This is a genomic window from Synechococcus sp. BSA11S (genome assembly GCF_014224355.1).
Lineage (GTDB): Bacteria > Cyanobacteriota > Cyanobacteriia > PCC-6307 > Cyanobiaceae > Regnicoccus_A.
Map to the genome: position 1 here is coordinate 1 of NZ_VNWP01000018.1, position 43,913 is coordinate 43,913.

Consider the following 43,913-nt stretch of genomic DNA (forward strand, 5'->3'; position numbering starts at 1 on the left):
CTGAGGACCCCGAATTCGAGACCTTCTACACGAAGAACATTCTTCTGAACGAAGGTCTGCGTGCCTGGATGGCACCGGCCGACCAGCCGCATGAAAACTTCGTCTTCCCTGAAGAGGTTCTGCCCCGGGGCAACGCTCTCTGATCCCTGGATGGGCCCACTGGCCCGTTGTGGCCTCTGGATCCCCTTGGCAGTCCTCAGATTGCTCAGCAAGGTGCCCTTCGGGGCGCCTTTTTTGTGGCCGGCCCACGTCCTTCAGCCGCCGCCTCCACAGCCAGAGGCGATCGCTGTGCTTTCGAGCTGACAGGCTCTCACTGCCCTCTGCAATTCCCCTAGATTCGTCCTGTTCCGTCAGCAGTGCCGTGGAGCAGCCCGGAAGGACTTGTGCCGGAAGAGCTCGCTCCGAAGACGACACCGGCTGGCCTTATCCCCCCAAGGAGGAGGTGCCCGTGAGCCACAGTTCCATGACCCAGGGTCTGCTGATCGCGGAGAACGCCGGCTGATTTCGGCGCCAGTTTCCTGATCAATCGGTTCCGCGCCAGAGCGGACCCGGCGAACGCCCCCGTGGCCGCGCTCTCCAGAGCCGGCGACGGGGGCATCGTTCTTTCAACCGGCTCAGCGCTCGAGCTGGCGCCGGATCGAGTTGATCAGCTCCTGCAGCTGCCGCCGTGCCGGCTCCACATCGGGCTGGTTCCGTTGCAGGAGCACCACTCCATCGTCGAAGGCCTGCACGCCATAGTCCTCAGGCAAGGAGGCCAGTGCCTCGAGGCTGCTCTCCAGAGCTCTGCGATCGCTGAAAAAAGCCACTCCGTAGCGACGCAGCCAATCAAGATCCACGGCGATCCAGTCGACGACTCTGTTGCCGCCCTGGCGATCCCTGTAGATCACACCGTTCGGAAAGCGGATCAGCACCGGTCGCTGGGCCAGATGGGGAATCAGGGGGGTGTTGGCGGCCACACTGGCACCCTCGGGAATCAGGCTCACAAGCTCTCGGGCACTGACCCCGTGGCTCCACTGGCGCGCTGGGGAGCTGTAAACCCAGGGCTCGACGCTGTCGGGAATCAGAAATGAGAGGCTGCGGTTGGGGTTGGCCAGCAGGGTGAACAGCAGGGAGAGTCCGATGCAACCGATCCAGAGCCGCCGCAGCCGCCGCCTCGCGAAGGCCTGGGGGTGGCGTCGCCACCATTCGATGGCCCCTGCGAACAGTCCGGGCACCACAAGCAGCGCGTAGCGGAGGTTGATCGAGAGGGGGTTGTTCGACCCCTGCGCCAGCAACAGGCCCAGAAGGGGCACGCCCATCAGCAGCCAACTGTCGAGGCTGATCAGCGGCACCAGCATCAGGGGCAGTCCCTGGGCCAGCAGGTAGCGCAAGGTCTCTGAAGGGGGCCAGATCAGTTCGCGCAGAACCACCAGGGGCTGGCGCAGGGCCTTGAGCAGCACCTCAAGGCTGCTGGCCTGCTCGGCGTCACCGATGTACTGGCCGAAGTTCTCCACCATGAAACGGCGGGAGTTGTCGTCGCTGAACAGCGGCATCAACACGTTGGTCACCAGCAGCACCCAGCCCAGGCCGAGCGTGGCCAGTCCCAGGGCCAGGGCCCACTGCCGGCGCTGGCGCACCAGGATCCAGAGGCTGACCCCCAGCAGCAGCACACCGGTGTCCTCCCGGATCATCGGCACCGCCAGGGCAGCCACGGCCACCAGCCACCAGCGGCGCCGCTGCAGCCCGAACCAGAGCGCCAGGAAGGCCAGCGGCAGCTGGCAGAGGTCGGTGAAGTTCCCCCAGGTGGGGCCAATCACCGCATTGGCGCCGTAGAAGCTGCAGGCCAGGAAGGCGGCCAGCCAGGGATCCTCCAGCCGTTCCCGGGCGATCCGGTGCAGCACCAGCCCCGCGGCCGTCATCAGACCCACCTGCACCAGCGGCAGCGCCCAGATCCCCAGCAGCCCCACCAGGGGCACCCACAGCAGCAGGGCCGGCGTGAAGTGTTGCCCCAGACGGTGATATCCCAGGGAGGGAGGTTCCCCGGCGTGGATCACGTTGGTGGAGAGCTGGGAGGAGAGGGTGCTCTCGAAGGGATGGCCGTGCAGTCCGCTCCAGATCGTCTGCAGGAAAATTCCCTGGTCGTAGGAAGCGGTGAGCACCTGCAGCCGCCACCACTGCAGCAGCAGCCCCACCAGCGCGAACAGGGCAGCCGCCAACAGCACGGCCCGCTCGGCCTGCTTCTGCTCAGCGGGCCGGGTTGGCAGGGTCCTTGGCTGGTCCTTCGCAGAGCCAGCGTTGCCAGTTGTCGTCACCGAGAGCCTCCAGGTCACAGGTGGAATCCTGAAGCCGCAGGCGTCCGGGGTTGCCAGGTTCCACTGTCCCGTGGCCGTCGCCACGGCGCAGCAGCACCCTGAAGCGGCTGGGCCAGTGGTCCCCAGGGCTGTCGGGAAGATTGAAGATCTCCTGCTCGGCGTACCAGCGAAGGCTGGGCCGCTGACCCTGGCGCTCAGGCATGTGGATCGGCAGGTCGCCGGCGGCGCCGGGCTTTCCGGCCTGTCGGGCCAGCTCCGCCGGCGGCAGCACCGATGACGTTTCATTCAATTCCCAGTTCCAGAACGGGCTCAGGAAGAACAGCAGCAACGAGGTGCACCACCCGAGCAGCAGCAGCCCCAGCCCCAGCCGACGCCGTGCCGGGGACTGCCGCACCAGGTTGATCCCCCCCAGCAGCAACCCAAGCCCTGCGGGCAGGGGCAACCAGCGGGCGCTGCTGAGCCAAGGGTCCTGCCCGACGAGCCAGGGGATCGGCAGCGAGGCCAGCAGGAAGGCCAGCAGCAACACTCCCCCCAGCAGAGCCCAGAACCAGGGCAGCCGCCCCAGCAACCCCCTTGGCCTTGGGCCGCTGTCCACCAGCCGTGCCAGCACCGGCCCGCAGATCAGACAGAAGGGCGGCCAGAGCAGGAGGCTGTACCAGGGCAGCTGGGTCTTCATCGGCAGCACCGTGAGGCTGGCGGCCAGGGTGAGGCCCAGGCTCCAGCGCCCGGCCTGATGGCGCCTCTCACCCCAGGCCAGGCCCAGGCCGATGGGCCAGAGGGGGAGCCAGGGCCAACCGCCTTCCAGCACCTCCAGCAGGGGCTCAAGCGGACTGCCATGGTGCTCCTCCACCGTGGAGGTGAAGCGCAGCAGCCCCTGGCCGCCCCACATCAGCAGGGCCTCCTCTCCCCGCTGCAGGCCATGCCAGCCGTGCCAGGCCAGACCCACCGAGAGCCCAAGGGCCAGCCCCAGCGCCAACCGCATCCAGGCCTGCCGATCCAGATCGCGATCGAGCCAACGCAGCACCAGACCCGTGGCCAGCACCGGAAGCACCACAGGTGCCTTGAGCAGCAACAGTGCGCTGCCCGCGGCTCCCGCGATCAGACCGCCAGCCAGGGCTCTGCGAGGCCTGGGCGTGGCCAGCAGCAGACCCAGCCAGAGCAGGGCCATGGCACTCAGCTGGGCTCCATCGAGCATGGCCAACCGGCCGTGGCGAGCCAGGGGCATCAGGGTCAGGGCGATCGCCGCCGCACCAACGGCCGCCAGGGGTTGCCTGGGCCGCAGCCGCAGCTGAATCGCCCCGATCAACGGCACCAGCAGACTGGAGACCAGCGCCGGCGCGAGCCGGATCACCCAGTCGGGAGGGCGTGCGCTGGCCCCGCCCCCGAGGCCCTGCCAGAGCTGGATCACGCCGGCGATCAGCCAGTGCAGTCCCGGAGGCTTGTTGAGATAGGTGGATCCCCAAAACGTCGGCAGAAGAGTGTCTGGCCACGACGCCTGGCTGATCTCGAAGGCCACCCGGGCCACGATCCCTTCATCCCAGTCGCGCAGGGGCAGATTGCCCAGCCCGGCCAGGGCCAGCAGCAGGGCCACGGCCCAGAGCCCGAGCAGGGCGCGGCTGACTCTCATCAGCGCTCCTTCTTCAGCAGACTGGTCACGCGGCGGGTGGCATCGGGAACCGAACCGATGGCCCGCTGCAGGCTGAAGGGATTGGCCATCAGGGCGCCGCTCACGTCGGAGAGGGCGTCCAGCACCGGCTCACGATGGCGCGGGGCCGCAGCGCTGGCCACGGCGTGGGCTCCCCAGGGGTTCCAGCCGGCCAGCAGCACCACGCTGCGGTAGGCCACCGGCCAGGGGTTCGCCGGCTCCAGGGTCTGGAGGCGGGCGAACCAACGCTCCGCCTGGTGTGGTCGGTTGCGGAGCACCGCCAGCAGTGCAAGGGTCCAGAGTGACTCACGATCGTCTGGATCCGCGCGCAGGCGCTGCTCGGCCCAGCTTTTCACCCGTTGCTGGTACTGCCAGTGACCGTCGAGCTGGTGCTGGGGCCCGATGGCCTCGAACACCGGAGCGAGACCTGCCGGACCTCGCCTCAGGCCCGAGGCCAGCGCGATGAACCGGCGATCGAAGCGGGCCGAGTCCGCCACGGGCTGGCGGCGGGTCCAGAGCTCCACCGGCTCTCCGTCGCTCCAGGGCCAGCGGCCCACCAGCCGGAAGCGGGGGTCCTGGCGGATCGCGCCGGCCAACTCCCGGGAGGCCTCCCGCCGCATGCCGGCCTCACCGGTGGTGAGCAGAACCCACTCCGCCTGATCCAGCACCAGCTGACGCTCCCTGGACTTCCGCCCGAGCTGCCGCGCCACGATCTGACCTCCACGGGCCCGTCCAAGCACCGTAGCGGTGTGCTCATTGAGCTCCGCGGCATTGGGGAGCATCACCAGGGTGTGGGCCTGATCCCCCACCTGCTGGCGCATGGCATCCACCGCCTCAGGCAGGGGGGACCGGGGCTGCCAGCGGATTTCCCTGGCCTGGGCCGCCATCGCGCCGCCGGCGCTGGCCACCAGGGCCAGGCCCAGAGCGCCGCCACAGGCGTGCCCCCAGCCACGCCTTTGCAGGGCCAGCCCCAGTTGCCACCAGCCCCGGCTCAGGATCAGCACCAGCAGGGGCAGCACCGGCGTGATGTAGCGGGGGTCCTTGTTGGGGCTGAGGGTCGTGAGCAGCCAGCCACTGAGGCTGCAACCGATCAACCAGCCCCAGCCCCGGCCGCCCGAGCCCTTGTCCCAGCGGGATTCCCAGGCGTTGATGATCGCCAACAGCCCGCCCACCAGGGCCGGCAGGCCATTGACCAGCCCCAGCTGCTGGGGCAAGAGCCTCGGATACCAGAGCAGGCCGGCCAGGCTGAACGGCGGCGGGTCACCCTCCTGGGCCGCTGATTCCACCACCGCTCGATTGGTGCCTCCGATCGTGGTGATCCAGTTGTGCTGCAGCCAGGGGAGTACCAGGCTCAGCACCACCACCAGGGCGGAGAGGGCCTGCCAGCGCCGTTGCCGCCGCCCCATCGCCCGGGCTGCCACCCAGAGGGCCGGCAGCAGCACGACAAGCAGGGCGCTCTGCTTCACGAGAACGGCCGCCGCCAACGCCAGCGCGGCGGCGGTGGCCTGACTCCAGCGTCCGCCCCTGGGGTCTGGTGCAGCCCAGCGCCCCAGCAGCCAGAGGGCCAGCACACTGGTGGAGGCCAGGGGCAGATCCAGGGTGAAATCGGTCCGCAGGCTCAGCAAGGCCGGAGTGGTGCTGGTGAGAGCTGCCGCCAGCAGGCCGAACCCCGGTGACACCAGCTGGCGACCCCAGCAGGCGACGCTGACCAGAAGCAACCCCTGCCAGAGCGCCAGGGCGGCACTCGCCTGATCGGGGCTGTCGCCTGCCAGGGCGATCACCGTGCCATTCACCAGGCTCGCCAGTGGCGGCACCTTGGGGGAGAGGTCGAGCAGGGCCTGCCAGCCCCGCCAGCCCCCGCCGGGAATCAGTCCCAGGGCACGGCCGTGGTCCACGGCACTGTTGAGGTAGTCGGCTTGATCCCAGGCCGGCAGCCGCTGGTCGAGATGAAGCCAGAGCCTGTCGGCCAGTGTGCCCGCCAGCCAAAGGGCCGCCAGGGCCAGCCACCACAGCCAGGGGCGTTGGGACCGGATGTTCAGGGCCTTGGCGGCGGTTCAGGCCAGTGTGGACCAGCTGCCCTCCCCGTAGCCGTTGTGCGTTCTGTCACACCTGCACGGGCTGCCCGCAGGGCTGGGGGTGATTCTTCATGCAGGCGCATCGCGCCAACTTGTGTGAGGACCCAATGAAATTCTTCCGGCAACTCCTGCTGGCACCTGTCGCCCTCGGACTGATGGCCCCCGTGGCCGCCACCGCAGGCGAAATGAACCTCGACGGCATCAACCAGTACGCCGCCTCCGAGGACCAGGTCACCAGCATCACCCAGTTCTCCGACGTGCAGCCCACCGAGTGGGCCTACCAGGCGCTCTCGAACCTGATCGAGCGCTATGGCTGCGTCGCTGGCTACCCCGATGGCACCTTCCGCGGCAAGAAGCCGCTGAGCCGCTGGGAAGCCGCTGCTCTGCTCAACGCCTGTCTCGATCGGATCACCGAGGTGACCGACGAACTGCGCCGGCTGATGAAGGAGTTCGAGAAGGAACTCGCCATCCTGCGCGGCCGGGTCGACAACCTCGAGGCCAAGGTCGGTGAGCTGGAGGCCAACCAGTTCTCCACCACCACCAAGCTGCGTGGTGTGGCCACCTTCACCATCGGCGCCAACAGCTACAACGGTGACGCTCGCGCCAGCATCGCCGAGTCCCTCGCTCTTGGAAGCACAGACCGTGGAGAGCGTGGCAGCTTCCTGGATCGCAAAGTGTTCCCTGGTGAGAAGTTCGCTGATGCCGCTGCGTTTCAGCAGGGTGCCACTGCCTTCAACTACAACCTCGACCTCTACCTCGACACCAGCTTCACCGGCAAGGACCTGCTGCGCACCCGTCTGCGTGCCGGCAACTACGGGGGTAGCCCCTGGGGTGCCGCCAATCCCGACAACCTGGTGGGCCTGAACGCCTTCGAGGTGGCCTTCGAGGGTGGCAGCGGTGCTGATTCCGTCGAAGTCAACCGTCTCTTCTACCAGTTCCCCCTGGGCAAGAGCTTCACCGCCACCATCGGCGGCAAGGTCCGTCAGGACGACATGCTGGCCTTCTGGCCCAGCGTGTACCCCTCTGACACCGTCCTCGACATCTTCACCTACGGCGGTGCTCCCGGCACCTATCCCCTGACCCTTGGCTCAGGTGGTGGTATCTGGTGGAAGAGCGGCGGCTTCAGCGTCAGCGCCAACTACGTGGCCGCCAACGGCAACCTGGGTAACCCCAATGACGGTGGCATCGGCACCGATGGATCCGCCCAGAGCGGCACCGCTCAGATCGCCTGGAACAACGACAACTTCGGCATCGCCGCCGCCTACACCTACCTCACTCCCGAGGGCGGTCAGGCCGGTCTCTATGGCGGTAACGGCACCCCCCTGGCCAACCTCGGGTATGCCCTCTCCGATAGCGTGAATTCCGTTGGCATCAGCGGCTACTGGCAGCCCTCCAACTCCGGCTGGCTCCCCTCGATCAGCACCGGCTGGGGCCTCAACGCCCACAGCTCCGACAATTTCGATGAGATTGACGGTGCACAGACCCAGTCCTGGTACGTGGGTCTCCAGTGGTCTGATGTCTTCATCAAGGGCAACGACTTCGGCATGGCCGTGGGTCAGCCCACCTTCTTCACCAAGTCGGGTGACGACGACATCCTCGAGGCCAACGACGGCAACTATGCCTGGGAGTGGTGGTACAAGTTCCAGGTGACCGATAACATTTCCGTCACCCCGGCTCTCTTCTACCTGAGCGTCCCCCTGGGTCAGCTCCAGAAAAACGACAGCGACTCCTTCGACAACTTCGGTGGCCTGGTCAAGACCACCTTCAAGTTCTGACCGAGGCTGATCACTTGATCAGCCTCGGCTGATCTCTCCAACCAGATCAACTCCTCACACACCTTGATCTGGCTGGACTAGCTCAAAAGCCGTGGCGCCAGCCACGGCTTTTTTGTTTTGAGCTGGTCGTTCTGAAGAGCCATTGGGATGTGATCGTCGACACCCAGCCATGTGCTCTTGGCTGGAGGGCTTGATCCTCAACGTCGATAAAATCTTTAGGCGTCCTTCGGGGCCATCCCTCAATCGGTGTGAGGATCGAATGAAAGTGTTTCAGCGTCTGCTGCTGGCGCCAGCCGTCCTAGGGCTGGTAGCCCCCATGGCCGCTTCGGCCGGGGATCTCAACCTTGACGACATCAAGAAGTATTCGGGCAACACGAAGAACCAGGTGACAAGCATCACCCAGTTCTCCGATGTGCAGCCCACCGAGTGGGCCTATCAGGCGCTCTCGAACCTGATCGAGCGCTATGGCTGCGTCGCCGGCTACCCCGATGGCACCTTCCGCGGCAAGAAGCCGCTGAGCCGCTGGGAAGCCGCTGCTCTGCTCAACGCCTGTCTCGATCGGATCACCGAGGTGACCGACGAACTGCGCCGTCTGCTCAAGGAGTTCGAGAAGGAACTCGCCATCCTGCGCGGCCGGGTCGACAACCTCGAGGCCAAGGTGGGTGAACTGGAGGCGACCCAGTTCTCCACCACCACCAAACTCAAGGGTAAGGCCACCTTTGTGGTGGGAGCTGTCAATGCCAGTGGTGATCGTCCCGGTGCCGGCGTCTTCGGTTCGTCGCCCACCTTTGGCAGCCGTGATGCTGCTGAAAAGTACAATGCTCAGTACGGTGCCACCACATTCAACTACGATTTAAGGCTGGAGCTTCTAACCAGCTTCACCGGCAAGGACCTCCTCTTCACCCGTCTGCGTTCCGGCAACTTCGATAATGCCTTCAGTGGTGATGGAGTCAATCTCACCGCCCTTGATGTCGCGAGTGGCGGCATTGGTGGAACCGATTCCATCGGTGTCGACCGTCTCTACTACCGCTTCCCTGTAGGCCGCGATTTCACGTTCATCCTTGGCCCCAAGGCCCGTAATACGGAGTCCGTGGCCGTTACCCCTTCCTTGTACGGCACCGGGGGAGGCGACAAGATTCTGGATGTCTTCCAGCTCTGGGGTGCTCCGGGCGTCTACAACAAGGCCACCGGGGCACTGGGGGCTGTGATCTGGAAGCAGAATGTTGAGAAAGGCCGTGGTCGGTTCAGCGCCTCCGCCAGCTACGTCGCTCAGCAGGGAAGCTCCGGTCAGGCCTTCGATGGCAACGAGAACGTCTGCTCCAGCAGCGAAGGCGGCATCGGCACCGACTGTGCCCGTGGCAACTTCCTGGCCCAGCTGAACTACACAGCCCCCCAGTGGAACGTGTCGCTGGCCTACCGCTATGGCCAGAAGGCCACCAACTTCCGCCGGGGCACGAATTTCGTGGCCAGCAACAGCTGGTTCCTGGTGGATGGTGAGTCGAACAACTTCGCCGCCAACGCCTACTGGCAGCCCAAGGAAAGTGGTTGGATCCCCTCGATCAGCCTCGGCTGGGGGATCAACAGTCTCTCCGGGAACAGCAACAATGCCCTGGGGGTGGAGTTCGTTGAGCCCTATGTGACCACGAGCCAGAGCTGGTTCGTGGGCCTGCAGTGGAGTGATCTGTTCGCCAAGGGCAATGCCGCCGGCATGGCGGTCGGTCAGCCTGTCTTCGCCACGGCCCTCTCCCGCGGCAGCAGTGACTCCGGCAGCACCACCCCCGCCGATGGCAACTACGTCTGGGAGTGGTGGTACAAGTTCCAGGTCACCGACAACATCGCCGTCACCCCCGCGATCTTCTACCTGAGCCGTCCGCTGGGACAGCTCACCGGCGACGACAACAGCTTCAGCAACTTCGGTGGTCTCGTGCAGACCAGCTTCAAGTTCTGATTCTCTGCTTCACTGCAAGCACCCCTCACACCCCTCCTTGCCCCCGTCAGGGGGCTTTTTCATGGCTGCTCTCCTTGCCATGATGGCGTCAGCCACCACTTCCGGCCTTGAAGGCAGCCCTGGCCAGCAGCGATTTCTATGCCGTGCTGGGGGTGGCCTCCACGGCCGGAGCCGAGGAGATCAAGGCGGCTTATCGCGCCCTGGTCAAGCGTCACCATCCCGATGCCGGCGGTGACGACGCGGCGATTCTGGCCATCAATGCCGCCTGGGCGGTGCTGGGCGACGGCGACAGTCGCCGCCGCTATGACCTCAGCAGACGTCCCAGGGCCCACCGCCAGTCACCCAGCGCCAGCCCGGTGCCGGTCAGGCGAGGCCAGGAGCTTGATGGGGTCCTGCTGGGCTGGCTGCAGCGGGTCTATGCCCCGATCGATCGCCAGCTGGCTCAGGTGATCAACCCGTTCCCCGGTCAGTGGCGGGCCCTTGCCGCCGACCCCTACGACGACACCCTGATGGAGGAATTCTGTTCCTATCTGGAGCAGAGCAAGAGCCGGATGGACAAGGCGGAGACCCTGTATCGCTCGATCCCCTGCCCAAGTGAGGCGGGTGGATTCAGCCTCAGCCTCTACCACTGCCTCAGCCAGGTGCAGGACGCCCTGCAGGAGCTGGAGCGCTACACCATGGGCTATGTGGACAGCTATCTCCACGATGGCCGCGAAATGCTCAGGGAAGCCAAACAACGGCGCAGCCGCCTCAAGGAGGAGCGCCGCCGGCTCGACCTCTGACCGAAGACGAGCAGAATTCAGCAGGCTTCGAGCTGATCGAGCCGCAGCCACACATCGGGCACCGGCCGGCGCCAGCGCAACTGGGCGAAGTCGCCGTTGAGGGCCAGCACTTCACCGGGCCCCTCGAACAGGTAGTCGGGGGGGGTGGGATCGCTGGCGGTCGCTTCGAGACTGCCCACGTAGGCAGCTCTGCTGACCTTCACCAAGGTGCCTTTCTTGATCGGAGTCGTCCTGGGAGGGGCGGCTTCCGCGCTGGTCTCGGCCATGACAGTCAGCACTGCGCTGGAGCAAGGCTAAGCCCTGCCGGCTGGGGTGGGGGGCCCCTTAGCCTCGGCCTGAATTCAGTGCTGGGTGGGCCCGTGAGACTGCTGCTGCTGGGATGTACGGGGTTCGTGGGGCGCGAGCTGGTGCCCCAGCTCCTGGCGCGCGGTCACCAGCTGGTGGTGGTGAGCCGCCAGAGTCACTCCCTGGCGGGGCTGGAGCACCCGGCCCTGCGCCGCCACCAGGCCGATCCGGCCCTCGCGGCCACCTGGCAGGATCCTGATCTTCTTGCGGTCCTGGCCGAGGCGGAGGGGGTGGTGAATCTGGCCGGGGAGCCGATAGCGGAGAAGCGCTGGAGTGAGGAGCAGCGCCGCCGGCTGTTCGACAGCCGCCTCGGCACCACCAGGCATCTGGTGGAGGCACTGCAGGCCCATCCGAGGCCGGGCCGGGTGCTGGTGAGTGGCTCGGCCGTGGGTTACTACGGCAGCAGCGAAGAGACCTGCTTCAGCGAATCCAGCCCCTCAGCTGCCGATCTGCTCGCCCGGCTCTGCCGCGACTGGGAGGCCGCAGCCGATCGCACCCCAGCCGACTGCCGGGTGGTGAAGCTGCGGATCGGGATCGTGCTCGGTCCTGATGGGGGCGCCCTCGGCAAAATGCTGCCGGTCTTCCGCTCAGGACTGGGTGGTCCGATCGGCTCCGGCCGCCAGTGGATGAGCTGGATTCACCGCAGCGACCTCTGTGCGCTGATCGTCACCGCCCTCGAGACCCCAGCCTATGAGGGGGTTTACAACGCCGTGGCCCCCCATCCCGTTCGCATGCGGACGTTCTCGGCAGCCCTTGGCCGGGTGTTGCAACGTCCCAGCCTGCTGCCTGTGCCGGCGCCGGTGCTGCAGTTGATGCTCGGGGACGGAGCCGCGGTGGTGCTCGAAGGCCAGCAGGTGATCTCCCAGCGCCTGGCGGCCCAGGGGTTCAGTTTTCGCTACCCCGATCTCGATGCAGCCCTTGCCGCTGCCACCAACCCAGCAGCCCACTGACCAGGGCTGCCGCCATCAGCAGGCCGATCGCCGGGGTGAACAGGGGATCCCAGAGCCGCTGCAGCAACTGCAGTGGTGCCTCCACGTGCTGGCTGTGCAGGGCCACCGCCAGGCCGAACCACACCGCCCCAGCGATCACCAGGAACACATCCATCACCAGCACGGTGTCGATCCAGCGCTTCAGCCGCGGCGCCAGGGCTTCAGCGCTGCCGGAATCACTGGAGCGGGTCTGAGGGTTCATCAAGGGCCTGCAGGATCTGCCCGGCCATCCTGGCGGCACCGCCGGGACCACCGATGCGCTCCATGCCATTGCGACGGCAGCGCTCCCCCAGGTCGGTGTGCCGGAGCTGGCGCAGCACGTCATCCACCAGCTCGGCGCTGCCGCTAAGGCTTCGCTCCGAGCCTGGCTCCCCCTCGGCACTGAACAGGGAGGGCCCCAGCAGGCGCCGTTGGGCCTCGGCGAAATTGGGGCTGAACTGGGGGCCACCCCCCGCCAGCTGAACCACGGGTTTGCCCAGGCCCACGGCCTGTTCGGTGGCGGTGCCGGTCATCGCCAGCAGCAGGTCGGCCTGCTGGACGACCGCCGGGAACTGCCCCCAGTGCAGGTTCAGCTCCAGCCCTTCGCGGCGCAGCCGCCCCCCAGGCTCAGGCCGCCAGCCCAGGGGCCGGCTGATCCTGGCCACCGTCTCGGCGTCGATCGCGCCAACCAGGGCGGCGTGAAGCTGGAGGCCGCCTCTGGCTTGCAGGGCGTCCGGGAGGCGAGCGAGCACCTGCAGCATCAGCTCGAAGTTGCGCAGGGCCTCCGGCAGCCGGCTGCCCGGCAGCAGCCCGAGTCGGGGGCAGGCTGTGCCGTCAGCGGAGTCGTCGAGGGGGCGCGCGTTCTCCAGGACTCGATCCAGGAAGGGGTTGCCAAGGAAATCCACCGGCCGCCCCAGCTGGTGGCTCAGGTCGATGGCGGTGAAGGCGTCGCGGCTGAACACCCGCCGGAAGCGGCGGCTGCGCAGGCAGCTTCCACAGGGCCAGGGCAGGCGGAGGCGGCCTTCGTAGTGGCTGGAGTAGGCCACCAGATAGGTGACCACCGGCCGGCGGCTGCACCAGGCCGCCAGCACGGGGATCACATCGCCGACCACCACCACCGCCGCGCAGCGCCGGGCCTCCCTCAGGAACAGCACCAGCTGGCTGAGCAGGTAGGTGGCCTGGCCCTGCATCAGTTCGGTCAGGCGCCCGCCGAGGCTGGTGTAGCCCAGGCCACCGGTGCTGAATTCCCGGGTGCGTCCGAGCACGGGCAGTCCGGCCTGGTGGTAAGCGTCGCCATGGCCCACCAGGGGCAGGGCCACCACCTCCTGCCCTCGCTGCCGTAATTCCTGCCCGATCAGGCTGCCGCTGAGGTCTTCCCCGTGGCCGTTGCTGAGCAGCAGCAGGCGCCGCGGGCGATCCGACCGCGTGGGAGCACCAGGGGTCAACCCTGCAGCCAGGCCTTGACCTTCTCCAGGGCCTGCCAGCCCGGACGACGCCTGAGCCCATCGGCCATGGCGTCGTTCAGTTCGCTGGCCAGCTCAGGCGAGACGGCCGTGATGCGCAGCACCAGATCGATGTGCTCACGCACCCCTTTGGCGCCCGATTCGAGCATGGCCAGGCAGAGGTTGACCCTCGCCTGGGGGTCCTGGGGGTTGAGCTTGACGGCCATCCGGGCCGAGCGGAGCGCCGCTTCGGGTTGCTGCTCCAGCAGTTGCAGCCAGGCCAGGCAGGTCCAGGCGGCCGAGAGGCGGGGGGCCTGGGCCGTGATCGTCAGGAAGTCGTCGAGCACGTCGGCGGCCGCTGCGCCCTCCTGGTAGCGGCCAATGGCCTGATCGAAGAGGGCTTCAGCGGACTTGGTGGTGGCCGTCATCGGCTGCGGCTGCACAAGGGACACTCAGATTCCCACGCTGGAGGTCCGCCTGAGAGGGCCTCAGACGGCGAAGGAGCTGCCGCAGCCGCAGGTCTGGCTGGCATTCGGGTTGGTGAAGTTGAAGCCACCGCCGATCAGAGCCGAACTGAAATCCAGCTGCATGCCGTAGATGTAGATCAGGCTCTTGGGATCGCTCACCACCCGGAAGCTGCAGGTGCCATCGGGCTCATAGACGTAGAGCTCGTCGTCGTCGCGGATCCCGGAGCTGTCGATGAAATCCATCGTGTAACTCATGCCGCTGCAGCCGCCGGAGCGCACGCCCACCCGCAGCAGCTTGTCGTTGCCCTGCTGCTGCATCAGGGCGGCCAGCTGCTTCATGGCCGGCTCGGTGATCCGGATGCCTTTGCCGTCCTTGCCGGTGTGTGTGGCCACCGGGGAAGTGGCGATCTCCTGGACGGGGGCTGGGGCATCGGTGGTGGGGCTGCTCATGGGCGATGCCTGGCTGAGGTGGGACGGAATGTGGGGCCACTCTATGGAGGAGTTCGAATCTCCGGCGCATCGCCGCCGCAGGAGATGGATCCATAGAGTCGACGGATCTTCAGGAGTCAAGGGTGCGCATCGCGATTGTGGGAGCCGGTCTGGCCGGTCTGGCCGCCGCGGTCGATCTCTGTGAAGCCGGCCACCGGGTCGACCTCTACGAATCCCGCCCGTTCGTGGGCGGCAAGGTGGGCAGCTGGGTCGACGACGGCGGCAACCACATCGAGATGGGACTGCACGTCTTCTTCTTCAATTACGCCAACCTCTTCGCGCTGATGCGCAAGGTGGGGGCCTTCGGCAACCTGCTCCCCAAACAGCACACCCATCTGTTCGTGAACAAGGGTGGGGATCTGCGCGAGCTGGATTTCCGCTTCCCGATCGGTGCCCCCTTCAATGGCCTCAAGGCCTTCTTCACCACGCCCCAGCTCCACTGGATCGACAAGCTGCGCAATGCCCTGGCCCTGGGCACCAGTCCGATCGTGCGTGGGCTGGTGGACTACGAGGGGGCGATGCGGGTGATCCGAGCCCTCGACCGGATCAGCTTCCGCGACTGGTTTCTCAGTCATGGCGGCAGCGCCCGCAGTGTGGAGCGGATGTGGGATCCGATCGCCTATGCCCTGGGTTTCATCGATTGCGAGGCCATTTCGGCACGCTGCATGCTCACCATCTTCATGATGTTCGCCTCCAAGACGGAGGCATCCAAGCTCAACCTGCTCAAGGGCTCACCGCACCGCTGGTTGCATCAGCCCATCCTTGACTACATCGAAGCCCGCGGCGCCAGGATCCACCTGCGCCACCGGGTCAGTGAGGTCTGCTTTGACGAGGGGGAGGGGCCGGAGAGTGCTCCCCAGGTCACGGGTCTGCGCCTGGGCACCCCCGATGGCGAGATCAGCGTGGAGGCCGATGCCTACCTTGCGGCCTGCGACGTGCCCGGCATTCAGCGTCTGTTGCCCCCCTCCTGGCGCCGCTATGCCCAGTTCGAGAACATCTACCGGCTTGAGGCGGTTCCCGTGGCCACAGTGCAGCTCCGCTACGACGGCTGGGTGACCGAGCTGGGGGAGGGCGAGGCTCAGGCTGCCTCGCGCCGTGATCTCAGCCGGGCGAGGGGGCTTGACAACCTGCTTTACACCGCTGACGCCGATTTCAGCTGCTTCGCCGACCTGGCCCTGGCCAGCCCTGCCGATTACCGCCGCGAGGGTCAGGGCTCCCTGCTGCAGTGCGTGCTCACGCCGGGCGATCCCTGGATCACGCGCAAGACCGACGAGATCGCCGCCCTGGTGGACGCCCAGGTGCGTGAGCTGTTTCCCTCGTCCCGCGACCTCCGACTGATCTGGAGCAACGTGGTCAAACTGGCCCAGTCGCTTTACCGCGAAGCGCCGGGCATGGAGCCCTTCCGCCCTGAGCAGCGCACGCCGGTGGCTAACTTCTTCCTGGCGGGCAGCTACACCCGGCAGGATTACATCGATTCAATGGAGGGAGCCACCATGAGCGGACGTCTGGCGGCCGCCGCCATTCTGGATCAACCGGTGCGGCTCGCCACTGTTGCCGCCGTGGCCTGATCAGCATGGGACGTTGGCTTGAGCACAGTGTGACCACGGAGATCCATGCTCCGGTGGACCGTGTCTGGGAGGTCTGGAGCGACCTCGAGGCCATGCCGCGCTGGATGCGCTGGATCGAGTCGGTGGTCACCCTCGATGACCCGGATCTCACCGACTGGACCCTGGCCGCCCAGGGGTTTCGCTTCCACTGGAAGGCCCGCATCTCCCATCGCGTCGAAGCCCAGCAGTTGCACTGGGAATCGGTGGGAGGGCTGCCCACCAAGGGAGCCGTTCGCTTTTACCCGCAGTCCGAGCGCCTCACCGTGGTCAGGCTGACCGTGAGCTACGAGCTGCCCGGTGCCCTTGCACCCCTGATGGAACCGAGCATCCTTGGAGGTATCGTCACTCGCGAACTCCAGGCCAACCTGGATCGCTTCCGGGACCTCGTGGAGCAGGAGCATGGCCAGTCCTGAGCGGCACCTCACCGTCAAGGCTCTGGTGCAAAGCAGCACCCAACTCGCGCTGATTCCCCTTCTCCTCGCCGGCCTGGCGGGCTGTGGAGGAACTCCCACTACCGACACCGGGGCGGTTCCAGCCCCGCCTGTCCCCGGGGCCGCCCCCAGTCCCGAGAGCGAACCTGCCCAGGCGGCAGCAGCCGTTGAGAAGGCGGGATTCACCCCCTTGCCCAGCCCCGAGCAGGTGGAGGCAGCGATGCCCCCTGGCCGGCTCGACCCGTTTGCGCCCCTGGCGGTCACCCGTGTGACCACTCCAGTCTCCCGGAAGCCGGTGCTGGTTCAGCCTCCCCTCAACCTGCCCGATGGCTTTCGCTTCCAGGGGGTGATCAGCAGCAGTGGACGCCCCATGGCCCTGGTGCAGTTCGGCGAGCAGAGCGGCTCGCTGGCGGTCGGTGATGCCGGTGGCCGCACCACCGATCTCCTGCCCGAGGCCTGGCGGGTGGTGGCGATCGATGTGCTGCGGGGCCGCCTGACCCTGGCCAGCCGCCAGGGTCAGGCCAGGGGCCAGGTGGTGATCGCCGAGCTCTAGAAGCGCTGACGCCCAGGTGCTCAGGCTGCTCCCAGGGCACGGGCGCAGGCCTCAATCAATCCCTCCAGGTCATGGGGGTCGGCTTCGGCATCCACCCGACCCAGCAGCTCCCGGCAGGTGGCGCTGGTCTGGGGGCCGATCGACACCCGGGCCACGGGCTCCAACCGGTCCCGCCAGTCCTCCCCCAGGTCCTGCTGCAGCAGGTGCACGGTGTGGCGCACGGTCTTGCCGCTGGTGAAGGTGATGGCCTCCACCTGACCCTGACGCAGGGCAGCGGCGGTGGCCAGGGGCAAGTGGGGAGGACAGCGGGACTCATAGGCGGCCGCTTCCACCACCCTGGTGCCGGCTTCCGCGAAGGCTTCCGCCAGCAGAGTGCGCCCCCCGCTCTGGACCCTTGGCAGCAGCAGGCGCTGGCCCCAGCCCGAGACAGGGAAATGCTCGATCAGGCTGTCGGCCACGAAACTGGGGGGCACGAAATCGGCCGGGGCTCCCAGCTGCTCCAGCCTGGTGGCAGTCTTGCGGCCGACCGCTGCGATCTTGAGGCCCCGGGGGCGATCACCGAGGTTGCGTCCGATCCGCTGCAGCCGCTGCTCCACCGCCTCCACCCCGTTGACGCTGGAGAACACCAGCCAGTGGAAGGACTCCAGGTCTTCGAGGGCGTCATCGAGGGGGCCCCATTCATCGGGGGGGCCGATCACCAGGGCCGGGAGGTCGAGCACACGGGCACCGGCGCGCTCGAGCAGCCCCCGGGCCTCGCCCAGCTGCTGCTCGGCCCGGGTCACCGCCACCACACGACCTGAGAGCACGGCTTTCTCCATCAGTCGTCCAGTCTCACCATGGCCCCCGCCTGCTGCTGCAGTCGCTCCGCTGCCAACGGCTGGCCCTGTTGCCGCAGCAGGGCGATGGCCAGCCGAAAACTGGCCCGGGCGGCGGCGATGTCGCCCGACAGCAGCTGGGCCACCGCTCGGTTCTGGTGGGTTTCGGCGTGATCGGGGGCCAGGCTCACGGCGGTGTCATAGGCCTGGAGGGAGCCGCGGATGTCGCCGAGCCGGCGGCGGATCAGGCCGAGGTTGTACCAGCCCAGGGCCAGCTCGGGAGCGTCGCGGGTCACGGCATTCGCCAGCAGGTCGGCGTCTGTCGTGGCGCCCTCCTGCAGCAGCAGGGCCGCCAGGTTCAGCCGTGCCGCCGCCTGCAGGCGTGGATCGAGCGGCAGGTCCAGGGCCTCCCGGTACAGGGCAGAGGCCCGGGCTGGATGGCGGCTGGCCTCGGCCATCGCCAGATGCAGCAGTAACTCATAGCGCTCGGGGTGGGCCTCGGGCGGGCATGTTCTCAGCCCTGCCCTGAGCAGGCTGATCCCGCGCTTCACGTTCCCCTCGCTGATCTCCAGGCCCCCCAGCTTGGCGCTGGCGTAGGCATTGCCGGGATGGTCCCGCAGCTCCTGCTGCATGGCCCGCCGCAGCTGCCTTGCCTTGCGGCCATCCGAGAGCAGCTCGGGCCGGTAGCCCTCATGGCGGATCGCCGGCTGGGGACAGTCCACCACCCGCCAGCGGGGCTCGCTGGCCATCAGCTCTGCCACGCTGTCATCGACCATGGCGTGGTACGGCCGGCTCCAGCGGATCTTTGGCTGCCGCCTGAACAGCCGACTGACACTGGAGTAGGGCGATTGCCGCGCTCCAACTTCCTGGCGCAGCAGATTGATCAGCAGGGTGTCTGGATCGGCCATCAGCGCCCGCAACGGGGCTCGGGCCTCCTCCAGCAGCTGCTCGTCGGCATCGAGCACCAGCACCCAGGTGCCCCGCACCCAACCCAGGGCCTGGTTGCGGGCTGGCCCGAAATCCCCGGGCCAGGGGATCTGCTCCACCCGGGCGCCGTAGCCCCTGGCCACCGCCACCGTGTCGTCACTCGAGCCGGTGTCAACCACCACCATCTCATCGACAAAACCGGCCACCGATTCGAGGCAGCGGCCGAGGCGCCCGGCTTCGTTGCGCACGATCATCGACAGGCTGAGCATGGCTGCGGCCCGCATCCATGGGCGAGGTTAGGGCTTGAGCCGCGGGCAGGCTCAGTCGGTGAAGCCGCCCTCCGAGGCCTGGCTGGATGCAAGGCCGAGACAGGTGAGCAGGGCGGCCTGGGCCAGGGGCATCTGCGCGGGGCTGTAGCCCGCTGGGAGGCTCCGTGGCAGCAGAGGCTCCAGGGCCTCCCACAGGTACGGACTGCCCAGCACGGTCAGGCCCGCCAGCCGGCCAGTCCGCAGCAACTGCCGGATCACCGCTGGCCAGGGCTCATCTCCTCCGGCGCTGCCCCGAAAGGGGTTGCCCCGCACGAACAACTGCAGCAGCAGCGGACCTGCCGGCAGCCGCTCGAGGGCAAGCGGTGCTTCAGGGTCTCCACTCCAGGGGCTGGGGGCACTGGCTTCGATCAGGCAGCTCTGGTAGCCGGCCGCCGCCGGTAGCCGCAGGGCCGGGGCCATCGCCGGCAGGAAGGGACAGGCCAGGCTGTTGTCCAGGCGGATCAGGTTGACCCCCGGGCCCGCCGGCAGGCCCGGGGTCCCCCGGGTCTGCCGGCTGAGCTCCACCAGCTCCAGCGCAAGGGCCTGATCCTGGGGCGTCTCCAGCTCGCCCAGCCCCTCCAGGGGCACCAGGGCGGCTCCAGGGGCTCGGACGTCCAGGGCCGCCAGGGCCTCCTCGCGGCGCTGCAGGCTCTGCCGCAGCTGCTCCATCGCCAGGCGCCCGCTCTGGAACCCCTCCACCAGGCCGTCGATGGCGGCATCGGCGTCGGCGGGCATCAGGATCAGGTCCGAACCCGCCTCGAAGGCGAGCACGGCGGCCTCCTCCGCCCCCCAGCGGGAGGCGATCGCCTCCATCACCAGGGCGTCGGTGATCACCAGTCCGGCAAACCCCAGCTCCTGCCGCAGCAGCCCCGTCAGCACGGGCCGCGAGAGGGTTGCCGGCAGCAGCGGGTCCAGCGCGTCCAGCTGCAGGTGGGCGGTCATGACTGCCGCGCAGCCCGCGGCGATGGCCGCCTGGAAGGGGGGCAGCTCGATGGCCTCCAGCCGGTCCCGCCCATGGGCCAGCCGGGGCAGCTCCAGGTGGGAGTCATCGCTGGTGTCCCCGTGGCCGGGGAAGTGCTTGGCACAGCAGAGCACCCCTTCGGCCTGAGCCCCCTCCAGGAAGGCCGTTGCCAGCGCTCCCGCGGCGGAGGTGGTCTCCCCCCAGGCGCGCACATTGATCACCGGATTGTCGGGATTGTTGTTGACATCGCAGACCGGAGCGAGGACACCGTTCAGCCCCAGCTGCCTCGCCTGACGGCCCGTGCAATGGCCGTAGCGGCGTGCAAGGGAGAGGGCGCGCTCCGGATCACTGCCGTGCAGGCGTCCCAGGGCCAGGGGCGGCACCAGCCAGCTGGCACCCTCGAAGCGTTGTCCCACGCCCTCCTCCACGTCGGCGCAGATCAGCAGCGGGTGCCCTGCCCAGCTGCGCAACTGCTCGCTGCGCAGGCGCAGTTCGGCTGCACTGCCTCCCAGCAGGATCACCCCACCCACCCCTTCGGCCAGCAGCCTCCTGAGGGCGTCGTTCTCCAGTTCCCAGCGGGGATAACGCCGTTGTCGGTCGGCGAGGTGGCCGCTCCCGCGGATCACCAGCAACCGGGCCACCTGTCGGCGCAGCTCAGCGGCCGGCGGGAGCGACTCAACGGCGTGCTGCCGGCGCGTGCTCATGCCGGGCCGACGTCGCCGTCATCGCCTGCTTCAGGTGTGACGGCCTCGCGCTGCTTGCGTTCCTCGCCGAGTTGGCTGAGCAGCCCCAGCACCGAACTGCCCTTCTCCAGCCCGCGATCGAGCACAAACTGCAGTTCGGGCGTGCGACGCAGATTCAGCCGTCGTGCCAACTCGCCTTTCACGAAGGGAGCTGCCGATTTCAGGCCTGCCAGAGCCGCCTGGCGGTCCTGGTCGCTGCCGAAAATGCTGACGAAAACCTTGCAGTGCTGCAGATCACCGGCCACCTCCACCTGGGTGACGCTCACCATGCCGAGCGAAACCCTCTGATCCTTGATGCCATGGACCAGGAGTTCACTGATCTCACGGCGGATCAGGGAGGCCATGCGCTCCACCCGTCGGCCCTGTGCCATCCCTACGCCAGTGGTGCTGGATTCACCATGGCACGCAGCACCAGGGTCAGGCTGATCATGCCGCTCACCAGGGCCCCGACAAGGGCCACGGCGGTGACGGGGTTGCTGCGCCGTTTGAGCAGGGGCTGGAGCACGGAGTTGAACACACCGAGGCTGAAGGCCACCAGGTAGCGCGGGTAGCGCGTCACGTTGAGGAAGAAGTCCTTCATGGCGCAGGCAGGCGGGGCGGGGGAAGCGAGATGGTGGCGTGGACGGGCGTTGAGGCTGCCCGCAGGGGTGACCCGGCGGTGAGCTGGGCAGAGAGCCGCCCACGCCGGTGGAGCGTGAGGGCTACTCTGCCGCCCAAAGGACCGTGCCGCCGATGCTCGAGCTCCACCAGTTCCGCCACTCCTCGTTCTGCGAGAAAGTGCGGCTGATCCTGGCCGCCAAAGGGCTGGAGTACCGCACCATCGAAGTCACCCCGGGCCTGGGGCAACTGGAACTGTTCCGTCTCTCCGGCCAGCGCCAGGTGCCGGTGCTGGTGAATGGCGGTGAGGTGATCGCCGACTCCAGCGCCATCGCCCAGCACCTGGAGAGCCTGGTGCCGACCCCTCCCCTGGTCCCCGAGGATCCGGCCGATCGGGCCCGGGTGCTGCTGCTGGAAGACTGGGCCGACACGGCCCTGGCCACCGGAGTCCGTCAGGCGCTGCTGCAGGCTGCCGGCTCAGATTCCGTGCTGCGCGGTGCCCTGCTGCCGGAGGCCACCCCCGCTGTGCTGCGCTCGCTGGTGGGGGCTCTGCCCACCGATCTGCTCACCTCCCTGGGCGACACCATAGGCCAGGCTGAGCGCCGCCAACTTCAGGCGAACCTCGAGCAGCTGGCGGTGCTTCTGGCCCCCGGCCGTTTTCTTGTGGGAGATCGGCTCTCCCTGGCCGATCTGGCGGTGGCCGCCCAGCTGTCCCTGCTGCTCTTTCCGGCCAGCGCCGGTGCCCCCCTGGCCGGTCGAGGCATTCCCGGCCTGGCTGACCACCCCCTGCTGACCAGCCTGTTCGCCTGGAGAGATGGGCTCTATCTTTCCCTGGGCCGAGGCGCCGTCAGCGAGCCGGCCTACCCGCCCACCCATTGATCAGGGCGCGGATGGGTTGCGGCTGAGCAGGAGCCAGAGGTGATGACTGCCGTTGGCACGGGCCACCAGCCCCTGCTCCGGTGACGGGTAGCTGGCCTGCCACTGCTCCGCCCTGATCAGCTCGTGGCCTGGGGTGCGGCTCACGAGCTGGTATCGGCTGAGGGTCTCCACACGGCTGATCCTGGCTCCCCCGGGACCGTGCATCACCTGCAGGGCCAGCTCGTCGGCGAGGAACTCCTCCTCCCGGCTCAGGGCCGGCGAGGAGGACTGGCTGCGGCGCCCGATCACGGTGGATTCCAGCTCCAGATCACCCCGCAGAAGAGCCAGCTGGCGGTTGGGGTTGGCGGGGTCGTTGGCCACCGAGATCAGCTGACCCCCCAGCAGCGCATCACCCACCTGGGTGGCGTTGAAGGCGCGATCGCCCACCACTGCGCCGCGGCCATCGCGCAGAAAGCGCACGGCATAGGGCGGGATCGGCTCGTGGCACCCTTCTTCCAGGCTGAGCACCCACCAGGCCCCGTCGAACCAGTCCGGATAGCGCAGGTCGCTGCGACCGGGGCGGCTGAGGGGAGCCGGCAGGGACCAGGCCGGCCAGGCTTCCAGCCGCCGCTTCAGGGGGCTGTCGAGTGGGCTGACCGCCGGGGCCTGCCCCGGCCAGAGGGTGAGCAGGGCGACCAGGATGAACGCGATCCGAGAGCTGAGCATGTCCGATCCCCTGCTGCGGGAACTCGATCATTACGTGGTGCTGGAGCCCTCCCGGGGTGAGCGCATCCTCACGGCGGCCGAAACCCTCGCCTGGCTCACCGCGCAGCTCGCTGAACTGGAGGAGCCCCCCGCCGACCTGCGGACCCTCTCCAGCGACCGCGAACGAGCCGAACGGCTGCTGGAAACGGCCTGTGAGCTGGAGCTGGAGCCCGGACTGGCGATTCAGTGGTATGCCGTGCGCCTGGAGCCACCAGCGGGTTGATGGACGAACCTTCGCTGGACTCAGGTCAGGCCTGGGATCCGTTCAGATCTGAACAGGTGTTCAGGTTGGCTGTGCTGGAGCCGCTGCCATCGACCAGCTGCGCCAGAGCTTCCGGCGGCTCCTCCCGCTGGCGCAGCACCGTGGGGATCGCTTCCAGCACCTGGCGGGCCACGGCCACGGCAGCTCGCCCGTCCTGGAGCACCCGCAGGTCGGCCTGGCTGTAGAGGTGCCGGCGTTCGCGCAGCAACTGCCGCAGCCGCCCCTCGGGATCTGCGTTGGCCAGCAGGGGCCGCTGACCTGGATCGTTCCGCAGGCGCTCCAGCAGCAGCTGCTCGGGGGCATCCAGCCAGACCACCAGCCCCTGCCGCATCTGGCCCCAGTTGCCGGGGCGGCTGACCACGCCACCCCCTGTGGCCACCACCAGGGAATGCCAGCAGGCGATTCGGTTGAGGACGGCTGACTCCAGCTCGCGGAAGCCGGCCTCCCCCTGTTGCTCGAACAGCTCGGGGATGGAGTGGCCCGCATGTTGCTCCAGCACGCTGTCGGCGTCGATGAAGCGGTACCCCAGAGCTTCAGCGAGGGGGCGCCCGACGCTGCTCTTGCCTGCCCCCATCATCCCGACCAGATAGATGTTCAGCCCCTGCAGGCGTAGGGCCAGCTCCAGAGAGTCCTCCGCGGCTTTGGCGGTCTGCCCGGCTTCTGGGGAGAGGCTCGTGGCGGAGGGCGGTTCGGAGGCCATGGGGTCTGGGCGGTGCAGCGGTGGATCAGGCGCTGGCAGGGGCGGGATACCTAGGATGCCCCAGCAGGACGCCGCCTCGTCGATGGCCACCGGGACTCTGGCGATGCCCACCACCCCCATCCCTGGCAGTTCAGCCGGCTCCCTTCGCCATGGCCGAGGCCGTGGCTGTGTGATCACCCGCCGGGCCCTGTTCAGCGCCAGTCATCTCTACCGGTTGCCCGAGCTGACCGACGAGGAGAACGCCAGCCGCTTCGGCCGTTGCAGCCTTCCTCCGGGTCACGGCCACAACTACGAACTCATCGTGGCGATGGCCGGTCCGCTCGATGGCGATGGCATGGTGCTGAACCTCTCGGATGTGAAGCACGCCATCCGTCGGGAGGTCACCGATCCCCTCGATTTCCGTTTCCTCAACGACTGCTGGCCGGAGTTCGACCTCAGCCGGCCCCAGGGGCGGTTGCCCACCACGGAAGCCCTGACCCAGGCGATCTGGACACGCCTTGCTCCGCACCTGCCGCTCGTCGGTCTCCGCCTTTACGAGCAACCCACCCTCTGGGCCGATGTCATCGGCAACCCCATGGAAGCCTTCCTTTCGATCCGCACCCACTTTTCAGCCGCCCACCGCCTGGCCCGCGAGGAGCTATCGCAGGGCGAGAACGAAACGATCTACGGCAAGTGTGCCCGCCCCCACGGCCACGGCCACAACTACCTGCTCGATGTCACGGTGCGCGGAGCGATCGATCCCCGCACCGGCATGGTCTGCGACCTCGGTGAGCTGCAGGGCCTGGTGAACGAGCTCGTGGTGGAGCCCTTCGATCACACGTTCCTCAACAAGGACGTGGCCCATTTCGCCACCTGCGTGCCCACCGCCGAGAACATCGCCCTGCACATCGCTGATCTGCTCAGCGGACCGATTGCCGCCACCGGTGCCGCTCTGCACAAGGTGCGCCTGCAGGAGAGCCCCAACAACGCCGCCGAGGTGTTCGCCGAAACCCCTCTGCTCGAGTCACGCCCTGCCGTGCTGGAGGCGCTGGCCAGAACTTGAGTCTGCCGCGGCTGCGGCTTGTGCTGGCCGTCAGCCTCGATGGCAGACTCGCTCCAGCCAAGGGAGGCGCCGCCAAGCTCGGTGGTGCCGGTGACCGCGCGTCGCTGGAGGAGGCCCTGGCCTGGGCCGATGGCTGCCTCGTGGGCGCGGCCACGCTGCGGCTGCACCGCCGCACCTGCCTGATCCATTGCCCCGAGCTGCTGGAGCGTCGCCGACTCGAGCAGCGCCCCCCCCAACCCCTCGCGCTGGTGGTCAGCCGTGGCCGCGGACTCGAGCCGGGTCTGCCCTTCTTCTCCCAGCCCCTTGAGCGATGGCTGCTCTCGCCGGGTCAGTTGCAGCAGGGATTCGATGCCCACGTGCCCCTGGGTGATTGGCGCGACTGCCTGGCTGAGCTGGCGGCACGCGGGCTTCACCGGCTGGTGGTGCTCGGAGGCACTGGGCTGGCCTCGGCCCTCCTGGCGGAGGGGCTGGTGCAGGAGCTGCAGCTCACCGTCTGCCCCCTGCTGCTGGGGGGCAGCCATGGCTGGGTGAGCCCCCTGGCGCCTGATCTCAGTGGCCGCAGCTGGGAGTTGCTGGAACATCGGCCCCTCGGGGGCGGCGAACTGCTGCTGCGCTATTCCTGCTGCACTACTCCCGAGGGGAGATGGGCAGCTTGAAGCGGCGTTGAAGATCATCCAGGGACACCTCCCTGAGGCTGTCGGCCGGCAGCCCCAGCAGTTTGGCGACGCAGCGCTTGACCACCACTTCGCTGTCGTTGCCGAAGCGGCCCCGGGCGAGTTCGCTGATCACGCCGAAGCTGCGCCCGCTGCTCTCGGCCTCCTCGATCAGGCAGGTGCTGGCCGGTGCCGCCAGGCGCCGGCAGGGTTCCTTGAGGCTGCGTTCCAGTCCGGCCTGGCCGCCGGCGGCGGCACTCAGGCACACCTCACTCAGCTTCCTCTCCAGCTGGGGCCGCATCAGACGCAGCACCGGCCCCAGCAGGCTGGCCGAGGCCGCTGGGGGGGCTCCCAGCCCGGCCGTCCCGACCGCCACCATCGTCAGGAGCGCCGTCGCCAGAGCCCGTAAGTGGTGCAGTCGTTGCCCCATGCGGTTAGTTTTGCGCCTCGCCGTCCCGCCAACGTGTTCCTCCGCCATGGCTGAGCTTCTGGCCCGCTGGCACCGGGCCATCGCGGAGATTCCTCCCATGACCTGGCAGGAACTCGTGGGGCCAGCCGCTCTTCCCTTCTATGGCTGGCCCTGGTTGCACGCCCTTGAGCGCTCGGGCAGCATCGTGCCGCGCCAGGGCTGGCAGCCCTGCCACCTGAGCCTGTGGCGCCAGGGGCGGCTGATTGCCGTAGCGCCGCTTTACCTCAAGGGTCACAGCTACGGGGAATTCGTCTTCGATCAATCCTTCGCCCAGCTCGCCGGCCAGCTCGGCCTGCGCTACTACCCGAAGCTGGTGGGCATGAGTCCGCTCAGCCCTGTGCAGGGGTATCGCTTTCACATTGACTCCGGCGAAGACGGCGCAGCGATCACGGCACTGATGCTGGAGTTGATCGATCAGTTCTGCCGAGAGCAGAAGATCCTCAGCAGCAACTTCCTCTACGTGAATCCCCTCTGGCAGCCCTGGGCGGAAGCGGCAGGCTGTGCCACCTGGCTGAATCAGCAGAGCCTCTGGAGCAATGACGGCTTCAACAGTTTTGAGGATTATCTGGCGGGTTTCAATGCCAATCAACGGCGCAACATCCGGCGGGAGCGGCGATCGATCGCCTCGGCCGGCTTGCAGGTGACGCCCGTGGCGGGTGCTGCGATTTCAGCCGCCATGCTGAAGCGGATGCACCATTTCTACGCGCAGCATTGCAGCCGCTGGGGCCCCTGGGGCAGCAAGTATCTCAGCGAGGAGTTCTTCCACGTGGATGCTCTCGAGCTGCGGGAGCATCTGGTGCTCTTCAGTGCCCATGGGGGCGATCCGAGCGAGCCGGTGGCCATGTCGCTGTGCGTGCGCGCCGGTGATGCCCTCTGGGGCCGCTACTGGGGCAGTGATCGGGAGATCGAGAACCTGCACTTTGAGGTCTGCTACTACGCCCCGATCGAGTGGGCGATCGAACAGGGCATCCGTGGTTTTGATCCGGGGGCCGGCGGGCGCCACAAGCGGCGTCGGGGTTTTCTGGCCGAGCCCAGGGCCAGCCTGCACCGCTGGCACGACCCTGGTTTCGAGCGGTTGCTGCGCCGCTGGCTGCCTGAGGCCAATGCCCAGATGCTCGAGGAGATCAAGGCGGAGAATGCCGAGCTTCCCTTCAGCCGCCGGGAACTTCCGCTGGGCGCCTGCTGAATCGGCTGTTTACGATCAGAGGATGAACAACCGCGTCGCCACGACTCCTTCCTCCAGCCCTTCTGCTGCCTCGATCACCCCGGGATCCGTAAACGCTTCGCGTCTGCATGAGCTGCGTCAGCTCGATGAACGTCTGTCGCAGCGCCCGATTGATCTCGACCCCTCGGGGTATGTGCTGATCAGCCTGGACCGCGAGCGCACAGAGTTGGTGGCCGAGCTTTACAGCAACGGCATCAACGCCAGAGGGCTGGCCACCGACCCGGAGACCGGTGAGGTGCTCAGTTGCCGGGGGGGGGCTCCCCGCCAGCCCCTGGTCGTCTTCCGTGGTCGCACGGCAAAGGAGCTGGGTATCCAGCTCACTGAGGGGGACACCCCCGCACCGATCAGTCGGTTGGATCACGCCCTCTACCTCGGACGGGAGCTGCAGAAGGCCGAGTCGGCCCTGCGCTCGGGCGAGTCGTACATCCAGGACTGATGGGCGTCAGGCGGGCTGAAGCTCCTTGACCTCGGAAGGGGCCGTAGGGGGTTCCGGGGGCAGTGACTGGAGCTGCACCTCGATCTCCTCGGTGACGATGCTCCGATACTCCATGAAGTGTTCGTTGTGGGCGAGCACCACCAGGAACTGCTCCAGCTGGTCGGGATTCGTCCTGGCCATGGAGAGGAGATAGCGCCAGAAGCGGCCACGGGTGTCGCGGATCAGACCCTGGCGCCAGATCACGATCAGAAGGGCGCGAACATCGGTCCAGGCGGGGATCTTGAAGGTGGAATGCTCGGGCTTGAGGAAGGGCTGCCAGCGGGGCTTGCCCACTTTGTGGTAGTAGCTGAAGACCCGATCCATGTAGGCGTTGGGCTCGTAGAGGTTGCAGAAGGCCTCGACGTATTCGTTGGCGATGTCGCGGATCGGTCGGGTGGGCACGAAGTTGAGCAGGTTCGTCTGGTTCACCCCCTTGGCGTCGGCCTTGTCCTGAATCAGGCGACCTTCCTTCTCGAGTCGGTACCAGAGCCCTGTGTTGGGGAGAGCCTGCAGCATGCCCATCATGGCGGCGGGGATGCCTGTGCGGGTCACGAACTCGACGATGCGCTTGCCGGCACCGGTCTTTTCTCCGTCGAAGCCGATGATGAATCCGGCCATCACCCGGATGCCGTAGGAGGTGATCCGGTCAACGGACTCCTCCAGGGAGCTGCGGGTGTTCTGAAGCTTGCGGGCCGTTTCCAGGCTGGCTTCATCTGGGGTCTCGATGCCGAGGAAAACGCTGTCGAAGCGGCTCTCGGCCATCATCAGCATCATTTCCTCGTCGGAGGCCAGATCCACGGACGCTTCGGTGGCGAAGCTGAAGGGATAGCCATGATCGATCTGCCACTGCTTCAGAGCCGGCAGCAGCAACTTGGCGTTGCGCTTGTTGCCGATGAAGTTGTCATCGACCAGGAAGATTGAGCGCCGCCAGCCCAGGTCATAGAGATACTGCAACTCGGCGATCAGTTGCTCTGGGGTCTTGGTGCGGGGCTTGCGGCCGTAAAGCACGATGATGTCGCAGAACTCGCATTGGAAAGGACAGCCCCGGGAGAACTGAACCGACATCGAGTCGTAGGCGTCGAGCTCCAGCAGATCGAAGCGGGGAATCGGGGTGCCGGTCACGTCCGGCTTCTCCCCTTCAGAACTGAAGCGTCCCTGCTGCTCGCCCCGCTCCAGGGCCTCAATGAACATCGGCAGGGTGATCTCACCTTCGTCGAGCACCTTGAAGTCGGCCAGAGCGATCTCAGGAGCATCGGGGGTGGAACTGGCGAAGGGGCCGCCCACGGCCACGGGCAGACCCCGCTGCTTGGCCTTGGCGATCTGGGCCGCCATGTCGGACTTCTGAACGATCATCCCGGAGATGATCACCAGCTCCGCCCAGTTCCACTCGGCCTCGGTGACCTCCCGCACGTTGCGATCAACCAGCTTGAAGTCCCATTCCTGGGGCAGGAGGGCCGCCACTGTGACCATCCCGAGCGGGGGCAACAGCACCTTGCGGTTCACGAGCTCGAGAATTTTCTCGTAGCTCCAGAAGGTCTTGGGAAATTCCGGGTAGACGAGCAGGGCACGCATTCTGATCCGGTTCGTAAGGCGGGGGCACAGGACTGGCCGGCCAGGAGCCTGCCCCCGCGTGGGTTGGGCGCCAGCCTAAGGGCAACCCACGGCAACAGGGCCGCTCTGCTCTAATGAGGATGTTGTATTTCCGTGCTGGTCATGGCGGCAGCTCTGTACCTGGTTCTGGTGGCTGCTGGGTTGGCAACGGCCTTCCTCCTCTCCACGGTTCTACGCGGCATCAAACTGATCTGAGTCCACGGGATTCAGGCGCAGCCCCCAGCGGCTGGTGAGCTCCAGCAGCCCCAGCGCCAGGCCCACGCTGCCCATCAGGGCGAAGGTGGCCGGTAATCCCACCCTCATCACCAAACCGGCGGCGATCAGGCCACTGAAGCCACCGCCGCCCAGAAAGGCAATCTGCCCAAGCCCAGCCATCCTCCCGCGCAGCACCAGCGGCGATCCCACCTGCAGGATCAGATTGCTCCCCGCCAGCAGCCCGGCGGTGCCCGCTCCGATCAGAAAGGTCATGCCCAGCCGGAAGGCTGTGGGTGCCGTCAGCGCCATGCCCAGCTGGGCCACGCTGGTGAGAACGGCACAACCCCCCAGCAGCAGGGAAGGCCGCTCACTCAGCCAGTGGCTGCGTCGTTGCAGCAACAGCCCGGCGCTGATGCTTCCAGCCGCCAGCATGCTCGTGAACCAGCCCAGGGACTGGGGGGAAGGGCCCAGCACCTGCGCGGCGATCAGCGGGGCCAGGCCGGGATGAAAGAAAAGGGCCAGGCAGGCCAGGCCGGTGAACACCAGCACGTGGCGCAGGCTGGCGCCGCAGCCCCTCCAGGCGCTGCCAAGGCTGGAACCGGAGCCGCTGCCGCTCGTCCGCTCGGCGCTGCGCTCGGGCTGCAGCAGCCACAGCACCGTGGCGATCGGCAGCAGATAGGTGGCCGCATCGATCGTCAAGGCCATGGCGGGTCCCGTCAGGGCGAGCAGCAACCCGCCGATGGGCGGTCCCACCAGCTTGCCCACGTTGAACACCACTGAGAAGGAGGTGAGATAAGGGGCCAGCTGTGCAGGCTTGTCCACCAGCAGGGCGCAGTATTTGTTGCGGGCGGTGAGCTCGAAGGCGCTGGCCAGGCCCACCAGCAGGGTGCTGAGCAGCAGCAGGCTCACCTGGGCGGCCCCCGTCAGCCAGGGGATGGCCACTGCCCCCAGGGCGGCACCGGCCGCCAGGCCCCATTGCGAGCGGATCAGCACCTGTTCGCAGCCGATCCGGTCGGTGAGCACCCCGGCCCTGCCGCTGGCCAGCAGGCTGGGCATCGCCAGGGCGCCGAAATGCAGGGCCAGCAGCAGGGGATTGCTGGTCTGGTCCATCAGGATCCAGCCCTTGGCGGTGAGACCGGCAAAGGAGCCGGCAGTGCTCAGACCTGACGCGATCAGGAAGGTGGTGCGCTGATTGCGGCGGATCCAGAGCCTCAACCGCGGCCCCCGCGGGCGGAGAGAGCCTCCTCCACCATGGCCCGGGCGCCGACCACTTCACCCTGGAGGTCGTAGGGGGTGGAGGCCGTGAGGCGCACGGGCACCATCGTTCCTGGGGAGGCGCAGAGCCCGCCTGGGCCCTGGCTCACCCTCACTTCCCCATCAACCTCGGGTGCGAAGCGGGCGCAGCGGCCGAGCATCTCGCCGCTGCTGGGGTTCTCCTGCTCGATCAGCACATCGACGATCCGCCCCACCCAGCTGGCGTTCCGTTCCGCCGCGATCGGTTGCTGCGCCGCCATCAGCCGGTTGCGGCGCTCGATCACCACCTCAGCCGGCACGGGATCGGGCAGCTTCACCGCTGCGGTGCCGTCTTCCGGTGAGAACGTGAACACCCCCACATGGTCGAAGCGCTGCTCCTCCACAAAACGAAGCAGGTGCTCGAAGTGCTCCTCGGTTTCACCGGGAAAGCCGACGATGAAGGTGGTGCGCAGCACCGCATCGGGCAGCTGGTCGCGGATGCGTCCCAGCAGCTCGGTGGTCAGGCCGGTCTGCCAGGGGCGATTCATGGCCCGCAGCACCTCGGGATGGCTGTGCTGCAGCGGCAGATCCAGATACGGGAGCACATTCGGCACCTCCCGGTAGGCGTGCAGCACCTCAGGCGTGAGGCCCGTGGGATAGGCGTAGTGCACCCGGATCCAGGGGATCTCCACCTCGCCAAGGGCCCGCAGCAGCTCAGCGAGCCGGGGCTTGCCGTAGAGGTCCAGGCCGTAGTTGGTGGTGATCTGGCTGATCAGGATCAGCTCCTGCACCCCCTGGCTGGCGAGTTGATGGGCTTCGGCCACGATCGACTCGATCGTGCGGGAGCGTTGGTCGCCCCGGAGCCTGGGGATGATGCAGAAGGCGCAGCGGTAGTCGCAGCCCTCGGCCACCTTGAGGTAGGCCACGGCCTCGGAGGTGGTGCGGTAGCGGGGCAGATGCTCATCCCCCACGAAGGTGGGCACCGCGCTGACCCGGTTCACCCGTTCACCTGCCTCCACCCGCTCCAGCACCTCCACGATGTGCTGGTAGTCGCCGGTGCCCACGATCGCCCGCGCTTCCGGCAGCGACTCCAGCAGCTCCTCGCGGAAATGCTGGGCCAGGCAGCCGGCGATGATCAGCTCCTTTCCCTGTTCGGCCAGTTCCACCAGGGTGCGCACCGATTCCTGCCGGGCGTCCTGGATGAAGCTGCAGGTGTTGACCACCACCACCGCCGCATCCCGTTCATCGGCGCTGATCCCGTACCCCGCCTGGGCGAGCAACCCCAGCATGTGCTCGGTGTCCACCCGATTCTTTTCGCAGCCGAGGTGGGCGAAGGCCACCGTGGGGCGGTCGGCTCCGGGTTCACCGGTACGGACCGATCCTGCGGGGAATGCGGCGCTGGCAGAAGGCATGGGTTGCGATGGTCGAAAACCGTGACCGTGGGTTGAACCCTTCAGGCCGATCCATCACCCTATGGGATGTTCGGGTGCTATGGCCTGGCCTTCCACCATCGTGCCGCCCCTGCCATGCACACCCCCGGCGCCCGCTGGCGCGAGCTGTTCCCCCAGCCCTGCGCTCTGATCGGTGTCGTTCACCTGGGCCCCCTGCCCGGTTCGCCCAGCTGGTCTGGGGATCTGGGGGCTGTGGAGGCAGCGGCCCTTGCCGATGTCGAGGCCTACGTCGCCGGTGGCGCCGATGGCCTGATCGTCGAGAACTTCGGGGATGTGCCCTTCTGGCGGGGATCGGTGCCTCCCGAAACGGTGGCGGCCATGACCCGGATGGCCCTGGCGGTCGTGCGGGCCACGGCGCTTCCGGTGGGCATCAATGTGCTGCGCAACGACGCCCTGGCTGCCCTGGCGATCGCCCAGGCCAGTGGCGCCCGTTTCCTGAGGGTGAATGTTCTCAGTGGTGCCGCGGTCACCGATCAGGGGCTGATCGAGGGGGTGGCTGCCGAGCTGCTGCGCCGGCGACGGCTGCTGGGGGCTGACTCGGTGCGGATCCTGGCCGATGTGCTGGTCAAGCACGGCGCCCCTCTGGCTCCACTGTCGATGGCCGAGGCGGTGAGCGATGTGCTCGAGCGGGGCGGGGCCGATGGGGTGATCGTCTCGGGCACGGGCACCGGCAGGCCCACGGATCCCGCCGATGTCGAGCAGGCCAGGGCGGCCGCGGCCGGCGCTCCGGTGTTGATCGGCAGCGGGGCCACTCCTTTGTCGCTGCAAAGGCTCACAGCCGGCTGTGATGGTGTGATCGTCGGCACGGCCCTCAAGCGCCATGGTCAGATCGCCCAGCCCGTCGACCCGGAGCGGGTGCGAAACCTGCAACGGATGCTGCCACAATCGGCCCAGCTTCAGCCCCTGCCGTGACCACCACCCGATTGAGCAGTCGTCTGAGCAGCCGTCGACGTTCCGACCCCGGTTTGCGCTGGGTTCGGGTGGTGATGGCTGTTCTGGCCACGATCGGTGCGATCGACACCGGCGCGATCACCCTCAAGCGCTGGGGGCTGATCGGTCCACTCAGCTGCCCCGGAGGCGCTGAAGGCTGTGACAAGGTGCTCAACAGCGTCTGGGGCAGTCTGTTCGGCCAGCCGCTCTCGCTGTTTGGCTTCCTCGCCTACACCACGGTGCTGGTGCTGGCCGTGCTGCCACTGGTTCTCAAGGGCGAGGCCCGCACGGCCATCGCGGAGCGCAGCTGGTGGGGGCTGTTCCTGCTCAGCGGCGGAATGGCGGTGTTCAGCCTGCTCCTGATGGGGCTGCTGGTGTTCAAGATCAAGGCCTTCTGTTTCTTCTGTGTGCTCTCGGCTGTGCTCAGCCTGAGCCTGTTCGTGCTCAGCCTGATCGGAGGCCAGTGGGACGACCGCGGCCAGCTGGTCTTCCGCGGCGTGCTGGTGGCCTTGCTGGTAGGTCTGGTGGGGCTCGGCTGGGCCGCCTCCGTCGATCGTCCTGCCGCCCTGAACACTCCCGGCATGCCCCCCCCCGTCACCTCCGTCAGCACCCCGTCCACCCTGGCCCTTGCTGAGCACCTCACCCAGTCCGGTGCGGTGATGTACAGCGCCTACTGGTGCCCCCACTGCCATGAGCAGAAGGAACTCTTCGGCAAGGAGGCCTCGGCGAATCTGAAGGTGATCGAGTGTGCCGCCGATGGGGTGAACAACCAGAAAGCGCTCTGCGACCGCAAGAACCTGGAGGGTTTCCCCACATGGGACATCAATGGCAAGCTCGATTCCGGGGTCAAATCCCTGGCCAGCCTGGCCGAGCTGAGCGGGTTCAAGGGCAAGCTCTGAGGCCAGGAGCTTGCGCCGTGGCCGGGGAGAAATCTGCCCTCAGCCTGAGCCTCCCTCGCGCAGCGGGCTGGTGTGGGTCGCCTCCCCTCGCCGCTGCAGCGAGTGCCGCCGCCAGAAGGGCTGCGGGGCTGGCCTGTCGGTGCGGTAGTGGCCACCGCGGCTCTCGCGCCGGAACAAAGCCGCCTCCACCAGCAGATCCGCCAGGGTGAGCAGCTGGCGCAGGTCGTGCAGGGGGCGCAGGAGTCCTCCGCCTCCCGACCCCAGGCTGAGTTGATCCCCCGGCTCGAGCTGCTCCAGCGCCTGGATCCAGGCCTGCCCTTCCAGCTCCTGCCGCTGGTGACGGATCACCTGCTGGGCCTCATGCAGCTCCCGCTCCCGGCGTTCGACCCCCGCCACCCGCCAGCAGAGCTGGCGCAGCTGCTCGCACTGCGCCAGCGGCCCGCTCCCCGGGGGGTGGTTCTGAACAAGAGGCTGCAGCTCTCCAGCGGTGTTGGTCGACCTGGGAGATCTGCGGGTGGGGGTTTCCTGCGCTGGGATGGACATCTGCCGCAGTTGTCCGGCGAAGACGAGGCATTCCATCAATGAATTGCTGGCCAGGCGATTGGCGCCATGCACGCCCGTGCAGGCCACTTCACCCACGGCGTACAGACCTGGAACGGTGGTGGCGGCCCTGAGGTCGGTGCTCACACCCCCCATCCAGTAATGGGCGGCCGGCGCCACCGGGATCGGAGCAGCGCTGGGCTCCAGACCCAGCTCGCGGCAGCGGCGCAGGATGGTTGGAAACTGATGGTTCAGCCGCTCCTGTCCCACCGGGCGGAGGTCGAGCCAGAGGTGGTCCACGCCCTGGGCCTGCATCGTTCGTACCAGGGCTCGGCTGACCTGGTCGCGTGGGGCGAGATCCCCGTTGGCCAGGCTGAGCACCGGACTGCGGCCATGGGCGTCGATCAGGCGGGCCCCTTCCCCCCGCACCGCTTCCGAGATCAGGAAGTGGGGGGCCCCCGGCAGCATCAGGGCCGTGGGGTGGAACTGGACGAATTCCAGGTCGCGGATGGCAGCTCCGGCTCTCCAGGCCATGGCCACCCCATCGCCGGTGGCCTGGGAGGGATTGGTGGTTTTCTCGAACAGGTGGCCACCGCCGCCGCTGGCCAGCACCACGGCTCCGGCGCGCAACCAGCGCACCTGGTCGTTCTCCAGCACCTGGAGGCCGAGGCAACGCCCCCGCTCGACCCAGATCTGAAGCGCCATCAGCCCCTTGCGCTGCTCAAGGCCCGGGCGACGCAACACCTCCCGCTCCAGCGCATCGACCAGAGCCCCTCCGGTGCGGTCCTGGGCGTGGAGGACCCGCCGATGGCTGTGGGCCGCCTCCAGGGTGGTGCTCAGTCCGCTGCCGTCACGGTCGAAGGCCATGCCCAGCCCCAGCAACCGTTCAACGCAGGCCGGAGCCTGCTGAACGAGCAGAGCGACGGCGTCGGGGTCGCAGAGTCCTGCTCCCGCCCGCAGGGTGTCGTCCCGATGGCTTTCCAGACTGTCTTCCGCCCGGGTCACCGCAGCGATGCCCCCCTGAGCCCAGCGGCTGGCTGTGCGGGGTCCCCGCTCCTTGCTGAGCAGCAGCACCGACAGTTCGGCGGGCAGCTCCAGACAGGCCATCAGCCCGGCGGCCCCACCCCCGACCACCACCACATCCCAGCGCGAAGCCAGGGGTGGGTGTGGGCGGGGCGTCGAGGGCATGGGGCCACAAAAAAAGCCGCCGGAGACCGACGGCTTTCGGAGGTTCGAGACTTTAGGGGGTCAGCGGTAGACGCCTGGATTGATGCGGTCATCTCCCTCGTTCAGGGCGATCGAGGGTGGGGTCACTGTGAAGTTGTCTTTGTACTTGTCAAAGAGTTCCTTCTGCCGATCGGTCAGATCAAGGCCGAGTACGTCGTCGATCTCCTCGTAGGGACCACCGAGAACGATCTTGCCGGCCAGAGTGGGATACATCCCGGGAAACTGCTGGAAGCTGCGCACCGGGGAATTGTTCAGATCCACTTTCCCCTGGCGGGCCGCGATCTTCTCATCGGCCACATTGCGGAGTTCCTCCGCGTGGACAGCCGGAGGCAGGAGCAGGGACATCAGCAGGCCGGCCAGCAGCAAGCCGCTCATCATCCAGGCAACCAGCCGTTTCATTGCAGTTCTCCGAGGTGTGGATCCGTGAGGATCGCCGGTGGATGGAGGCCTTGACTCGGACGCGATCCGAGCAGGGTCAGGGGCAACGCTACAGGTGAGTCAGCCGATCATCCCCAACCGCGCCAAGGCTTTTGCAGTTCTTCAATTCCGGCTTTGCCGCTCCTGGCCAGGCCTGCTCAGACCAGTCCGCTGAGCTGGGGGCTGAACAGTGCGCAGATCAGGAACAGGCCATCCACCACCAGGGTGGTGAGCAGGGTGGCCGCGGCCAGGCGACCGCCAGGACCTACACGGCTGATGCGGCGAGCGAGCAGCGTCAGGCCCGTTGCCATGACCAGGATCAGAGCCAGGGGGGCTGGCCGAAGCACCTCAAGGGCGGCCTGGTGAAGCAGGGCCGGAGCCTCCAGCAGTGGAGCGCTCAACACCTGCGGCCAGAGCGTCATCACCCCGGTGAGGGCCATGGCCCCATCGGTGCAGGCGGTCCCCATCAGAGAAGCCAGGTAGAACAGGGCCGCGCTGCGCCAGCGGCCTTGCAGGCCGGCCAGGGCCAGTGGAAGGGCGAAGGCCTCGATCGGAAGATGCCAGGCCGGATGCAGACGGCACCAGCCCCAGAACAGACAGCCGGCCAACCAGCTGCCACTGAAGCCCACCAGCAGCGGGCCGAAACAACGCCAGCGCTCGTTGCCCCGCAGCTCCAGCAGCAGCCCGGAGGCCAGGAGCACGGCTGTGAACAGCACGGCGCTCGAGGGGTGCAGACGGACCCAGGGCGCTTGCAGAAAGACCGGAACCACCACCAGGGCTGAGGCCACCCGTTGCAACAAGGCCTCCGCAGCTCCTGCTCGAGGACCCTCCAGGGCCGAGCTCGACGGAGGCCAGGACAGCACAAGAGTCCCGGTGACCAGGGCAGCTGTGGAAGGTCTGGCGTGAGCCCCGATCACCAGGTTCTGTGAAGAAAGGTATGCAACCTTAAGGGACGCTGGTGGCGGAGCCGCCGGGCGGGCGGACATAGGGTCACAGATTCCGCCGCGCCACCACGCGCATGGGCCCTGCCCTGTCCACCCCGGTTCCAGGTTTTCTGGAGGCCTGCTGGCATGCCCTGGTGCTCGGCATCGTGCAGGGCCTCACTGAATTCCTGCCGATCAGCAGCACAGCGCATCTCAAGGTGGTGCCGGTGCTGCTCGGCTGGGGCGATCCGGGGGTGGCTGTCACGGCGGTGATCCAGCTGGGCAGCATCGCGGCGGTGCTCGTCTACTTCCGCCAAGACCTGGCGGAGGTGCTGGCGGGCGTCAGCCGCGCTTTCCGGCAGGGCCAGTGGGGCGATCCCTCCGCCCGGCTGGGGCTGGCCATGGCCATCGGCACCCTGCCGATCGTGCTGGCGGGCCTGGCGATCAAAACCCTCTGGCCGGACTACGAGCAGTCAGCCCTGCGCGGAATCGTCTCGATCGCCTTGGTCTCGATCGTGATGGCCCTGCTCCTGGCTGCGGCTGAGCGGGTGGGTCGCCGCCGCAGGGATCTGCCCCAGGTGCGCCCGATCGACGGCCTGCTGGTGGGGATCGCCCAGGCCCTGGCGGTGATCCCTGGCGTGTCGCGCTCCGGGAGCACCCTCACCGCTTCACTCTTCGACGGCTGGCAGCGGGCGGCGGCGGCACGGTTCTCCTTTCTGCTCGGGATTCCGGCGATCACCCTGGCCGGACTGGTGGAACTGAAGTCGGCCTTCACCGAAGGCGCCAGCCTGGGTCCGGTTCCCCTGCTGATCGGCATTGCCTCGGCCGCCCTGGTCTCCTGGCTGGCGATCGCCTGGCTGCTGCGCTTCCTGCAGACGCACAGCACCTGGATCTTCGTGATCTACCGGTTGGTGTTCGGCCTTGTGCTGCTGCTCTGGGTCTGGCGGATGGGTCCGGCCGCCACCTGAGGCCTGCTGCCGCCCACACTGAGGGTCACTGCTTCCAGTCTCTTCCGTGTGGAACGAACCCTCCGCAGGCCTGCCTCTGGCCCCTGTGGATTCAGCCCGCCCGCCCCAGCCCGCCGTGGTGGCCACGGTGGAGCCTGGATCCATCGGGGAGGAGCTGGGGTTCCAGCCTGGTGACCGGCTGATCAGCATCAACGGTAAACGGCCCCGCGATCTGATCGATCTTCAGGTGCTGGTGGGAGAGGAGGAACTGAGCCTGGAGGTGGAGGATCCCGATGGCACCCGCCACCACCTCGAGTTGGAGAAGGATCCCGATGACGGACTGGGGCTTGCCTTCACCGAGGCCCTCTTTGATGGGCTGCGCCAGTGCAACAACCACTGCGCCTTCTGTTTCATCGATCAGCAGCCCCCCGGGCGGCGCCAGAGCCTCTATGTCAAAGACGACGACTACCGCCTGAGCTTCCTTTACGGCTCCTACCTGACCCTCACCAACCTCACCCCCGCGGACTGGCAGCGGATCGAGCAGCAGCGGCTCTCCCCCCTGTTCGTCTCGGTTCATGCCACCGATCCCGAGCTGCGCCGGCGGCTGCTGGTGAACCCCCGTGCCGGCCTGTTGCTCGAGCAGCTGGGCTGGTTCGCCGAGCGCCGGCTGCAGATTCATGCCCAGGTGGTGGTCTGCCCGGGGGTGAATGACGGACCGGCTCTGGAGCGAACGCTTCTGGATCTGGCCCGCTTCGCCGCCGGCGACTGGCCGGCGGTCCTCTCCGCCGCCGTGGTGCCCGTGGGGCTGACCCGCTTTCGTCCCCCGGGGGATGGGCTGGTGCCGGTCGACCGCGCCTGCGCCCGGAGGGTGATCGCGCAGGTGGAGCCCCTGCAGGAGCGCTTCCATGCGGCCTTCAGCAGCCGTTTCGCCTGGCTCTCCGATGAGTGGTACCTGATGGCTGGTCAGCCTCTGCCGGAGCGCGAGAGCTATGAGGATCTGCCCCAGCAGGAGAATGGCGTCGGCAGCATTCGCGCTTTTCTCGAGGCTCTGGATGAGGCCACCAGCCGCCTGCCTCGCCGCCTTCCACGAGGGCCCCGAAGACTCAGCTGGGTCGTCGGGGCCCTCGTCGCCGAGGCTCTCCAGCCGGTGGTCGATCGCCTCAATGCCGTTGAAGGCCTGAGCCTGAGGCTGTATGGGCTGCCCAGTCCCTACTGGGGGCAGGAGCAGGTGGTCACCGGCCTGCTTACAGGCTCCGATCTGCTGACCGGTCTGGAGGGTCATGACCTGGGGGAGCAGCTGCTGCTCCCCTCGGTGATGCTGCGGCAAGGCGAGCCGGTCTTTCTCGACGACCTCAGCCTGGAGGATCTCCAGCAGCGGTTGCCCGCTTCGATTCGCCTGGTGGAGGGGGCGGATGATTTCGTGGCCGCCTGCCTCGGCAGGCCGTCCACGGATCTTTAAGCTCGTCACTATTCATGAGTTCCGGTGTGCGTCGCTCCTTCCTTGCTTCTGCAGCCCTCGCGGGGATGGTGCTCGTCCCCGGCCTTCAGGGGGTGAGCCGGGCCCAGGAGTCCGCACCAGCGCCTGCCCCGGCCGAGCCTGCTGAGATCCCTTCGGCGTCTTCGGTGCCGATTCCGCTGGCCCCGGAAGTCAAGGGAAACCGGCCCAAGTCGGATCCCACCGTTCTGCCACCGGCGGCCACGGAACTCGAGCCTGATCTGCAGCCCCTGGCTTCTCCACCCTCCCTGGCCCTGCCCATCAGGCCGGCCCAGGTGAAGATCCAGCAACTGCGCCCTCTGGGTCTGCAGGAGGTGGAGACCCTGGCCGAGACCAACAACCCCAACCTCAAGGCGGTGGCCTCACAGGTGGAACAGGCGAAATCCAATCTGCGGGCCCAGATTGCCTCCTGGTATCCCAACATCAACCTGTCCACCGGCAGCGCCTTCCCGGCCCTGACCAACAGCTATCGGTTTCGTTACAACGCCGATGCCACGGGCCCTTTCGCCACGCCCGAGTCGCGCACCAGGGGCCAGATCCTCGGGGCCAACATGAACATCGGGATCAACTGGGATCTGATCAACCCCCAGCGGGTCCCTCAGATCTCAGCGGCTCGTGATCAGTTCGAGCAGGCCCAGAACCAATACCTGATCGCCCTGCGCGATCTGCGCCTTCAGGCGGCCCAGCAGTACTTCAACCTTCAGTTTGCCGATGAAGGGGTGCGGATCGGTCAGGAATCCGTGCGCGCGTCACTGGTCAGCCTCAAGGATGCCAGGGCCCGTTTCCAGGCCGGGGTGTCCACCAAACTGGAGGTTCTCCAGGCGGAAACCCAGCTGGCCCGCGACCAGCAGTTGCTCACCAACTCCCTGGCCGAGCAGTCGGTGTCCCGTCGCGCTCTGGCCTCCCTGCTCGATCTTCCCCAGAACGTCACCCCCACCGCCAAGGAACCGGCGCGGGTGCTGGGCACCTGGATGCCTTCGCTGCAGGAGAGCATCGTGGCGGCCTATGCCTTCCGAGAGGAACTCGATCAGGTCATCCTGCAGATCTCGATTGCCAACAGCAATGCCAATGCGGCGATCGGCGCGGTGCAGCCCTTCCTGAGCATCGTCAACAACTTCGGCTGGGATCGCAGCAACGGGCAGACGGGTGTCCCGGTGGATCTGCCGATCAACATGGGCAGCTACACCTACGGGGTCGACAACACCGTGGGCCTCAACCTCAGCTGGAACCTCTTCGACGGCGGCCGGGCCGCCGCCCAGTACCGCCAGCAGAAGCAGGCGGCCGAACAGCAGCGCTTCAACTTCGCCGACCGTCGCGATCAGATTCGCCTGGAGGTGGAATCCAGCTTCTACCAGTTGCTTCAGAACAACCGCGACATCACCACCACCTCCCGGGCGGTGATCTCGTCGCGGGAAGCCCTGCGGCTGGCTCGGCTGCGCTTCCAGGCGGGGGTCACCACCCAGCGGGAGGTGGTCGACAGCCAGAGGGACCTCACCCAGGCGGAGGTCAGCTACGCCCGCGCCGTGACCGACTACAACCGACGGCTGGCTGAGCTGAGGCGCCGCACCGGGATGGATCAGGTGGCCTTCTGCCAGCCCCCCAGCCTCCCTTCCAGCAAGCCCCAGCTCGATCCCACCACCCAGATTCCGATCGAGCCCCAACCTCTCTCCCCGGCCTGTCAATCTGAGGTGCGTGCGCCTGATGGGGCCGCGCCCCTCTCCCCTTAGGCCACTCCAGCGAGCAGGTCGACCGGTTCGAAGGTCCGGATGGTGTCGTTGCCTGAATCATGCCCAGGACCATGGCCCTTCCCTCCTCCTCCCCCAGCCTCTCGATCGCCAGCACCGTGCGTTTGGGGCTGTTTCAGGGGAGCCTTGGTTTTCTGGCGGTGATCTTCGCCGGGATGCTCAATCGGGTGATGATCAGTGAACTGGGCTTTCCCGGTCTGCTGGTGGGTGGAGCCCTGGCCTTCGAGCAGTTCGTGGCGCCATCAAGGATTCTCTTCGGTCAGCTCTCGGATACCCGCCCCCTGGCGGGGCGCCATCGCACCCCCTACATCTGGCTGGGAGCCGCGCTGTTCTGCGGGCTGGCGGTCCTGGTGGTTCCGGTGATCTTCCGGCTCGCAGCCGCCAGGGAGCTGGGTGACGCAGGCTCCATCGCCCTGGGCACGGCCCTGATGTGCGCCCTGTTCGCCGCCTATGGCCTGGCGGTTTCGATGGCCACCACCCCATACCTGGCTCTGGTGATCGATCGCACCCAGGAGCGTGAGCGCCCCCGGGCCGTGGGGATCATCTGGTGCATGCTCACCGTGGGCATTGTCGTGGGAGCGCTGGTGATCTCCCGCAGCCTTCAGGTACTGGATGGCGTCAACGACCCGCAGGTGCTCGAAGCGGTGCTCTTCCGGTTCATGGTCAGGGCCGCCCTGGCGGTGATGGGCCTCACCCTGTTGGCAACCTGGGGCCTCGAACCTGCCGCACCGGCCGGGGCCAGGGCCGTCGGCGGATCCGCCAGCCCGGCGCGGGACGATGCGGTCACCCTGCCCCAGGCCTGGCGACTGATCACCTCCAGCCGCCAGGTGGCCGTTTTCTTCCTGTTCCTGGTGCTCTTCACCCTGGCCCTGTTCATCCAGGACCCGATCCTGGAGAGCTATGGCGCCGATGTGTTCGCCATGCCGATTGCCGCCACAGCCTCCCTGAATGCCTTCTGGGGGGTCGGCACACTGCTCGGACTGGTGCTGGCAGGCTGGTGGATCGTGCCCAGGCTGGGGAAGTACGCCACCGCCCGTCTCGGTTGCCAGCTGATCCTGGCCTCGATGCTGCTGCTGATTCTCTGCGGCCTGGTCGGCCAGGTCGCCCTCCTGCAGGCCGTGCTTCTGCTGTTCGGCCTGGCCTCCGGCATCGGCACCAACAGCACCTTGTGCCTGATGCTGGATCTCACCCTGCCGGAAGCGGCGGGCACCTTCGTGGGCGTCTGGGGCCTGGCGCAGGCCTTCTCCCGTGCCACGGCGAAACTGATGGGAGGAGGATTGCTTGATCTGGGTCGTGCCATCATCCCCGGCCAGGGCCCCTACCTCCCCTATGCCCTGGTGCTGGGAATGGCCGCCTTGATTGCCCTGGCAGCCCTGCGGGTGCTGGACGCTGTCAACGTCCACCGCTTCCGGGACGATACGTCCAGGCAGCTGACCCAGGTCCTGACCACCGAACTCGGATGACCGCCACCTTCACCGCCATTCCATCCGAGGCACTGAGGCTCACGGAGCTGGTGGATGCCGTTGCCGAGCGTCAGCGCCGCGATTTCGGACACATGGCCTCGGAGGCCAAAGCCGATGGGAGCCTGATCACGGCCTGTGATCGCTGGAGTGACGAGACGCTTGTGCGGGGTCTCGAGCGGCTCTATCCCGGCGAGGGGGTCCTCAGTGAGGAGGGGCGCAAGCTGGTGCCCTCCACCTCCGCCTACTGGGTGGTGGACCCGCTTGATGGCACCACCAACTTCGCCGCCGGGATTCCCTACTGGGCGATTTCTCTGGCCCGCTTCGAGGCTGGTGTCCCTGTGCTGGCTGTACTCGACGTTCCACCCTTGCGGCAGCGGATCGTCGCGGTGCGAGGGAAGGGGGCCTGGCGCAATGGCAAGCCTCTCAGGCCACCGGCGAACGAGGCCCAGGCGGCGGGTTGCGCCTCCCTCTGCAGTCGCTCGATCGGCGTGCTGCAGAAGCTGCCCGATCGGCGCTTCCCCGGCAAGATCCGCCTGCTGGGGGTGGCCAGCCTCAACTTGGTGAGTGTGGCCATGGGGCAGACCGTGATGGCCCTGGAGGCCACGCCCAAGATCTGGGATCTGGCCGCGGCCTGGCTGGTCTTGAGCGAATTGCACTGTCCCCTGCGCTGGCTGGTGCGCAGCCCCGAGCACCTCCATCCCGGAGAAGACCATGGCAGTACCGATTTCCCTGTGCTCGCCGCCAGCAACTCCAAGGCCCTGGAGCGGTTCATGCCCTGGGCTGAGGCTCTGCTGAGCGACTGACCGCTGAGCCGGGCGGAAGTGTGGTATGTTTTTGGACTGCGCGTGAGCCGGAAGGTGAGCGCTGCAGGGCTTGCAACAGAGGAGGAGGCGAGAGCCGACGGCCGGTGTTGTAAGTTTCCAAAGCGGATGGGAGACCACCCGCGAGCCACCCCGAGAGCCGAGAGGCTTTTGAGGAGGCGCACCTGGACAACTCAAAAGTTTAGGAACTGACGCTTTTGCTGCGTCGGATGCCGATGAGCTTGATGCGCGAGATGGGCTCCTGCAAGGGAGGCGTTAGCGGGTTGAGATGAGAGGTGTCAGACGAGATAGCAGCAAAGGTGTGAGGTCCCGTCAAAAGAAACAAGCATCAGGAGCTTGCCTGAGTTTTGAGCGGAGCACTTTCACGGGTGATCAGCTCAATGGATGTTCAGGTGAGT

Annotated in this window: 43 protein-coding genes and 1 pseudogene; 22 read left to right on the forward strand and 22 right to left on the reverse strand. The window is 67.4% G+C overall.

The annotated features are described in order from the left end of the window. Both FPZ61_RS13135 and FPZ61_RS13140 read left to right on the forward strand, forming a co-directional pair. Positions 1–143: pseudogene (locus tag FPZ61_RS13135) on the forward strand (photosystem II D2 protein (photosystem q(a) protein)); the annotation flags it as partial. 218 nt (positions 144–361) lie between these two features. Continuing rightward, a complete protein-coding gene (locus FPZ61_RS13140) occupies positions 362–502 on the forward strand; it encodes a hypothetical protein (RefSeq protein ID WP_185474860.1) in 141 nt (46 codons plus the stop codon). A gap of 112 nt (positions 503–614) precedes the next feature. Here the strand turns inward: FPZ61_RS13140 and FPZ61_RS13145 are convergent, their stop codons facing one another. From FPZ61_RS13145 to FPZ61_RS13155, 3 genes are read right to left on the reverse strand one after another with little or no spacing between them, the layout of a single operon-like run. Then, positions 615–2,291: a DUF2079 domain-containing protein gene (locus FPZ61_RS13145; protein WP_370593462.1), complete on the reverse strand. Its 1,677-nt coding sequence runs from the start codon at positions 2,289–2,291 to the stop codon at positions 615–617. Then, entirely contained in the window at positions 2,224–3,918 is a 1,695-nt protein-coding gene (locus FPZ61_RS13150; RefSeq protein ID WP_185467042.1) for a glycosyltransferase family 39 protein, read from the reverse strand. The genes FPZ61_RS13145 and FPZ61_RS13150 overlap by 68 nt, the downstream gene beginning before the upstream one ends. After that, on the reverse strand, positions 3,918–5,831 hold the full coding sequence (locus tag FPZ61_RS13155) for a glycosyltransferase family 39 protein (protein WP_370593463.1): 1,914 nt from the start codon (positions 5,829–5,831) through the stop codon (positions 3,918–3,920). Before FPZ61_RS13155 ends, FPZ61_RS13150 begins: the two co-directional genes overlap by 1 nt. 287 nt (positions 5,832–6,118) lie before the next feature. Here FPZ61_RS13155 and FPZ61_RS13160 point away from each other — a divergent pair, with 287 nt between their 5' ends. From FPZ61_RS13160 to FPZ61_RS13170, 3 genes are all read left to right on the forward strand, one after another. Beyond that, complete coding sequence (locus FPZ61_RS13160; RefSeq protein WP_185467043.1) at positions 6,119–7,786, forward strand: iron uptake porin; 1,668 nt, start codon at positions 6,119–6,121, stop codon at positions 7,784–7,786. A gap of 259 nt (positions 7,787–8,045) precedes the next feature. After that, the gene (locus tag FPZ61_RS13165; protein ID WP_185467044.1) at positions 8,046–9,734 is read left to right on the forward strand and encodes an iron uptake porin; all 1,689 of its coding nucleotides are present in this window, start codon (positions 8,046–8,048) and stop codon (positions 9,732–9,734) included. A 107-nt stretch (positions 9,735–9,841) separates the two neighbouring features. Further along, on the forward strand, positions 9,842–10,516 hold the full coding sequence (locus FPZ61_RS13170; RefSeq protein ID WP_185467045.1) for a J domain-containing protein: 675 nt from the start codon (positions 9,842–9,844) through the stop codon (positions 10,514–10,516). Between the two features lie 17 nt (positions 10,517–10,533). Here the strand turns inward: FPZ61_RS13170 and FPZ61_RS13175 are convergent, their stop codons facing one another. Beyond that, positions 10,534–10,782 (reverse strand): NAD(P)H-quinone oxidoreductase subunit O, encoded by a 249-nt coding sequence (locus tag FPZ61_RS13175; protein ID WP_185467046.1) that lies wholly within the window; start codon positions 10,780–10,782, stop codon positions 10,534–10,536. A gap of 93 nt (positions 10,783–10,875) precedes the next feature. Here FPZ61_RS13175 and FPZ61_RS13180 point away from each other — a divergent pair, with 93 nt between their 5' ends. Next, entirely contained in the window at positions 10,876–11,811 is a 936-nt protein-coding gene (locus tag FPZ61_RS13180; protein ID WP_185467047.1) for a TIGR01777 family oxidoreductase, read from the forward strand. Here FPZ61_RS13180 and FPZ61_RS13185 read toward each other — a convergent pair. The 4 genes from FPZ61_RS13185 to FPZ61_RS13200 are packed head-to-tail and all read right to left on the reverse strand — an operon-like array spanning position 11,747 to position 14,188. Further along, positions 11,747–12,052, reverse strand: a complete 306-nt coding sequence (locus FPZ61_RS13185) for a hypothetical protein (RefSeq protein ID WP_185467048.1) — start codon at positions 12,050–12,052, stop codon at positions 11,747–11,749. The genes FPZ61_RS13180 and FPZ61_RS13185 overlap by 65 nt on opposite strands. Then, positions 12,027–13,274 (reverse strand): lipid-A-disaccharide synthase-related protein, encoded by a 1,248-nt coding sequence (locus FPZ61_RS13190; RefSeq protein ID WP_185467049.1) that lies wholly within the window; start codon positions 13,272–13,274, stop codon positions 12,027–12,029. The genes FPZ61_RS13185 and FPZ61_RS13190 overlap by 26 nt, the downstream gene beginning before the upstream one ends. After that, on the reverse strand, positions 13,271–13,699 hold the full coding sequence (locus tag FPZ61_RS13195; RefSeq protein WP_185467050.1) for a tetratricopeptide repeat protein: 429 nt from the start codon (positions 13,697–13,699) through the stop codon (positions 13,271–13,273). The genes FPZ61_RS13190 and FPZ61_RS13195 overlap by 4 nt, the downstream gene beginning before the upstream one ends. A 60-nt stretch (positions 13,700–13,759) precedes the next feature. After that, positions 13,760–14,188: an iron-sulfur cluster assembly accessory protein gene (locus FPZ61_RS13200; protein ID WP_185467051.1), complete on the reverse strand. Its 429-nt coding sequence runs from the start codon at positions 14,186–14,188 to the stop codon at positions 13,760–13,762. Between the two features lie 122 nt (positions 14,189–14,310). Between FPZ61_RS13200 and zds the strand changes: the two genes are divergently transcribed. The 3 genes from zds to FPZ61_RS13215 are packed head-to-tail and all read left to right on the forward strand — an operon-like array spanning position 14,311 to position 16,818. Next, positions 14,311–15,795, forward strand: coding sequence for a 9,9'-di-cis-zeta-carotene desaturase (gene zds, locus FPZ61_RS13205; RefSeq protein ID WP_185467052.1), 1,485 nt, complete (start codon positions 14,311–14,313; stop codon positions 15,793–15,795). A 5-nt stretch (positions 15,796–15,800) separates the two neighbouring features. Next, positions 15,801–16,247, forward strand: a complete 447-nt coding sequence (locus tag FPZ61_RS13210; protein ID WP_185467053.1) for an SRPBCC family protein — start codon at positions 15,801–15,803, stop codon at positions 16,245–16,247. Then, positions 16,234–16,818, forward strand: coding sequence for a hypothetical protein (locus FPZ61_RS13215; protein ID WP_185467054.1), 585 nt, complete (start codon positions 16,234–16,236; stop codon positions 16,816–16,818). The genes FPZ61_RS13210 and FPZ61_RS13215 overlap by 14 nt, the downstream gene beginning before the upstream one ends. Before the next feature lie 20 nt (positions 16,819–16,838). Here FPZ61_RS13215 and FPZ61_RS13220 read toward each other — a convergent pair whose 3' ends face one another. From FPZ61_RS13220 to FPZ61_RS13240, 5 genes are read right to left on the reverse strand one after another with little or no spacing between them, the layout of a single operon-like run. After that, entirely contained in the window at positions 16,839–17,636 is a 798-nt protein-coding gene (locus FPZ61_RS13220) for a uroporphyrinogen-III synthase (RefSeq protein ID WP_185467055.1), read from the reverse strand. After that, a complete protein-coding gene (locus tag FPZ61_RS13225; protein WP_185467079.1) occupies positions 17,636–18,829 on the reverse strand; it encodes a glycosyltransferase family 2 protein in 1,194 nt (397 codons plus the stop codon). Before FPZ61_RS13225 ends, FPZ61_RS13220 begins: the two co-directional genes overlap by 1 nt. Positions 18,830–18,880: 51 nt before the next feature. Continuing rightward, a complete protein-coding gene (locus FPZ61_RS13230; protein WP_185467056.1) occupies positions 18,881–20,533 on the reverse strand; it encodes a glycoside hydrolase family 3 N-terminal domain-containing protein in 1,653 nt (550 codons plus the stop codon). Continuing rightward, positions 20,530–20,943: a 30S ribosome-binding factor RbfA gene (rbfA, locus tag FPZ61_RS13235; protein ID WP_185467057.1), complete on the reverse strand. Its 414-nt coding sequence runs from the start codon at positions 20,941–20,943 to the stop codon at positions 20,530–20,532. Before rbfA ends, FPZ61_RS13230 begins: the two co-directional genes overlap by 4 nt. A 2-nt stretch (positions 20,944–20,945) precedes the next feature. Then, the gene (locus tag FPZ61_RS13240; RefSeq protein WP_185467058.1) at positions 20,946–21,152 is read right to left on the reverse strand and encodes a DUF751 family protein; all 207 of its coding nucleotides are present in this window, start codon (positions 21,150–21,152) and stop codon (positions 20,946–20,948) included. A gap of 152 nt (positions 21,153–21,304) precedes the next feature. Between FPZ61_RS13240 and FPZ61_RS13245 the strand changes: the two genes are divergently transcribed. Beyond that, entirely contained in the window at positions 21,305–22,048 is a 744-nt protein-coding gene (locus FPZ61_RS13245; RefSeq protein WP_185467080.1) for a glutathione S-transferase family protein, read from the forward strand. On the opposite strand, the gene FPZ61_RS13250 is transcribed toward FPZ61_RS13245, so the two are convergent. Then, positions 22,049–22,753: a DUF6816 family protein gene (locus FPZ61_RS13250; protein WP_185467059.1), complete on the reverse strand. Its 705-nt coding sequence runs from the start codon at positions 22,751–22,753 to the stop codon at positions 22,049–22,051. Here FPZ61_RS13250 and FPZ61_RS13255 point away from each other — a divergent pair. Continuing rightward, positions 22,752–23,015 (forward strand): chlororespiratory reduction protein 7, encoded by a 264-nt coding sequence (locus tag FPZ61_RS13255; protein WP_185467060.1) that lies wholly within the window; start codon positions 22,752–22,754, stop codon positions 23,013–23,015. The genes FPZ61_RS13250 and FPZ61_RS13255 overlap by 2 nt on opposite strands. A gap of 25 nt (positions 23,016–23,040) precedes the next feature. Here the strand turns inward: FPZ61_RS13255 and FPZ61_RS13260 are convergent, their stop codons facing one another. Beyond that, complete coding sequence (locus FPZ61_RS13260) at positions 23,041–23,754, reverse strand: shikimate kinase (protein ID WP_185467061.1); 714 nt, start codon at positions 23,752–23,754, stop codon at positions 23,041–23,043. 103 nt (positions 23,755–23,857) lie between these two features. Between FPZ61_RS13260 and FPZ61_RS13265 the strand changes: the two genes are divergently transcribed. Both FPZ61_RS13265 and FPZ61_RS13270 read left to right on the forward strand, forming a co-directional pair. Then, the gene (locus FPZ61_RS13265; RefSeq protein WP_185467081.1) at positions 23,858–24,796 is read left to right on the forward strand and encodes a 6-carboxytetrahydropterin synthase; all 939 of its coding nucleotides are present in this window, start codon (positions 23,858–23,860) and stop codon (positions 24,794–24,796) included. Further along, the gene (locus tag FPZ61_RS13270) at positions 24,793–25,452 is read left to right on the forward strand and encodes a dihydrofolate reductase family protein (protein WP_185467062.1); all 660 of its coding nucleotides are present in this window, start codon (positions 24,793–24,795) and stop codon (positions 25,450–25,452) included. The genes FPZ61_RS13265 and FPZ61_RS13270 overlap by 4 nt, the downstream gene beginning before the upstream one ends. On the opposite strand, the gene FPZ61_RS13275 is transcribed toward FPZ61_RS13270, so the two are convergent. Further along, positions 25,424–25,879 carry a hypothetical protein gene (locus FPZ61_RS13275; RefSeq protein WP_255441623.1) on the reverse strand — a complete coding sequence of 152 codons (456 nt, stop codon included), beginning with the start codon at positions 25,877–25,879 and terminating at the stop codon, positions 25,424–25,426. The two genes, FPZ61_RS13270 and FPZ61_RS13275, sit on opposite strands and share 29 nt — an antisense overlap. Positions 25,880–25,925: 46 nt before the next feature. On the opposite strand from FPZ61_RS13275, the gene FPZ61_RS13280 reads away from it, so the two are divergent. Both FPZ61_RS13280 and FPZ61_RS13285 read left to right on the forward strand, forming a co-directional pair. Next, positions 25,926–27,104 carry a GNAT family N-acetyltransferase gene (locus FPZ61_RS13280; RefSeq protein WP_185467064.1) on the forward strand — a complete coding sequence of 393 codons (1,179 nt, stop codon included), beginning with the start codon at positions 25,926–25,928 and terminating at the stop codon, positions 27,102–27,104. Positions 27,105–27,126: 22 nt separating this feature from the next. Beyond that, a complete protein-coding gene (locus tag FPZ61_RS13285) occupies positions 27,127–27,579 on the forward strand; it encodes a DUF4346 domain-containing protein (protein WP_185467065.1) in 453 nt (150 codons plus the stop codon). Between the two features lie 6 nt (positions 27,580–27,585). On the opposite strand, the gene FPZ61_RS13290 is transcribed toward FPZ61_RS13285, so the two are convergent. The 3 genes from FPZ61_RS13290 to rimO all read right to left on the reverse strand — a co-directional run bounded on the left by FPZ61_RS13290 (position 27,586) and on the right by rimO (position 32,069). Then, positions 27,586–29,190, reverse strand: a complete 1,605-nt coding sequence (locus FPZ61_RS13290; protein ID WP_185467066.1) for a B12-binding domain-containing radical SAM protein — start codon at positions 29,188–29,190, stop codon at positions 27,586–27,588. 210 nt (positions 29,191–29,400) lie between these two features. Further along, on the reverse strand, positions 29,401–30,639 hold the full coding sequence (locus FPZ61_RS13295; protein WP_185474861.1) for an MFS transporter: 1,239 nt from the start codon (positions 30,637–30,639) through the stop codon (positions 29,401–29,403). After that, positions 30,636–32,069, reverse strand: a complete 1,434-nt coding sequence (gene rimO, locus FPZ61_RS13300; RefSeq protein ID WP_221630166.1) for a 30S ribosomal protein S12 methylthiotransferase RimO — start codon at positions 32,067–32,069, stop codon at positions 30,636–30,638. Before rimO ends, FPZ61_RS13295 begins: the two co-directional genes overlap by 4 nt. Positions 32,070–32,183: 114 nt before the next feature. On the opposite strand from rimO, the gene FPZ61_RS13305 reads away from it, so the two are divergent. After that, a complete protein-coding gene (locus FPZ61_RS13305; RefSeq protein WP_185467068.1) occupies positions 32,184–33,020 on the forward strand; it encodes a BtpA/SgcQ family protein in 837 nt (278 codons plus the stop codon). Continuing rightward, positions 33,017–33,937: a vitamin K epoxide reductase family protein gene (locus FPZ61_RS13310; RefSeq protein ID WP_185467069.1), complete on the forward strand. Its 921-nt coding sequence runs from the start codon at positions 33,017–33,019 to the stop codon at positions 33,935–33,937. Before FPZ61_RS13305 ends, FPZ61_RS13310 begins: the two co-directional genes overlap by 4 nt. Positions 33,938–33,976: 39 nt before the next feature. On the opposite strand, the gene nadB is transcribed toward FPZ61_RS13310, so the two are convergent. The 3 genes from nadB to FPZ61_RS13325 all read right to left on the reverse strand — a co-directional run bounded on the left by nadB (position 33,977) and on the right by FPZ61_RS13325 (position 36,918). Then, positions 33,977–35,665 carry an L-aspartate oxidase gene (nadB, locus tag FPZ61_RS13315; protein WP_185467070.1) on the reverse strand — a complete coding sequence of 563 codons (1,689 nt, stop codon included), beginning with the start codon at positions 35,663–35,665 and terminating at the stop codon, positions 33,977–33,979. 60 nt (positions 35,666–35,725) lie between these two features. Next, positions 35,726–36,103, reverse strand: coding sequence for a photosystem II complex extrinsic protein PsbU (gene psbU / locus FPZ61_RS13320; RefSeq protein WP_185467071.1), 378 nt, complete (start codon positions 36,101–36,103; stop codon positions 35,726–35,728). A gap of 176 nt (positions 36,104–36,279) precedes the next feature. After that, positions 36,280–36,918, reverse strand: coding sequence for a DUF3120 domain-containing protein (locus FPZ61_RS13325; RefSeq protein ID WP_185467083.1), 639 nt, complete (start codon positions 36,916–36,918; stop codon positions 36,280–36,282). 221 nt (positions 36,919–37,139) lie between these two features. Between FPZ61_RS13325 and FPZ61_RS13330 the strand changes: the two genes are divergently transcribed. The 5 genes from FPZ61_RS13330 to FPZ61_RS13350 all read left to right on the forward strand — a co-directional run bounded on the left by FPZ61_RS13330 (position 37,140) and on the right by FPZ61_RS13350 (position 43,497). Further along, on the forward strand, positions 37,140–38,012 hold the full coding sequence (locus tag FPZ61_RS13330) for an undecaprenyl-diphosphate phosphatase (RefSeq protein ID WP_185467072.1): 873 nt from the start codon (positions 37,140–37,142) through the stop codon (positions 38,010–38,012). 46 nt (positions 38,013–38,058) lie between these two features. Continuing rightward, entirely contained in the window at positions 38,059–39,450 is a 1,392-nt protein-coding gene (locus FPZ61_RS13335; protein WP_185467073.1) for a TIGR03279 family radical SAM protein, read from the forward strand. 65 nt (positions 39,451–39,515) lie between these two features. Next, positions 39,516–41,213, forward strand: coding sequence for a TolC family protein (locus FPZ61_RS13340; protein ID WP_185467074.1), 1,698 nt, complete (start codon positions 39,516–39,518; stop codon positions 41,211–41,213). Positions 41,214–41,284: 71 nt separating this feature from the next. Beyond that, positions 41,285–42,694, forward strand: a complete 1,410-nt coding sequence (locus FPZ61_RS13345; protein WP_185467075.1) for a BCD family MFS transporter — start codon at positions 41,285–41,287, stop codon at positions 42,692–42,694. After that, positions 42,691–43,497 carry an inositol monophosphatase family protein gene (locus FPZ61_RS13350; RefSeq protein ID WP_185467076.1) on the forward strand — a complete coding sequence of 269 codons (807 nt, stop codon included), beginning with the start codon at positions 42,691–42,693 and terminating at the stop codon, positions 43,495–43,497. The genes FPZ61_RS13345 and FPZ61_RS13350 overlap by 4 nt, the downstream gene beginning before the upstream one ends. Positions 43,498–43,913 lie beyond the last annotated feature (416 nt).

Excerpts from the sequence above, each read along its gene's own strand:
- FPZ61_RS13150 (WP_185467042.1), bottom strand. The coding sequence starts at position 3,918 with ATGAGAGTCAGCCGCGCCCTGCTCGGGCTCTGGGCCGTGGCCCTGCTG.
- FPZ61_RS13160 (WP_185467043.1), top strand. The coding sequence starts at position 6,119 with ATGAAATTCTTCCGGCAACTCCTGCTGGCACCTGTCGCCCTCGGACTG.
- FPZ61_RS13165 (WP_185467044.1), top strand. The coding sequence starts at position 8,046 with ATGAAAGTGTTTCAGCGTCTGCTGCTGGCGCCAGCCGTCCTAGGGCTG.
- FPZ61_RS13175 (WP_185467046.1), bottom strand. The coding sequence starts at position 10,782 with ATGGCCGAGACCAGCGCGGAAGCCGCCCCTCCCAGGACGACTCCGATC.
- FPZ61_RS13185 (WP_185467048.1), bottom strand. The coding sequence starts at position 12,052 with ATGAACCCTCAGACCCGCTCCAGTGATTCCGGCAGCGCTGAAGCCCTG.
- FPZ61_RS13195 (WP_185467050.1), bottom strand. The coding sequence starts at position 13,699 with ATGACGGCCACCACCAAGTCCGCTGAAGCCCTCTTCGATCAGGCCATT.
- FPZ61_RS13200 (WP_185467051.1), bottom strand. The coding sequence starts at position 14,188 with ATGAGCAGCCCCACCACCGATGCCCCAGCCCCCGTCCAGGAGATCGCC.
- FPZ61_RS13210 (WP_185467053.1), top strand. The coding sequence starts at position 15,801 with ATGGGACGTTGGCTTGAGCACAGTGTGACCACGGAGATCCATGCTCCG.
- FPZ61_RS13215 (WP_185467054.1), top strand. The coding sequence starts at position 16,234 with ATGGCCAGTCCTGAGCGGCACCTCACCGTCAAGGCTCTGGTGCAAAGC.
- FPZ61_RS13220 (WP_185467055.1), bottom strand. The coding sequence starts at position 17,636 with ATGGAGAAAGCCGTGCTCTCAGGTCGTGTGGTGGCGGTGACCCGGGCC.
- FPZ61_RS13225 (WP_185467079.1), bottom strand. The coding sequence starts at position 18,829 with ATGCTCAGCCTGTCGATGATCGTGCGCAACGAAGCCGGGCGCCTCGGC.
- FPZ61_RS13230 (WP_185467056.1), bottom strand. The coding sequence starts at position 20,533 with ATGAGCACGCGCCGGCAGCACGCCGTTGAGTCGCTCCCGCCGGCCGCT.
- rbfA (WP_185467057.1), bottom strand. The coding sequence starts at position 20,943 with ATGGCACAGGGCCGACGGGTGGAGCGCATGGCCTCCCTGATCCGCCGT.
- FPZ61_RS13240 (WP_185467058.1), bottom strand. The coding sequence starts at position 21,152 with ATGAAGGACTTCTTCCTCAACGTGACGCGCTACCCGCGCTACCTGGTG.
- FPZ61_RS13245 (WP_185467080.1), top strand. The coding sequence starts at position 21,305 with ATGCTCGAGCTCCACCAGTTCCGCCACTCCTCGTTCTGCGAGAAAGTG.
- FPZ61_RS13255 (WP_185467060.1), top strand. The coding sequence starts at position 22,752 with ATGTCCGATCCCCTGCTGCGGGAACTCGATCATTACGTGGTGCTGGAG.
- FPZ61_RS13250 (WP_185467059.1), bottom strand. The coding sequence starts at position 22,753 with ATGCTCAGCTCTCGGATCGCGTTCATCCTGGTCGCCCTGCTCACCCTC.
- FPZ61_RS13260 (WP_185467061.1), bottom strand. The coding sequence starts at position 23,754 with ATGGCCTCCGAACCGCCCTCCGCCACGAGCCTCTCCCCAGAAGCCGGG.
- FPZ61_RS13265 (WP_185467081.1), top strand. The coding sequence starts at position 23,858 with ATGCCCACCACCCCCATCCCTGGCAGTTCAGCCGGCTCCCTTCGCCAT.
- FPZ61_RS13275 (WP_255441623.1), bottom strand. The coding sequence starts at position 25,879 with ATGGGGCAACGACTGCACCACTTACGGGCTCTGGCGACGGCGCTCCTG.
- FPZ61_RS13280 (WP_185467064.1), top strand. The coding sequence starts at position 25,926 with ATGGCTGAGCTTCTGGCCCGCTGGCACCGGGCCATCGCGGAGATTCCT.
- FPZ61_RS13285 (WP_185467065.1), top strand. The coding sequence starts at position 27,127 with ATGAACAACCGCGTCGCCACGACTCCTTCCTCCAGCCCTTCTGCTGCC.
- FPZ61_RS13290 (WP_185467066.1), bottom strand. The coding sequence starts at position 29,190 with ATGCGTGCCCTGCTCGTCTACCCGGAATTTCCCAAGACCTTCTGGAGC.
- rimO (WP_221630166.1), bottom strand. The coding sequence starts at position 32,069 with ATGCCTTCTGCCAGCGCCGCATTCCCCGCAGGATCGGTCCGTACCGGT.
- FPZ61_RS13305 (WP_185467068.1), top strand. The coding sequence starts at position 32,184 with ATGCACACCCCCGGCGCCCGCTGGCGCGAGCTGTTCCCCCAGCCCTGC.
- nadB (WP_185467070.1), bottom strand. The coding sequence starts at position 35,665 with ATGCCCTCGACGCCCCGCCCACACCCACCCCTGGCTTCGCGCTGGGAT.
- psbU (WP_185467071.1), bottom strand. The coding sequence starts at position 36,103 with ATGAAACGGCTGGTTGCCTGGATGATGAGCGGCTTGCTGCTGGCCGGC.
- FPZ61_RS13330 (WP_185467072.1), top strand. The coding sequence starts at position 37,140 with ATGGGCCCTGCCCTGTCCACCCCGGTTCCAGGTTTTCTGGAGGCCTGC.
- FPZ61_RS13340 (WP_185467074.1), top strand. The coding sequence starts at position 39,516 with ATGGTGCTCGTCCCCGGCCTTCAGGGGGTGAGCCGGGCCCAGGAGTCC.
- FPZ61_RS13345 (WP_185467075.1), top strand. The coding sequence starts at position 41,285 with ATGGCCCTTCCCTCCTCCTCCCCCAGCCTCTCGATCGCCAGCACCGTG.
- FPZ61_RS13350 (WP_185467076.1), top strand. The coding sequence starts at position 42,691 with ATGACCGCCACCTTCACCGCCATTCCATCCGAGGCACTGAGGCTCACG.